We start from the raw sequence: 57671 nt of genomic DNA on the forward strand, positions 1-57671 counted from the left end.
CCGCATTATAATTACCCGGATGGCTAAGCCCCAGTGCATGTCCAATCTCATGAGTTATAGTCTGGCGGCCGTATTCCATGGTATTTGGGCTACGAATATTATCGACATTGTAGTTATACCAGGTCGAACCGGACGGACTCCCGCTACCCGGTAAATACGCATAAGCCTGGGAATCGGCCGGAGAACCGTCGTGGGAAAGCGTATAATTACCAAAAGTAATATTGGCTTTCTGGCTGGACGCGATTTCTGTGAAAGTAATATTGGCGGCATCCGCCCACGACTGTAATGACAACTTAGCCGTTTCGATTTGCGCAGGATTGAATTTGACAAAACCCTTATCGCCACTCGGAATTTTGCTAACACTGTTTAAAAATGAATAGGTCAGCTTTACTGGCTGATCAAAAACATTTTTACCATTCCAGGTTTGCCCGGTACGGGTAATCTGTAACCCCGCGTCTTCAGTAGAGTAAGACGGTTTGCCATTTCTTATCAGGTCATCACCACGCGCGTGATACTGTAATAACTCATTTACCGCATTATAGCCATTACGCGCTACAGCAGCATCAAACTGATCGACAGTTTTATTACTACTTGCTTTCATAGATAAAGTTCCAAGTAATTTGGCTTAAGTGCAATTTAACCGAATATAGCCAATGAATTAATCTAATAATAAATTAAAGACACAGGCTTCCAGCTGCCGCGATCATGCAGCAGTATGACTAAAAAAATATAAAAAGATGATTGATAACTGCCTAAGTAGTTATACAAAATTAATTATAGACGGTTATTATAAAACGCAAGAATATTGGAATTTATTTTTATCCCTTTATGGAAAAAATTTAAAAATTTAATTAAAACATGGAGTTATATTGTAATAATTATTGAATTATTTTTATAAAAATAGATGTATATATAATCATTTCATAGATAATCATTGGTATAGTGAATTAATATTGGTGACATGTATCCATTTCATTGTCGACCTAGGATTAAAATTAACCAATTATAATTACGCCTCAAAACCACTTATCATGCAATAAAGTTATAATAAATGAAAAATAGGCATATGAATAAAGAACGCCGTAATAAAAGCGGATAACAAAACCAAAATTAAACCAATAATAAATCCATCTTGAATTCATTAAATTCTGATTTTCAGGTTCCTTCCCCGTCGATTAACCTTATTATTTTAGAGGGAAAAGCAAAACTAATATCATGACATTTTAACTGGATATATATCTGGAAAACGGCTGGTCAGATTTTACTGGAAACATGCTAAAACAGTTCTTAAGTCAGTTTGATACGTAACAACCTGATAAAATAAAACACATAATATTCAATGATATAGTCAGTTAAAAACCGACAAATGCAATTATCAATATCGAAATGATAATTATTTGCATCAAAAAATTTATAATGCTATATATATCCCGCTTTGAACGGAATAATAATCGTTTTCTCTTAACGTTAGCCAAATGACAAATAGGAACACCTTGAGCATGGATATCAATCCCTCAGGTATGTCTGGGCTTATTATTCCCTGAAATTCTACTCTTCAATAGGGACACTATAGAGATGGCTTCAACGCGGAAATTCAATGATAACTATATCCAACATCTTAATGGCGAGAACTGGTCTCGAGCGAATACCCATTTAGTTGGGAAAATACTGCGTGAACTTAGCCATGAGAAATTAATCGCACCAACCCGTCTGGAAACGCAGGCGAATGGCCTTTGTCGCTATAGTTTTTGTCCCGACAGCGTTAGTTCCAATCACAACAAAATAGAATATCGCTTCAGTGCCTACCCTTACCAACTAGATCATCTGGATATTGAAACCGATACATTAACCAAAACCGTGGAGGGTAAACCGCAGCCACTGGATGCGTTACAACTTATCATTGAATTAAATAGCCTGCTTTGTATTTCCGAAAAAATGCTGCCAGTCTATTTAGATGAGATCTCCAGCACTCTTTATGGTCACGCATTTAAATATCACCATAATAATCTGAGTTCGACACAGTTAACTCAGGCAGACTACCAAAGTGTAGAAACAGCGATGAGCGAAGGGCATCCGGTTTTTATTGCTAATAATGGTCGCATTGGGTTTGATATTGCAGATTATGCTCACTTTGCGCCGGAAAGTGCTCATTCGATCAAACTTATCTGGATTGCGGTACACCAAAATAAAACCGTTTTTGCCAGTTTAACTGGTCTCAGTTATCAGCAGTTAATGCAGGAAGAACTGGGGAATGACCAGACAGAAGATTTCCTCCGTCAGTTAACCTCCCGTGGCCTGAACGCTAACGACTATTTCTTTATGCCATTACATCCGTGGCAATGGTACGAAAGAATTGCCACTAGCTTTGCCGCCGATATAGCACGCAATGACATTGTTTATCTGGGCCAAGGGCAGGATAGCTACCTAGCCCAACAGTCAATTCGCACATTTTTTAATATCGCTAATCCGCAAAAGAATTACGTTAAAACGGCGCTGTCGATTCTGAATATGGGCTTTATGCGCGGGCTTTCCCCGCACAGTATGGCCACCACGCCGCTAGTGAATGAATGGCTGGCAACGTTGGTTTCCCAAGATCCATTCTTTCAACAGAAAAAATTTACCCTCCTGCGGGAACGCGCAGCAATGGGCTATTTCAATGATTATTTCGAAACCGCGCTGATTAAAGACAATCCGCATAAGAAAATGCTTTCAGCGCTATGGCGAGAAAGCCCAATCCCCTTACTCGCCAGCCATCAGCGTTTAATGACCATGGCCTCTCTCTTGCACCGGGATAATACCGGTCATTCGGTCGTGGCCGCATTAGTTCATTCTTCTGGTTTAGACGCAGATAAATGGATTGCACATTATCTGGATGCCTATCTTTCTCCGTTATTGCACGCCTTCTTCACCTACGATCTGGTCTTTATGCCTCACGGGGAAAACCTGATGTTGGTTCTGGAGAATAACGTTCCGGTACATGTGTTAATGAAAGATATCGGAGAAGAAATTGCCATTCTTAACGGCGATATAACACTGCCCGAGGAGATTAAAGATCTGCATGTCACTATCGAAGACGATATGAAGATCAATTATATTTTCCTGGATATTTTTGACTGTTTCTTCCGTTATCTCACGCCAATTCTACAAAAAGATCTGGGACTGCCCGAACGCCAATTCTGGAAATTAGTCGCGGACTGCATTTATGCCTATCAGGCTCAGCATCCGGCACTGGCCGATAAATATAACCAATTCGACCTGTTTAAAGCCGATTTTGTTCGCACCTGTCTGAATCGCCTGCAAATGGCCAATAACCAGCAAATGATCGATCTCGACGATCGGGAGAAGAATCTCAAATTTGCTGGCACCTTAGCAAACCCGATTCATGCCTTTAAAACGGCAGGTTAATTAATGACGGCAGCGGCGTGGGTCGCTGCCCACCCCAGTGGCACAACCTGATATTTGGTGAAAAGAATAATGAAAAGAAGTGACGGCAAGAACCCGATTCGCCTGCAACCTTCACACAGAGTTAAACCCGTGGCATGGGCTCTTGCCGCTAATTTATCGCTATTGGGGAGCGCTTATGCCGCCAGCGATAATCATAATGACAGCGCGAAGTCATCACCGAAAAACAGCGCTGAAGAAACCACCATGACCGTGATTGCCTCGCCGCTAAACCACCCAGGTGTAACGGAAGACAGCGGCAGTTATAATACCTCTTCAATGTCTACGGCCACCGGTCTGAATATTTCTGCTCGCGAAACGCCACAGTCGGTCAGTATTCTGACGAAACAGCGTATGCGCGATCAAAACCTGACCAGCGTAGAAAGCGCGGTCAATAATATTACCGGCCTGAACGTTCGTCAGTTCGATAGCGATCGCTTCGGTTTTACTTCACGCGGCATGAGCGTGAATAATATTATGCGCGACGGCGTAGCCACTTTTTACGATACCCGCTTTAATTACGGCGATAACACGCTGGATACCGATATGTTCGATCGGATTGAAGTGGTACGTGGTGCGGCGGGTTTAATGACCGGGCCGGGAAACCCATCGGCTGTGATTAATCTGGTACGTAAACGTCCGACTCAGGATTTTCGCGGCAGCGTTTCTGCCGGCGTTGGCTCATGGGATAAATGGCGTACTACGCTGGATCTTTCTGGTCCGCTGAATAGCGATGGCAGCGTCCGCGGGCGTTTTGTCACGGCGTATCAGGATACCCATTCTTTCGTTGACCGATACAAACAAAGCAGCAATCCATTTTACGGCATTCTGGAAGTGGATCTGACGCCAGACACCCTGCTGACCATCGGCGCCGATACTCAACGCAATATGACCCAAGGGGGCATGTTTGGCGGGTTGCCGCTGTTTTACAGCGACAGTGGCCGAACTCATTACGGTCGTTCGGCCAGCACCGCGCCTGACTGGACTTCTTCCGAAACCCGAACCCAGTCGTTGTTTAGCAGCCTGCAACACCAGTTCGACAACGGCTGGAACATCAAGGGTACCTTTACTTTTGATAATGACAAACTGCTGCAAAACGTGATGTGGGCAGATGGTTATCCGGATCGTACGACCAATATCGGCATGCGCCCAGGGAGTATGTCGCTTATTGACGGAACTCGCCGTCAGCAAAACTATGATATTCAGGTTAACGGTCATTACAGTCTGTTTGGGCGTCAACATCAGCTTGGCTTTGGCTGGAACCACCAACGCCAGAATTTTGATAACGACTATTACAATCCCGCCAATTGCAGCACCCGCAGTACTTGCCCCGAACTGGGGGATTTTACTCAGCCGGGCTGGCAGTATCCTAAACCGATCTGGAGCACTACTCGCGCCTACGGTTCTAAAGGGCGTAACGATCAAACCGCGCAATATGCGGTGACTCAGCTTTCTCTGGCCGATCCGCTAACGTTGATTCTCGGTGGCCGTTTAACCACATGGGAAACCCGAGGCGATAACTTCGGCACGCCGCAAAATGCCAAATATAAAAATCAGTTCGTGCCCTACAGCGGCCTGATTTACGACATCAACAGCGATTTGTCGGTTTATACCAGCTACACCGAAATCTTCAATCCGGAAAGTCGCCGCAATCGTGATAACCAACTGTTGGACCCGATCAGTGGGCAAAACTACGAAGTGGGAATGAAAGGCGTCGCCTTCGACAACAGCATTGATTATTCGTTAGCGGTGTTTGAAATTCGTCAGGACAACATGCCAGTGGCGGATACCACCGCGCCGCGTCTGCCAGATAACAGCCGCCCTTACTATGCCGTAGACGGGACTAAAACCCGTGGTTTTGAAGCGGAAATCAGCGGGAAAGTCACTGAAAACTGGAACCTGTTCGCCGGTTATACCCAATATCATGTGCAAGTGCCAAACGGGCAAACTTTCACTCCGATCACGCCGCAAAAAGTCCTGAAAGTTTTCACCACCTATACCCTGCCAGGGTCGATGAAAGACCTGACTCTCGGCGGCGGTGTCAACTGGCAAGGCAAGACCTACAGTGATGTAACCAGCCCGACCGGCGTGCAGCGCGTGGGTCAGGATAGTTTTGCGGTTTACAGCCTGATGAGCCGCTATCAGTTCACTCCGCAGCTGTCGCTTACGGTGAATCTGGATAACCTATTCAATCAGCATTATTACTCGCAAATTGGTCAGTACAGCCAATACCTAGTGGGCAAGCCGCGTAATGTGGATGCCACTGTGCGTTACACCTTCTGATTATTGTTAATACCGCCAACACCACGGAGCGCGTTTTTCGGCTCCGTGGCTGCTTGTGATAACACTAAGGAAAAACTCTCGACCCAAATGTTATTGATAAATAATTCCCTAAGCCCCTATGGATTCGCCCGTCATCGCACGGGGACAATAGTGACTGTATTAACCGGCCTGTTGGCGCTGGTTTTTTTGCTTTCCGGCTGCGATAACGCTTCTGCGCCAGACGGCGTAACAGCGGCTCGTGAAAAAGGCTTCCCACGGCAGGTAGTGACTGCTCTCGGTACTGCGGTCATTGAGCGTCCGCCGCTACGCATTGTGACTTTGGGAGCCGGATCGGAGGATATTGTGCTGGCGCTGGGGCAGGTTCCGATTGGCATTGAATCCCATCGCTGGGGCGGCGACGAGCAAGGCTATCTGCCCTGGTTTCGTCAGGCGCTGGAACAGCAAGGACAAACTCTACCGACAATTCTGCACATGTATCCCGAACTGGATATCGAGCAGCTAATCAACCTGAAGCCCGATGTGATTATTGCCACTCAGTCGGGTATTAGCCAAAGCCTGTACGATCAGCTGTCGCGCTTCGCGCCGGTGGTCGCCTATCCCGGCTTGCCCTGGCTGACGTCTACCCGCCAGCAGATTGAATTGATCGGCCATACTTTGGGTAAAGAAGCTCAGGCTCAAGATTTACTACTGCAATTAGAAAGCACTCTGGCCGACGCGGGCAAAACGGTACCGGGCATAGCGAGACTGCGCTTCGCTTACATTAAAGCGGCGGCTAATAATGCCAATCTATCGATATATGTCGCGGGCGATCCTCGCGTAGATACACTCTCTGCAACCGGCTTGCAATTGGCTCCCTCGATTAAAAACCTGACCGCGTCCCGAGGCAGTTTCGCCGCAAATCTTGGGCTGGAAAATGCTGACCGACTGAATGATGTGGATATTCTAGTGACCTGGTACAACAGCGAGCAGGAGCGCCAGCGAGTAGAACAGCAGCCATTATTTAATGCCATTGCGGCAGTGCGCCACGGTGGCTACATCCCAATGACCGATCAGGCCATCGTGATGGCAATGTCCTACGGCACGCCTTTAAGCGTCGATTGGGGATTGCAACGCTTTATGCCGCTGGTCGCAGAGAAAGCGCGCCATTTGGCTACCGTTTCGGAGACTCCGCCATGACTCAGCAGATTCATCGGCGGCAGCGAGCATGCCGCGTTTGGGGCTGGGTGGGACTCTTGCTGCTCACCCTACTCTGTATTGTTGCCAGCCTGACGTTAGGAGCCAAACCCTTACCTCTCAGCGCGGTCTGGCACTATTTCAGCGCCGATGACCGTAACTATCACGATTTGGTCATAGAGGTCCGATTGCCTCGAACCTTAATAGGTCTGATGGCCGGCGCGGCGCTGGCGTTGTCCGGAGCCGTGACGCAAGGACTGCTACGTAATCCACTCGGCGATCCCGGTTTATTGGGCGTCAACGCGGGTGCATCGGCTATCATCGTCAGCTTTGCCTTTTTTCCTGCGCTGGCTGCTATTTCTCGCTTTTGGCCTGCATTGATCGGTGCCGCGCTGGCAACCCTGCTGTTTTATCTGTTAAGCGGCGGCAAACCTAATAGTAATCCAACCCGTCTGGTACTGATTGGTGCGGCGATCAATGCCTGCCTGTTCGCCTATGTGCAAGGTGTGGTACTACTCCATCCCGCCGTGTTAGAGAACTATCGCTTCTGGGTGCTTGGCTCGCTGTCGGGTATGTCGATGATGGCGATGTTGCCGGTGGTGCCCTATTTTATCGGCGGATTAGCCCTCGTTCTCGCTATTGCGCCGTCCCTTAACATCATGGTTTTCGGTGAAAATATCGCCACCGCGCTGGGTGCCAATACGGTCCAAATCCGGCTACTGGCCTTAATTGGCGCGACCATGCTGGCCGCAGCGGCAACGGCACTGGCAGGTCCAATCGCCTTTATCGGTCTGGCCGCACCTCATTTGGTTCGTGCCATGATTGGCAGCGATTTCCGTTGGCTGTTGCCCTACAGCCTGTTGGTCGGGCCAATTCTACTGTTAACTGCCGATATCATCGCCAGAGTGATTATTGCTCCAGGCGAAGTGATGGTCGGCGTGATTACCGCCGCCGTGGGTGGCCCATTGCTTTATGCGGTCGCCAATCGTAAAAAAGGATTTGCCGATGCCTCCCACTAATTCCTGTAAAACGCTAACGCTGGGATCTTGGGTGTTTTTGGCTCCGGTTCCCACTACACAGCGTTATCTACTATTGATGTTACCGACTCTATTGTTAGGCCTGCTTATCGCCATGGTATTGAGCCCTAACGGGTTTGAATGGGAAAAAACGCTCAATGTCCTTTCCGGGCAAGGCAGTCAATTTGAACATTTTATTTTGCTGCAATTGCGGCTTCCCCGCGCTTTAGTCGCATTAGGAGCCGGAGCCGCATTGGCAATTTCTGGCGCCATTTTCCAGACCACTACCCGTAACGCATTAGGCAGCCCGGATATTATTGGCATTACCGCCGGTGCCTCCGCGGGCGTAGTGGCCACCCTGTTGCTCTGGCCGGGCGTCATTCCTGTCCCCGTAGGTGCCTTCCTCGGTGCCTGTTGCGCCGTCGCATTGGTCTATGCAGGCAGCATTAACAACCTATCTCATTCGGGAAAAATTGTTATTTCAGGTATTGCCGTCGGTGCGCTTTGCATGGCATTCGTCAACTTCGCCATTTCGCAAGTACGGCTGGAACAGGCAAACCAGATGGCCGCATTGCTCAGCGGCAGCCTGGCGGAGAAAAACTGGCGCGACGTATGCCTTATCGGCCTAACGTTAAGCGTAGTGACACCGGGGTTGGTGTATCTCAGTCGTCAACTCAACTTTCTAAGTCTGGGGAGCGGAGTTGCCCAGTCATTGGGCGTCAATATTGGTCTGACACATTTGTTGAGTCTGTTACTGGCAATAACTTTGGCTACCGCAGCGGTATTGGTGGTTGGCCCGGTGGCATTTATCGCTTTATCTGCGCCGCAAATTACCCGCCATCTGCTCCGCTCCAAAGGAATTGCCCTGCTGTGCACCGCGTTGATGGGCGCACTACTGCTGCTGGCGTCAGATATTATCACTCTGCTGCTGCCCACGCCTTCCCGGCTTCCGGTCGGCGTAATCACCGCAGCCGTTGGCGGTATCTATTTGATGTATTTGCTGTACGCTGAAGTCAGGAGAATAAAATGACGTCCCCACGCGAGTTAGACTGCCCTTCTACGCTATTATCCTCGGAGTCATTGGCCGCAACGCAGTACCACACCGATGAGCCACGCTTAACGACTCAATTATTGTCTTTAAGCTACGGCCCGCGGACTGTCGTCGATAAACTCAGCGTAGGCATTAAAAACGGAGCTTTTAGCGTAATTATTGGGCCAAATGGTTGTGGAAAATCGACGCTATTACGCGCGTTAAGTCGCGGTTTATCGCCACAAAGTGGCTGTATCAAACTGGATCGGCAAAATATTCAGCATTTCAGAGCTAAAGCCTTAGCCCGCCAGCTATCGCTACTTTCCCAAGGCGCTGGCGTCTCCGAAGCCCTGACGGTCTTCGATTTGGTTTCGCGGGGTCGCTATGCCCACCAATCCTTTTTTCGTCAATGGTCTGCCGCAGACGATAATATCGTTCGCGCAGCTATAAAGGCGGTCAACCTGGAGCCATTAGCGCAACAGATGGTCAGTGAATTATCCGGTGGGCAACGCCAGCGGGCGTGGTTTGCCATGACTTTGGCACAGCATACTCCAATCGTGTTACTGGATGAGCCGACTACCTATCTGGATATCGCCCATCAGATTGAAATGCTGGATTTATGTCAGCAATTGCATCAGCAGGGCAAAACGCTGGTGCTGGTCTTGCACGACATTAATCAGGCGCTACGCTATGCCACTCATCTTATCATGCTAAAAGAAGGGAAGATTTTTGCCGAAGGATGGCCAGAAACCATAGTGACTGAAGAAAGTATTGAGGCAGTATTCGGCCTACGTTGCCGAATTATTACCGATCCTGAATCAGGTAAACCCTTAGTTATTCCTCGCTATCACCCGCGCTAGTCCGACCCTAAACCAAGACTTAACGCCCCGGAAAATTGCCTCCGGGGCACAGTAGTATTGATGTAACTTATAACTAGACGGCAGGTATTCCAAAAGCAACTAATGGGTTGATCAAATCGTCGGCAAATTTCAGACTCTGAGCCGGATCGGCTAAATCCAGCATTTGGCGATTATTGGCCAACTGTAACCGATTGAGACAACAACGCTTAATTTTGGGTGTAAACAGTTCATAACGTGCAAATTGCCCGGCCAGTTCAGGATGTTGCCGTTGATATTCCCAAATGCAGTTCGCCACCGCAGCCCAAAAACGCCCTTCTGAATAATTCCCCTGCTGATCGAGGATCGCCGCCAGATAGCGAAATACGCCGTCAAATACATCGGAAAGAATGGTCAGAGTTTTCATATCCTCCGGCATATCCACTTTGACCCGCTGCGCCTTTTCCGGTAAATCTGCGACGGGATTCATCACCAGAATTTCCTCTGCCAGATCTTTCATAAAGATATGCTGAGGGGCGGCGTTCTCCAGCACGAGAATGATATTTTCCCCATGGGGCATAAACATCAGATCGTAGGCATACAAACAGTGCAATAGCGGTGATAAATAACATTGTAAATAACGAGCTATCCATTGCTCTGTGGGCAATCCGGAGGCAGTGATGAGCTCAGGCAAAAACGCCTTGCCCTGCTGATCCAGATGCAGCAATGCCGCCATGGTCATCACCTGCTGACCCGACTGAATCAATTGCAGCGGGTTTTCTCGCCATAAGGCTGCGGCCATTTTTTTGTACGGCGTATCCCCGGTCACCGCCTGTTCGTAATAACTGTTGCGGAAACCCACGCTGGCGACTTCACGTAAAATTTTAAAACCGTAGCAGCGCAGCGTCTCATCATTTTCCACCAGCTCAAACAGCCATTCATTAATGCCCGGCGTGGTAGCCATATAATAAGGCGACAATCCGCGCATAAAGCCCATATTCAGGATAGATAGCGCCATTTTTACGTAATATCGTAACGGTTCGCTCCGATTGAAAAAAGTCCGAATCGATTGCTGAGCCTGATAGACATCTTTCCCCGTCCCTAAGAACACCAGCATTTGGTTAGCAATATCCGCAGCAAATACCGAAGACACCTTGCTCAGCCACTGCCATGGATGCACCGGCATCAGCAGATAATCCTGCGGATTGAGATCTTTGGCGATCAGCCGTTGTTCAAATTCCGCCAGCGCTTCCTCGCCCAACTCTTGCAGCATCAGTTGCCGATAATCTAGCTGTTCGATGCTGGCAAAATGCGCTTTGCTTTTATGCGCGGCCAGCCAGACCAAATGAATGTCCGAAGCGGCCTCCGGGCTGAACTGCTGGAAATCCTGCCCATTAAAACCAATGCGTCCATTATTGGCGACAAAGGAAGGATGACCTTCCATCATTTCCTGTTCTAATAACTGGAAGTTGGCGTTGACCAGTTCAGACGCGCTAATACCCACCCGACTGTGTTTATACGCACTGCTGTATAAGGTACTGGTAATCTCCTCAAGATAAGTCGGTAACACCGCATCGCTAATGCCAAGTTCCTGTTTAAATTCAATGATAAATAACAGCGAATCCAAATCGGCCAGCCGCCCATCAACGGTTTTCTGCAAAGACGAAGGATCCAGTAGCCAGTGATCCAGTGCCAACCGGCGGGCGCGGAAAACGTAACGAATCCGGTTATCTGACGTAGCCAGTTGGTAAGAGTGGTAACCCTCACCGTCCTGTCGACTCATTAATATCTCAGGAGCGAATATGCGCTCGTGGGAAAACTCGGAAATAGCTTTACACAAGTGCAAACGATTCACTTTTTGCCATAGTGACGGCTGCAAATGCGCCACGGCTAACCCGTGGGGCTGAATGGCAACGACGGAGTTGGCTATCATCATTGACGCTCCAGTTGACGCGCAGACTGAAGCGCAAGTTGATGTTGTTCTCTGGTGCAAAAAGCCAGCCATGCCGTCTTGTGAGGCATTTCCAACCGTTGCTGATAAACAAAACCGGCGAGTTTATTCAGGCGATGAATTTTCTCATTTCGTACATCCGGCTCCACTACAATACGCGCCACCAGTGGATCGCTGAAAATAAACGCCATAATGCTTTGAAATACACGCCAAGTGAAACCTGCCACTTTATTTACCGGCGGAGCGACTAAAATATGCATGCCGACATCGTCCGGCAGCGCCGGATAATATTCAGCAATGACATCTTCTTTGGCGATATAACGTTCCAGCAAAAAGGCAGGCTGCTGGTGTTTCATCCCAACCAATACGCTGCCCGGCTTCCGGTCGAGTAATTCCTGATAAAACGCCAATACCTGTGACTCGCTATGATTTTGCATTCCCCAGTACTGGGCATATTCGCGACTGACCCAATGACTCAGCCAGCCAATATCCTGCATCAAATCTAAAGGTCGCAGTGTGAAATCGCCGCTTTCCACTGGCGTCAGTGGGTTCATTTTCGCCGTCGCCTGCGTCATTGTGTGACTCCCTGTTCTGGCACGCTGAAACGCTGGAAAGCAATGCTTTCTTCAATAGGATAATGTTCAACTCCGGTTATTTCGCGGATTAAACAGGAATTACGGTAGCAGGCCATTCCCAAATCCGGCGTAACAAAACCATGGGTATGCAGCTCGACGTTTTGCACAAAAATACTGTTGCGGCGATCAATACTGTAATTGCGCTGAACGTCGTATCGGCCTTTATTATCCCAACGGATTAACTGGCGAATACCTTCAATAAACGACGGCGGCTGATATTGATACCCAGTCGCCAATACCACGCTTTCGGACGCCAAAGTGAACGGCTGATTCTGTTCATGCTGTAATAAAGACAGACTCAGTCCTTTGCCATTACTATTTTCCTCCACCAGCTGTAATTCGCTATTGGTATACAAATTCACATTTAGGACACCGTCCAAACGCTTGGTGTACAGCAGATCGAAAATGTCATTGATCAACGAGCTATTAATGCCTTTGTACAATTGTTTGTGAGTCAGATTCAGCTCATCGCGCTTTTCTGCCGGGAGGTTATAAAAGTAATCGACGTATTCCGGTGATGTCATTTCCAACGTTAGCTTGGTGTATTCCAGTGGGAAGAAACGGGGGGAACGTGTGAGCCAGTTGAGTTGATAACCAAAGCGATCTATATCACTGAGTAGATCGTAAAAAATCTCCGCCGCACTCTGTCCGCTGCCTAACAAGGTAATAGAGGCCTTCTTCTGCAAGGCCGCTTTGTTATCCAGATAATCGCCAGAAGTCACCATTTTCGCGATAAAAGGTTGGCAGCATTCTGGAATACACGGCGATGGCCCAGTGCCTAATACCAATTTTTTACACTGACATTCGTAATAATCGCCGGTGCGCAAATCCAGACAACGCAGCTTATACAGTGCGGTTTCCTCATCATACTCCAGGGTTTCAACCCGAGTATTGAAACGCAGGTTAGGCAATTGCGCGGCAGCCCATTGGCAATATTGGTTATATTCCTTACGCATCAGAAAGAAATTTTCCCGAATATAGAAGGAATAAATTCTGCCCTGCTGTTTGATGTAATTTAAAAAGCTCAACGGGTGCGTTGGCGACGCTAACGTCACCAGATCCGACATAAAGGGCGTTTGTAGAGTTGCACTTTCCAGCATCATCCCTGGATGCCAGTCAAAACCCGGATTTTGATCGATGAATAAACTATGAACATCGTTCAGCGGTTGGGTTAAACATGCCAATCCAAGATTAAAAGGACCAATGCCGATGGCAATAAAATCATAAGGTCGCATGGACATAATCATTCCTTGTTTAGCGCGGCGACGTGATGCTGATCCGCATAGTTCTGCCCGTGGGTCATAATGGCATCGATAATTTCATTTAAATGCTGAATCCCCGTAGTCGGATTCAGAAAGGTAAATTTTAAATACTGACGGCCATTGACTTTGGTCCCGGCAATGACCGAATTTCCCTCTCGGAATAACGCCTTACGAATATATGCATTGGTGAGATCGATTTCTGCATCACTGCGGGAATCCAGCGGTATAAAACGGAATACCAGCGTGCTCAACGTGGGTCGATGCAACAGTTCAAAATACGGGTTAGGCTGCATTAATTGATAAGCGACCTGCGCGGTCTCCATTAATCGCTCAAAAGCCAGCCCCAATTGCTTTGCACCCATAATACGCAGCGTCAGCCACATCTTTAGGGCATCAAATCGCCGCGTGGTCTGGATACTTTTATTCACCAGGTTGGGTGTTCCTTCCTGTAATGCGCTTAACGGATTGAGATACTCGGCGTGATAGGTCAAATAGGAAAAATGCTGTTTATCCTTAACAAAGAAGGCGCTACAGCTCACCGGCTGGAAAAAGGATTTATGGTAATCCACGGTCACCGAGTTCGCCATCTCAATACCGGCGAGCAGTTGCCGATGCTGGGAAGAAACCAGTAAGCCGCAACCGTAGGCCGCGTCAACATGCAGCCAAAGACCATAGTGCTGAGCTAACGCTGCAATAGGACGTAGAGGATCGATGCTGCCAAAATCAGTGGTTCCCGTGGTCGCCACCACCGCTAAAGGGATATTTCCCTGTGCCAGACAGCGTTCGATACTTAACTCCAAGGCGTGAGTATCCATTCTAAATTCACTGTCGTATGGAATAGGAACCACTGCGTTGTAACCCAAGCCTAATAATGCGGCCGCTTTTTGCGTGCTGAAGTGGCTAACCGCCGATGTGAAAATGCGGAATTTGTGAAAATCGGCTGGGAGTCCCTGCAATTGATTTTTATGGGCCGGGTCTCGCTGATGGCAAAAATGATCGCGAGCCAGTAACATAGCCATTAAGTTCGATTGAGTTCCGCCGCTGGTGAAAATCCCATCCCCCTCTTCACCTAACCCTATTTTATCTCGGGTCCAATCCAGCACTTTCTGTTCAATCAGCGTACCACCTGCGCTCTGATCCCAGGTATCTAAAGAGGAGTTAATCGCACCAATAATACTTTCCCCAAACACCGCCGGCAGCACCACAGGGCAATTCAAATGCGCTACATATTTAGGATGATGAAAATAAACAGCATCTTTAATATACAGCTGTTGTAATTCATCCAGCGCAGAATCGAGTGAGGGCAGCGGATTATCCAGGTTTATTCCAGAAATATGCGGTGACAATTCATTCGGTAATATCCCGCTAAAGGGTTTATCAACAACGTTTAATATGCCCTTAATTCTTTCAGTGACATTATTAACTCCTTCCTGATAATTATCGGCACTTTGTTTATTTAGAAAGCTCCCCAAATAAAGCACCTCACTTATATCACCACTTTCCGATAAAAAAGGGGTTTCAGTATGGGCTACTCCGTACATGATATATCCTTATAATATATATAGATGCGCTCAGATTACTGTTCCATGATATTTTTATTATAAGCAATGATAACTGGGTATATAGTCGACAACTCTAAGAGAGAGTTAAATAGTCACTACAAAAACCACCGGCCAGAAGCAAGAGGTTATTTCAGAATAAATAATACCTTTATAGCGTTATTTCGAGCGGACAATCATGACAATTACCCACGCCCGGTAGCTTATTACGCTGGCAACAGCTACGGCGCTGCAGGGTGTCATTACGTAGTATAACCGTGCGATAAAGCGGATTTTCGCGGCCGTCTGGCAAGGTCATAGTCATAAAAAGACCTTGAATAACAGACTGATAAACATCTTCTTTCATGCGTTTTTTAAACTCACCCAGATACCAATACATCAGGTATCCGATGTTATTCCACAGTAATCTCCCGTTTATACCCTGATAGGACTCAATTTTATTAGCTATTGGAATAACATGGTTATTAATCAGTGCATAATAGCGTTCTAGTAAATTTTCCGCGCTCTGACCTTTCCATTTTAGCTGATAGTAAATAATATCTGGCCTGCCACTATCATGAAATTCCACTTTAAAGTTTCGACAGTCGGAGTCAATTTCCTGCGGATATTCCATTAATAACAACATCATTGGAGGAATAACCAAACCGAAATACCATTGTGTCCATAGTGAATAAAGTGCCTTCTGATTCGGCTTTATATTATTGATGCCGTAATACTCATTTTGATAAATTTCCATCAGTGACGGAAAATTATCTTCATTTGACCAATGATTGAAACTCATACTTTTGGAAGGGATATTATCGGAATTCACTTTAAACGTTACAGAAAAATGAGCAAAGGTTTGCTCAAAGAGCTGCGCGATATCTGCTATTACCCCTACAGGTGAAGGTGTAATTAAATTCTCTGTATTTGACACCTTCTACCTCCAACCTAATAGATGTTGAATGCATTATTATACATAACAGTAATGATTATCAATACAATTCTCATTTGGAATGGAATACCTTTTATATACATTTATTTCAGGGGTATTTTTTTCTCCAAGACTGAAGATGAAATCTCTGGATACATTCTGAAATAACGTCAATTAATCGCTAATACAGTGTGAAAAACCGAATGGTTCATCCGTAGAAAAGAACGTTTACCAGAAGATGACGCCGCACGTCGGTGGCGCTCTGGTAAGTTTTATGTCCCAACTGAGAAAGGAAACATCATCAGGAACGCGCAATATTCCATTCCATTACGATTCCTTATTAGGGTTTGAAGGTGGATAAATGATGCTCTATGATTATTATTGATAATGGTTATCATTACAGGACGTAACTAACCTATCATTCACCGAGATCATCATGAGGGTAACAAGAATGAAAAGACTCTATCAAATGTTGGCCGCAGTTTTGGCCCGTTTCTCTCCACCGGCTATGGCGACGGAATCCCCTTCCGCGCCAACATCTCATTGCCTCCCCTGTGAATACTCCCTTAACCTTGATGCCAACCGTTTCAGTAATGAAGGATACCAGAATTGCCTGAAGACTGGCGATCGTGCTCCGGGCCACATAACCGAGTAGCCGATACCCTGTGCGCCATATTTTTCGCTGGTTGAGGGCCTTTATTGATCAATATCGGCCCTGAACGTATAAAACCTATCGGATTACCAGTAGCCGATGGTTTTCCACCATAAACTGCCAATAATCAACCAAATAGGAATAATGGCCAGACTGAGCAGGAATCCAATCTTCCACCAGGTACTCAATGGCACATAATTACAGCCAAAGAGGATCGGCGCAGGCCCGCCGGAATAATGCGTTGTAGCCATATATAAATTACTAAAAATACCAAAGACCAGTACGCTCAACATTGGCGGAGCGCCCGCAGAGATAGCAATAGAAACAAACACGGCGTACATCGCGCTGATATGAGCAATCGCACTCGCCATAAAATAGTGGATATAATAGTAAACCAGCAATAAGACTCCCAGCATGGGAACCCAATTCATGCCATCCACCCAGGTAGCCGCGATTCCACCAAACCATTTAATCAACCCTAACTTATTCAGTTGGCTGGCCAAGGTTAATAATACCGAGAACCAGATCATGGCATGCCAGGCTTCTTTTTCTGCCACGACATCATCCCAGGTTAAAGTTCCGGTCAACAGTAACGCGGTTAATCCAATAAACGCAGTTAAAGTGGCATCGATATTCAGCGTAGCGCCGCTAACCCACAAAGCAACCAGACAAATAAACACGCACAAAACAATCCATTCATGGCGGCTCATCGCCCCCATTTCTTTTAATTTCTCACAGGCAATGGCTCTCATTTCCGGCGTCTTTTTTAATACCGGCGGGTAAAAACGGTAAAGTAACAATGGGATAATCACTAAAGAAATTAGCCCTGGTACGCTGGCGGCCAACGCCCATCCTCCCCATGTGATTGTGACTCCCATTTCGCTGGCTAATTTGGCGATCATCGGATTCCCAGCCATCGACGTCAAAAACATCGCGCAGGTTATCGCATTGCATTGGAAGACACATTGAATGAGAAAAGCGCCGATTTGCCGTTCGGTGCCATTTTCTGGCGTCGAACCGTAAGCTTCAGAAATTGAGCGAAATATCGGCGTGACAATGCCACCACTTCTTGCCGACGTTGACGGCATGGCTGGAGCGAATATCAGATCGGTCAGCACCAGTCCGTAAGCCAGGCCCAGTGAACTGTGACCAAATTTACTGATAAAGAAATAGCCTACTCGTCTGCCAAAACCGGTTTTAATAAACCCTCGTGAAATAAAGAAAGCACAGGCAATCATCCAGATAATCGGCTCACCAAAACCGGCTAGAATATCTTTAATTCCAACTAGCCCGGTCGCAACCGATAGTGTCAAACTGAATATCGCCATCGCACCTAAAGGATAAGGAGAAATAATCAATCCAATGACGGTGCTGGTAAATATAGCCATTAACCCCCAGGCTTTAGGGTCTACCGTTGCGGGTGTGGGATAAAACCAAATAGATAACCCAATAAGTAAAATTAAATTTATTTTCCCTAAGCGTCCTTTCATAAAAGTCATTATTGCTCCAAAAATTCATGTGATTTATCTTACGGGCACGTTGCAGATATTAAGTAGAAAAGGGTTCCTTATAGATTTTCATCATGGTGAAGCGTAAAGACCCAATTTATTTTTATGAATTGGATTTTTCTAAATCTTGTTTAAATGAATGGTTTCTCAGCCAGAGTCATTCCATGAAATGTTTCAGACGGCGGTACTTTTTTGCCAACGGTCAGGGGTAAACAGGAACAGAAGGATAAAACAAAACGCCAACAACTATCCGCTGGGCCGTGGATTCTGCTTGGTTGCTACTCTTTTCAGTCACTCTTTTACACTCAGAAAACCTGCTTAAGAGTAATCCAGCGTCACTACAATTAATGGGGAAAACCATATACACATCCATCTAGTCTCTGTTGTTCAAAAAGCTCTCATGGCGCATGATAGCTAAATACCACTTCTATATAATAATTATCATACCTAATTTATTTAATAAATTTTTATCACTATAAAACTAATGAAATATAATAAATTTAAGTCTGGCGAATATGAGTAAGTAATAATAATTAAACGCTGAGTGTATTCACGCCCCTGACTTTTTAGCCCAAAACTGACAAGCCGCTGTTTTTATAATGCAAATGACGATATCTAAGCAATAATTCGGTTAAGTAAGTAAATTAATTCATCATCACATATTTCATGTGATATAATCTTGAAAAATCATTAACCTTATTACAGCAGTGGATTCAGAGCGTCACGGAAGATGGCTAGTTATGGTCAGATCGCGGTTTATATCCTTCACCTTTTTTCTCATCCCCGCTTTATCTCGTGTTGCATCACAGCTTATTTTTCTCGTTGGTATTAATCTAATAGTTTGAACTAATTCATAAAATATCTATCAACTCTAGAAGGGTTTTTCTGATGGATATCTCTGGAGCATGGCATGGACGTTGTAAAACCGGCGCGCAGGCAAAAAAAACCGCTGCGGCTTGGCACCTCAGTAACACTTATGGTTTCTGTGGTTATAATTTCGGTTCTATTGGCAGTACACACGCTGTTTTTTATCCAAATCAGCCATATTGCGCAGAATAATCTCAAAGAAAAATCCTTTGCGGTTGCTCGTACTCTCGCATTATCCCCTATTGTGATCAATGGATTAAGTCACACTGAGGATAAGGATAAAATTCAACCCTTTGCTGAAAGCGTCAGTAAGAGCAACGAACTATTATTTATCGTCGTCACCGATATGGACGGCATTCGTTACTCGCACCCTAATATTAAAATGATCGGACGACATTTTATTGGGGACGATCTGCAACCCGCATTGCTTGGGGAAGAAAGCAGCGCGATTAATCGTGGAACCTTAGTGCCAGCCCTACGTATTTTCACCCCTGTTTATGATGCAAATCATCAGCAAATTGGCGTAGTCGCCGTCGGCATTTCGTTGCTCAACATCCAATCAGTTATTCATGAAAATCTTTGGAGCGTTCCCTGGACGATTCTATTCGGAATATTTGTTGGCAGCCTCGGCACCTGGTTTTTAGTCAAAGCCTTAAAAAGAATTATGTTTGGTTTTGAGCCCTACGAAATATCCAATTTGTTTGAACAGCGTGATGCCATGCTGCAATCGATCAAAGAAGGAGTTATCGCCGTTGATACTGATTGCCGCATCACTCTGGTCAATCACGAAGCCAAACGCTTGTTTAAGCAAAATGGTCCGTTGGAAAACCTTCTGTTGGATAATGCCAGCAAATATTGGCCAGACCGCCTCAATCTACAACAGGTGCTGACCACGGGTATTGCTCGCCGCGATGAGGAAATAGATTTCAACGGCAGTATGCTGCTGGCCAATACCGTCCCAGTGGTGGTGAATGGCGATATCATTGGCGCTATTGCAACTTTCCGCGATAAAACTGAAATTAGCCATTTGATGCAACGTTTAACCGGCATGGTCAATTATGCCGACGCATTAAGAACACAAACCCATGAATTTATGAATAAACTTCATGTTATTCTTGGTCTGCTGCATATGAAACACTATCCGCAGTTAGAAGACTATATTCTTAAAACGGCCGATAATTATCAGGAAGAGATCGGCTCTTTGCTATTTAAAATAAAATCCCCGGTGATCGCAGGCTTCCTGTTGGCGAAAATTAATCGGGCGCGGGACATGGATATTACATTGCTGGTCAGTGAAGATAGCCGTCTGCCGGATACTGCAGATGAACAAACCACCACCACACTAATAACTGTTCTTGGCAATTTGATTGAAAATGCGTTAGATGCCATGTCGGATATGCCGCAGAAAGAAATCAACGTTAGCTTTCATCTGGTCGACGATATCTTGCATTGTGAAGTGAGTGATAATGGGCCAGGCATTACGGTTGATTGCCAATCCCAGATCCTGAAGGAAGGCTTTTCGACAAAAGGAAATGGACGCGGTATTGGATTAACACTGGTACAACGAAGCCTAGAAGCCGTGGGTGGTACACTTGAATTCGAGTCTGAGGCAGGAAGTCACACTCAGTTCTTTATTAAAATCCCTTATAAAATCAGTGCGGTAAATCATGATTAATGTGTTGATAGTGGACGACGACGCCATGGTGGCCGAGCTGAATAAATGCTATTTAAGTCAGGTCAATGGATTTACCTGTTGCGGGGTAGTGTCATCGCTACAGGCGGCGCGAGAAAGGCTAATGCAATCCGAAACGCCGATTCATTTGGTACTTTTAGACGTTTTCATGCGGCAAGATAACGGGTTAGACTTGCTACCCACGCTGCGGGAATTTAGCGAGCACACCGACGTTATCGTTATTTCCTCTGCGAGCGACGTCAATACCATAAAGAAAGCCCTGCAGTACGGCGTGGTCGATTACCTGATAAAACCTTTCCAGTTTGCCCGATTTGAAGAGGCGCTGTCGGTTTATCGACGTCAGCATCGCCTGCTGGAACAGCGCGATAACTATGCCCAATCAGATATAGATAAACTATTGCGCCGAGACAGTCGTAATACCGGTGAGCGGAAAAAACTGCCTAAGGGATTGACCAGTCAGACTTTACGTACCGTGTGCGAATGGATTGTGGCTAACCAGACCAGCGAATTCTCCACAGAACAACTCGCCAATGCTATTGGTGTATCTCGAGTATCCTGTCGCAAATATCTCATCTTCTTGTCAGAAACGGCAGTATTGAGTATTCACGTTCTCTACGGTGCCACAGGGCGCCCCGTATACCTTTACCGATTAATGCCTGACCAGCTTCCGGCATTGCAGCAATACTGCGAATAACCCCTATGTAGCAAAAACCACCGGTTACATTGAGCACCGGTGGCTTTTTCACTCCTGCAATCAGGCAATCCATCCTAATAATAACGTCGCACCAATCACCGTTGACGCCCCGCCAATCCGGGTCGCTATTTGAGCAAAAGGCATCAATGACATACGGTTAGAGGCCGAAAGAATAGCCACATCGCCAGTACCGCCCAGTCCACTATGGCAACTGGTTACAATGGATGCTTCCACAGGATACATATTCAGATACGGAGCAATAAAGAAGCTAATGGTTGCCATGGAAAGCACCACCGCACCGCACACTACGATATAACCAAACGAGAATACCGCAACGACGCTTTCCAGCGGAACAAACAGCATACCCAAACCAATCATTAACGGCCAAACCAAAGTGGTTGAAACAAACTTGTAGCAACTGTGCGCACCCAGTTCCATTTTAGCCGGAATGACCTGACAGTATTTGCACAGAACTGCAATCAGAATCATTAAAACGGGGCCTGGAATATGCACCAGCTTTTCAAATAATCCGCCAACGATAAAGAAGGCGCAAATCATTAACAACCCGCCGCCCATCAATTGGAAGTCAGCTTGTTGCGGCCCTTCTTGTGAAGTAAATACTGCATTGTCTTCTGCATTGCGAATCAGCATACCCTCACCATTCAGATCTTTACGACGAGAGCCTATTCTGGCCAATACTCCGGCGCAAATAATGGCGAAAATATTACCCACAACTGCCGCTGGAGCCAATTGCGCCACATACACATCTGGAGACTCACCCAAAATTGCCGAGTAAGCTAATGACAGCGGTAATATACCTTCGCCAATACCCCCACCGATAATTGGTACGATAATAAAGAAGAATGTGTGATAGAAACTATAGCCGAACAGTTTTCCAACCAGCAGACCGGAAGCCACCGCAGCGAGAGTTCCCACTACCAAGGGAATAAACATCCGCATCATGCCCTGAATCAGTACTACGCGATTCATCCCCAGAATACTACCCACGACCAGGCAGGCAATAACGAAGTACAGTAAATTGGCCTCTTTCATCAACAGATGTACGGTATCTAAGGTATTGGTCTGAAATACGCCAAAATAGACCAGAACCGAAGGTACCATCAGACACAGAATAGCTGGCCCGCCAATATCTTTCAGTACTGGAATCCGGCGACCAATGTGAGACAGAATAAAGCCAAGCGTCATAATAATGGCTAGGCCGCCAATCATGTTTTTTGGCAAAAGATTAGAATAAGATGACGTAACGACAATGGCAGCAATAGCAATGAATAAAGCCAAAGGTACCGCATTGATATCCCTGTTTGAAATACCACCGAATAACTTCATGGAAAGTGTTTTGGTCCCATTGCTTTCAGTTGCTTCACTATTAGAACAAATTACATCCTGATTTATTCTTTTCATTTTAACCTGCTATTATTAGAATTCCTGGATAAGATAGGAAACGGCTACGAGGTTTCATTTCATCCCATCGTATATTGTCAGACAATAAAACATATCACGGACAGTCACTCAATAAAATCCCACTTAGCCCTGGTGTCAACTTGCAGATAAACTAACACTTTAAAAAAACGAAAAGAACAGCATTTAAATAAACGTGTAACGTAATTGTGAAACAATCGACAAGTTTAGTTTAAATAAGTTATTTAGGCGTTATGTAATTAAAGTTACTGGCAGGAATTAAAATGGCATGATAGAGGGAAATAAGTAATGAACTAACAATATACCAAGCATGAAATAATAAATAAACAACATATTATAAATCATTATTAGACTTTACATTGACGTTAATCAATTAAAAAATACAGGTAAATTTCAAAAAATATTGGAACCCTCCTTGAGATTCATTAAAACTGCCCCTCTGATCAGCCCGCCGATTTCAATGATCATGACCGCCATAAGGCGGTCAGATTTTTCGATAAAACTAATAGCGAAGGTTATTCATGCGCTTTGGTTAAGGTAAAAACCTGCATCGAAGCGTCTAAAGTATCGGCCTGTTCAGCGAGCGATAGCGTGGCAGCGGAGGCTTCTTCAACCAATGCTGCATTTTGTTGGGCGACTTCTTCCAGCTGCACAATCGCAATATTGACCTGCTCAATCCCACGGCTTTGTTCGTCAGACGCAAAAGCAATACTGTCGATCAAGCTCTTCACCTGATCGACCTCATTCAGCAGGGTTTTCATATCGTCACCCGACTGTGAGGCCATATCAGAACCCTCTTTGATTTTGCTGACTGAGTCTTCAATTAACTCTTTTATTTCTTTTGCTGATACTGCACTCCGCTGCGCCAGGTTACGCACCTCGGAGGCAACAACGGCAAAACCTTTACCTGCCTCACCCGCTCTTGCCGCCTCAACGGCGGCATTTAGCGCCAGAATATTGGTTTGGAAAGAGATAGAGTCAATCACGCCAATAATATTGGAGATTTTCTCAGAGCTTTCGTTAATCGCTGAGATTTTCGCCGTGATATCGGTAATATTTTCTCCATTTTTGCGCGCCAACACTGCCATATTATCCGCCATCGCCGTGACGAGTCTGGTGTTGTCGGTATTCTGTTTAACCGAAGAAGTCAGTTGCTCCATGCTGGCGGCAGTTTGTTCAATCGAAGCCGCCTGCTCTTCCGTTCTGGATGAGAAATCCTGATTACCGGCGGATATCTGCCGCGTCCCAATAGTAATAACGGCGGATGATTCTCTCACTCCTGAAACAATACCCTTCAGCGATTGCTGCATATCGTCTAACGCGGTTAGCAACCCTCCCATTTCGGTAGCGGGCTGTAACGGAATAACACTCGATAAATCACCTCGGGATATCTTTCCAAATAGCTGGCGAGCTTCATTAATCGGGGAAAAAATAATCTGTTTGGCAAATCTGATGGCCATAAGGATTAAGCCTAACGTCAACAACAATGCCCCGCCAATAATCCACATATTTTGGCGATAAGAAGCGGTTACGCCCTCGATTTCTTTTTCGCCCAGATTTTTTGCAAAAGTTTCGAACTCAGACAAACTATTGCGTAAAGCTTCACTTTTAGGAACAACACTCGGTCCTAGATTGTAATAAGCAGCCACATTACCATCACGCAATGTTTGCATCATTGGTTTGATACCATTGTTAATGTAATCAGCATAAGTCGTATCAATATTCTTACGTAACCGCCGCCCTTCTGCGGTCAATGACACAATTTTACCTAAAGCGACCATGTTTTTTTCAGATGATTTAAGATAATCCTGTGCCTTCAATAAATCGGCCCCGGCGTCTGCCTTCGCTTCCAACAGTAATGCGGCATTTTGCGCGTAAATACGGGTATTTAATAACTCAGAATAGATTAAATATAAAGGCACCAATTGATCGCCTTGAATACGGTCAATTCTAAACGTTGCGCCTTTACTATTGGTTAAAGCCTGCATGCTAAAACCACTCACCCCAAGCAGCGCAAGGCTAAACACACAAATAATCAAAGATAAGCCAACACTTATTCTCATTTTTTTAAACATTAAAAACAAACCCCTAGAGTAATAATATGAGGTGCTTATCGGAGGTAGATTGTATTCCTTTAGTTAATTTCCCCGATTTAACGCCATACGCTTCAAATAAGCATAAATGCAGGTAAATATATTAACCAAAGTGGAATTTATAAAATAATATAGCTAGGGGAAAGTAGCATCCACAAACATACTATTAGCGTGAGAGTAGTTTTGTTAGCAACTAAATATGAGAGAATAAATAGAAAACGAGTGTACATTAAGGTAATGAGGTTGTTCATTCAATGGACGGATTCGAGCTATGAGATCCGCATCTCATTGTTCAATGCAACGGCTGATATATGCGGATGAAATGTACTGACAGATAGAACGGGGCAATCTGATACAAACTGCCCCGCGGTAGGAACATAAATCACTGGCTATAACGAAGAATGTTGATTCCCCAATTAGCTATTTACAAGATTGGCTTATTTAGCGGGTTCCTTCAAACCACGATTGATTAACATTGGCTCAATACTTGGAGCTTGGCCGCGCCAATCAATATAAAGTTTTTCCAGATCCTGACTGTTACCCCGAGATAGGATTTTATCACGCAAGCGCTGACCATTTTCCGGCGTTAGCCCACCGCTTTCTAATAAACCAACAAAAGCATCATCGGCCAGCATTTCAGTCCATAAATATGCGTAATAACCTGCGGCATAACCATTACCCCAGATATGTTGGAAATAACTGGAACGGTAACGTGGAGGGACATAACTCAGATCAATTTTATCTCGCTGTAACGATTTTTTCTCAAATTTATCAACATCCTGCTCCAGCTGACTGGCGTTTAGCATATGCCAGTTCATATCCAGCAATGCCGCAGAAAGCAGCTCGGTCATGCTATAACCTTTATTGAATTTTTTGGCTTTCTGAATCTTATCGACTAACTCCTGCGGCATTGGCTCGCCGGTTTTATAATGTTTGGCATAGTTGGCGAACACTTTTGGATCGCTGGCCCAATGTTCGTTTAACTGTGATGGAAACTCGACGAAATCTCGCGCCGTCGCGGTGCCAGACAGGCTTGGGTATTGCTGATCGGCAAAGATGCCATGCAGGGCATGACCAAACTCATGGAACAGCGTAATGACATCGTCATATGACAGCAATGCTGGCTGTCCAGGAGCCGGTTTTGTGAAGTTAGCAACATTATAAATAACCGGTTTGGTACCTAACAATTTCGACTGATCGACAAAATTGCTCATCCAGGCACCGCCACCTTTGTTGTCACGCTTGAAATAATCGGTGTAGAACAACGCCAAAGGCTGACCGTCTTTATCAATAACGTCATAAACCCGAACGTCTGGATGATAAACCGGCAAATCTGTCCTTTCTTTAAAACTAATACCAAACAGTTGATTCGCCGCGTAAAACACGCCGTTATTCAGTACATTGTCCAGTTCAAAGTAGGGGTTTATTTGTGATTCATCCAGATCATATTTTTCTTTTCTCACCTGTTCCGCATAGAATTTCCAATCTTCTGGCCCCAGCTTAAATCCACCGTTCTGACGATCGATAACCGCTTGAATATCTTTTGCTTCCCTCTCGGCACGTGCGGTCGCAGCCGGTACGATATCACGCATGAAAGTCAGTGCCGTATCAGGGGTTTTTGCCATTTGGTTCTGTAATTTCCAAGCAGCATAATTCGGGAAACCAAGGAGTTGAGCCTGTTCAGCCCGTATTTTTGCCAAACGAGATACTATCTGGCGAGTGTCATTGGCATCCCCCTGCTCGGCTCGATTCCACGATGCATCAAACAACGATTTTCGCGTATCTCGGGCGCTAAGATTTTTTAGCACCGGCTGCTGGGTGGTATTTTGCAATACCAATAGCCATTGTTTATCCAGTTGACGGTCGCCGGCAGCCTGCGCCGCTGCGGCTAATTCCCCCTCTGACAGCCCCGCTAAAACAGACTTGTCTTTAACTGCCACCGCACCGTTTTTGGTTGCAGCCAAAAGTTTATTGGTAAATTGAGTGCTCAGACCAGCCGCTTCCTGATTTAAAGCTTTAAGTTTGGTTTTATCCGCATCAGAAAGATTCGCGCCTGCCAGAATGAAGTTAGTGTAAGTCACTTCCACCAAACGTCTCGATTCATCGTCCAGACCGAGTTTATCTCGCTGGTCATATATTGTTTTAATACGATTAAACAGTGTGCTATTCAGCTTGATAGCATCTTCCATAGCCGCCAGTTTTGGCGAGGTTTCTTCATCTATTTTTTGCAGGACATCACTTGAATTGGCCGATGTCATTGCGCCAAATACGTTCATCACTCGGGTTAAAGTTCCCCCTGATTTCTCCAACGCTATAAAGGTATTTTTAAAGGTTGGCAGTGTAGGATTATTTGCAATAGCATTAACCTCTGCCAAACGTTCGGCAATTCCAAATTCAATCGCCGGCGCATAGTCGCTTTCCTTAATAAGATTAAACGGCGGTGCCTGGAAAGGTAGTTTACTCGAGCTAAAGAACGGATTTTGACCGACCCGATTAGCTTCATCTTCCAACTGAGGTTTATTTAACTGCCCCTTTACCGCTATTTCTGCGGATTGGACCTGCCCGGCGAGTGCCATACTCATCGCTAAAACCAACGTAGATAAACGCATCAAACGTAACTCCTCCATGTTTATGTTTAAGACACTGTTGAACCTTTCTAGCTTAGGCGTAAGAGTGAATACTGGCAAAAAACAAACTATTAATCACACTGTTAGTATTGGTAATACCTTACAAGTCGTTAGTCAGTCCAAAGGTTTTCCTTTGCTTATCTCATTTTAGGAATCACTGATACCAATAAAAACGCCCCGCATTATGCGAGGCGTCGAAGTTACTGGCTAAAAGTTTGCTGACAGATTAATGAAAGCCGCTTTCTTCCAATGGCGGAATTTTACTATCTAATAAACAGCTAACCGCTTCAATAACCGATTGAGCTTGAATATCCTCAACCTGTCTCCCTTCTCGCAATAAAATATGCGGCACACCCAATGGATACCAACGTAAATATTTTTCAGGCCGGTTTTCAAATAATGCTACAACCGGAATCTGTAATGCTGCACTTAAATGAATAGGGGCGCTATCTGCCGAAACCACCAAATCTAATTGACTCATGGCGGCTATCATATCGGGTACCGAAGGGGTAGAAAGGCAACGAGCGGGTAAATGAGCCAATTGTTCATCCGTCGGTTTTTCTGCAGGATCGTGGAAAATAAATAGCTCGGTTTTGGACTCAAGGCCAATGATTACATCGTGCCATTTCTGCCAGCTCCAGCGACGATCGACCGACTTATTTGAAATAAATAATCCAATCCTGGGTTTATTTTTATCACCAAACCAATTTCGCCATTGAGCTTGTAACTGCGGCTCAGGATAGACATAAAGCCGTAGCGCATTGATATCAATGGATGCTAGCTCAGGTAACAGCGTAAATCCAGATAATGACTCATGCTTCATTGGCCGGCTAGCTGCGTGGGACGCAACCCGATCGTCAAATTCACTCTCAGCTGTATGCCAACGACAATCGGCAACATTTAACTGTCGGACAAACTGGATACTATTTTTACTCACGCCCCCATTGGGGACAATCGCCAGATTAAAACGCAACCGACGTAAACGCCAGATTAGCGCTAAGCGATCTATTAAAGCGTTTAATTTTCCCAGGCGCTGATTACGCTCACATTGTTTACTGTACACATAGGTATGTACCGCAGCGACATCCGGATTACGATCCAGTACCGGGGCATTATATTTATTGGCCAGCACATGAATTTCAGCTTCTGGCCAATGCTGTTTAAGCGCGCGAATCAATGCTGTGGTGCAGACCATATCCCCGAGGAAATCAATTCGGGTCACTAAAATGCGTAACATTTACACGTATCTCATCAGGGAAGATTATCTGGCACATTATTCATCAAATTATCATTCCCAACAACACCATCGTTTATCTTTTCGCGTATAAACTGATGAATGTAAAGGAAAGCACATCTATCCCGCACAGTTATGCAATAAGTCCCCTTACATAGAAGAATTGCCAAACCAAATCTCCTCATTACAAAAACCTTGTGCCCGAAAACGATCGGATAATCTTGCTCGTGGTGGCAACCATTCCGGCTTGCCATGGTATTAATAAAGATCCGAACCAACAAAATAAAAAAACACGTTAGGTCAATTTCGTTATTATTCATCTATTCGATAATCACTTCATACTTTTGTATCTAAATGGAATTAGTTCATGAAAAATACACATATTTAGTGTGGTTTTGCCTGTTGATAAACCTGTACGTGCTTATATTTCTATTTTTAGAAGAAAAAATTATTGATGTGGAGGCTGATGAGCTCAGCCTTATACCACAAGAAATGACTCAATTAATGCTGATAACCGCTGGACAGTATCCTGCTCGCTACTCATTCAGTTTATCTCACTGCTTTTATTTCCCCAACTTAGAAAATTCGCTTTTGTCTTAAGGCTGTTGGGAGTCGATTTATCTTTACCTCCCAGTTTTATCAGTATTACTGGCTATACCATGATATCCAATAACATTCGATTTGAGTCATTACTGCAATATGCTAGCAGCAGGGAAAATAAACTCACCTGCGTAATAGGTTGCAAAACTTCCGGATTCTGACTTATGGTCGTCGCGCTGATAATAGTGGCACTGGTACAGTGGGTACGGGATACGGGATACGGGATACGGGATACGGGATACGGGATTATCTGTCGGGTTGGTATTAGTACTATGTAGATTTTTATCTTTATCAACGTATTTAGATTAAGAAACAGTACACAGCTAGCAAATTTCAATGGAGTGTTAGCCATAAAACCTGCGCCATAGAACCAAACTTATTTGATCCCTAAAAATACGGTCATTTTGACTAAAAGAATCATTGGGCAATAACATTTTTGGTTCAGGTAGGAGACAGGAAAGGGAAGATTACGATGCCAATTAATTTGATACAGTCGTCTAATCTGGAAAAAACCTACGAGCTTGACCTTTGACGGAAGCTAATCGGTTCCTCACTCAGCGAGATAACTGACTGAGCGCTGAGTGAGTGAATTCATCTGATATCAAACGGCTTATTGCTCAGGCACAACCACATAAATCTGGTTGTTACGCTGCTCCAGCGTGATAAGCATTTCATTACCGTTATCCAGCACGGCGTGAGCGCGATAGAACCCTTCCGTCACTTCCTCATCGATCGTTACCTTCTTACAGGTTGCATTACTATCTAACTGCCATTGAAGAATTTCAGTTAAAACCGAGCAGGCCGATGTTTCTAGCTCGGCTCGTTCGCTGGCCACCACCGTCATTACGCCAATGACTAATGAAAAAACCAATACCAGCAGGCAAAATTTAATCTTACCGAATATAGCAGGGAATTTTGGCCATATCTTTTCGTTAAACCGGCTTAAGCGATAGAAATCAACATTGGCCATCAAAGCCGTCACCACTGATGGAATAAGGTACGCCTGTCGCTCATAACCTAGGAAAATTGCAAAAGCAGAAAAGAGTATTCCGGCAGCCATAATGATTAAGCCCTTCTGCCACATTCCCTTGATAAAGTAATATACCGATCCAAACAGCAGCGCCCAAGCATTAAAATTGATCGTAAAACGATCTCCAAAGGCTAACTGTTTAGCAAGAGTCTGATCGCCACTGTATTTATCGTCGCGAAAGCCAAGCTTATCCATTAGCAAAAATTTACGTTCCCAAGATTTATTGTATCCACGAAATCGGTTATTTTTAATCGAATGGTCTGGTTTCTCATTACTTCCAATGTCTACATTGCTCATATTACATTCATCCTTAAATTTCTAACTCGACAGACGAACTGTCTATTCGGTTTTAACTAAGCGTTCTAAATATCGGCTGTAACCAAGTTTACTTTAGTACTATTTATGTTTTTGCTTTCTGCGCCAACGGATAATTAAATTTTGATAAAAAATTAACTATCTATCCCGAAGTAGCACAGCAATCCCCACATTACTCACCTATTTCCGCTAGAATTAATAAATCCGAATATAAGAATGAAGAGGTGTCATACCATGCTGGGACCCTGGATTAATAGTGCGGCAATAATTTTAGGTGGCTTACTGGGCGTTGCTTTAGCACGACATGTACCATTACGTTTGCGAGAAGGGTTACCAGCAATTTTTGCTCTCTCTTCTATTTGCATCGGCGTTGTCATGATAATAAAGGTGCAATACATGCCAGCGGTTGTTCTGGCATTGATTCTGGGCACAACATTTGGCGAACTGTTTAGTCTGGAACGTGGAGTCAAACAGTGCGCAGAGTTTTTACAACGCATACTTTCCAAAGTGATCAAAACGCGTAGTCCCTTACCCGCAGAGGAGTTTGCGCAAAGTTATACCGCGATGATCGTGCTGTTTTGTGCAAGCGGGCTGGGAATTGTCGGTGCTTTAACCGAGGGATTAAGCGGGAATTACCAATTACTCTTGGTCAAATCGATGATGGATTTCTTTACAGCGATGATTTTTGCCATCTCTTTGGGAATGGCACTGATATTTATCGCAGTCCCACAATTATTGCTTCAGAGCTTACTTTTTGGCCTCGCCGTTTGGATCATGCCCTATATGGATGAAATCGCCTTCGCTGATTTCTCAGCCTGTGGCGGTATTATAATGATCGCCGTTGGATTACGTATTGCCCAGATCAAGATATTTTCCGTAGTTAATTTCTTACCCGCATTACTGTTCGTCGTGCCTTTATCCTATGCATGGCGTGCGCTAATGGTATAGCTTTGGTTAATATGGGGTGAGATATACTCTCATTATCGTCTGGGTGGAATAGCGATAATACCGGCCAATATTTTATTATTGGCGGTGCCGCTCCCTATCGCAGGAGAAATTTTGATACATTGTAGCAACAAATTTCAGTAACAATTTTATTCGCAGCTAGCTTTGTAAAATTCGTTTAGCTCATCGCAGACCAATGTTATTGTATTTGCGATGGACGTGAGATAAACCAATCGTATCTAATATTTCAGATACGTCGTAATGGTACTGCCCGTAAAGCTTTGCCATAACCTCTGAAATAGGGTGATATCAACCTTGGTCTATTTGTCTATGCCAAACTTAACCATATGGGTAACCATCATGCCGTTGGGCAATGAAATAAACATCAGAATTAATGCACGTATGGCGACAAATCAACGGTGAAACAGGTAAACACGCGGTTTTTTGCATCGCCTCGATGGTTCATCGACTGCGGCTCCGCTAATAAAAAATATTATTATATTGACCCGATTGTGCCGATAAGCAAGAAATAGATAAAGCGCTATTCCTGATCGCGACAACCGGCTTTTCTGATGATAAAATTTATTACCCTATATAGAAATTCAACTGTATTAAATAATAGGAAATTAAATGTTAGAAATTTTCGATGTCAGCTATGAAGAGCTGATGAATATGCGGTCTGAGGATCTTTACAGACTGAGAAAAAAAACCTTTAAAGATCGCCTACAGTGGGCTGTAAAATGCAGCAACGACATGGAGTTTGACGAATATGATAACCCAAACACTCGTTATCTACTCGGCATATACGGAAGCCAGCTAATTTGCAGCGTGCGTTTTATTGAGTTGAACCGGCCGAATATGATAACTCATACTTTTAACGCTCTCTTCGACGATATTACCTTACCTGACAATAACTATATCGAATCAAGCCGATTTTTTGTTGATAAAACCCGTGCAAAGTTGCTTTTAGGTAACCGCTATCCTATAAGCTATGTGCTCTTCCTTGCCATGATTAATTATACCCGGCACCACGGTCATACGGGTATTTACACTATAGTTAGCCGCGCCATGCTAACCATACTTAAACGCTCTGGCTGGCAGATAGAGATTATTAAAGAAGCATTCGTCAGCGAAAAAGAACGTATTTATCTACTCAATCTCCCAACGGACTTACACAATCAGGCATTGATGGCATCGCAGATAAATGCATTTTTACAGGGGCCAGACTCAGCGCTACGAGCATGGCCAATTTCGCTGCCCGTTATTTCAGAACTGGCTTAATCAATTCCAGTTCAACTCCCAGCCTGATGGCCTGGCGGGCGTTAATCACCCCTAACTTTTTCACCACATTGCCCATGTGATGTTTAACTGTTCGGGGCGTAATGCCCGCAATCAGCGCAATTTCCTGATAGGTTTTACCCATACTAGCCCAGTGAAGCACCTCATTTTCTCTCGGAGAGAAAATGGCTTTACTCGTGATGTCCGCAGGTTTCCCATTCGTAGTACGCACCGTACTTTGTCCAAGCATCAGCATCTGTTCGTGAATATTAATCAGACACATTTGCAGCCGCTCTGAGTCATTGATTATCTGAGCTTCTAGCTCTTTACCATCACTATGGTCCATAATCAGCGACAACATAGCCAAGTTATTCATGTGATCGTGCAGCACGAAAGTAAATCCATTGACTATGTTATATTTTTTCGACAAAGCGAAAATCTTGGATGATTTCAAGTCGGAGAGGATGGTAATATTTTCATCCCACGAAAACGGTGAGGTGCGTTTAAACGCTGTCAGAACCACGGGATCTATATGCTGGTAGTTTTGGGTTCGGTAGATATCAACCCATTCATTTGGATAACTTGACACCATGAATATATCAATGGGATTCTTTTTATCAATCACCATGTAGGTATATCTGGGCGAATCGTAGCTGGCTAGCTTTCTGTCGATATAATCCCGTAGAGTCTCAATTATCCTTTCATCATTTTTTACACCAAAAAACATTCTCCTTCTCCCAAAGTCTAACTGCATCCCTTTAAATTTCATGTGGTCTTTCTGTCCAAAAGTACAGTATCGGATCACACTTTAGTACAGCTATCGCATCGCGTCTGCATCTGTATAATTTGAAACTTAGTGATTGGGTGATAAAAAAAACCTGACTACACGTAGTACGTAGTCAGGGGGCAATATTAGCCAACACCAGGGAAAAAAATATCTATAACAAAGAAAAATGTTACAGAAGTACATTCGTTTGTGCAAGTTCGGCTTCTGTAGCATTTAATAATACATGTAAATAAATTGTTAATCGCTTCGTCTTAATCGTTGCAATAACGAACCATATTATCAATATCAATTCATTCTAGCCGAAAAAAAACGCATATTTCGCTCGATTTTCATCCTCCATTCATCAATAAGAAATTTTCAGCTAGGGCTAATATAATTTCATCTCAATCCGTATAGCTGCAACTTTTCCGGGTAACCTCACTTCACCCGCATGATTATCAGGTAATCTGGTATTCATAGTTGTAGCAATGCGCAACAACATTTTCCCGCACAATAATCTGATTTCCAGTAAACCGGTGAATTGTATCTGCGTTTGTATTTGATTCTCAGTATGAGATACGCGCGTCATTGGACACTAGCGCCAGAATAGTAAATTAAACTCAGTAATATTATATTAGAGATCGACCATCGCCAGGTTTGCCTGCAAATGATAGTTTTACTCATCAGATAACTAAACTGAACTCATACTTCACTGTCTTTACTTTCCGTCCCCCTCATTGGGAATGATTCAATCCTTTGTGATTCACATATTCGCATTCAATTAAGAAGACATTTTAAATCGCTACCAGCCCTCGAACGCCCTGCTGCGCCATTTCACTGCCTATTCCCTGTTGCACAATCGATCCCCGCGACATAACCAGATAGCTATCCGCCAATTCGGCGGCAAAATCATAAAACTGTTCCACCAGTAAAATAGCCATATTGCCCTCAGATGAAAGCTGTTTAATCACCCCACCAATTTCTTTAATCACCGAAGGCTGAATACCTTCCGTCGGTTCATCCAATATTAGCAACTGCGGTTTGCAGGCCAGCGCTCGACCAATGGCGAGTTGTTGCTGCTGACCTCCGGAAAGATCGCCGCCACGCCGATATTGCATGGATTTCAGCACTGGAAACAGCCGATATATATCTTCGGGTACCTGCTTTGCCTCCCGGGCAGAAAACCGAGATAGCCCCATTAGCAGATTTTCTTCTACCGTTAAACGTGGGAAAATTTCCCTCCCCTGCGGCACATAAGCAATGCCTGCCTGAACTCGTTGGTGAGGTTTGCGCTGAGTGATATTGCGTTGTTGCCAGTTAATACTGCCAGATTTAACCGGCAGCAATCCCATCAGGCATTTCAATAGAGTGCTTTTACCCACGCCGTTGCGCCCCAGCAAGCAAGTCACTTCACCGATTTGTGCCTCAAAAGAGACGCCGCGCAAAATATGACTGCCGCCGTAATACTGATTCAGTTCGTTAACCTGCAACATATTTGCTCCTTAGCGCCCCAGATAAACATCTATAACCTGTTCATTGGCCTGAACTTCTCGCAGGGAACCTTCAGCCAGAACCTGCCCTTGATGTAGCACGGTGACATGATCGGCGATGTTTTCCACAAATCCCATGTCGTGTTCCACCACCATCAATGAGTGCTTCCCAGCCAGGGAGCGAAACAGCTCTGCGGTATATTCGGTTTCTGCATCCGTCATTCCGGCGACCGGTTCATCCAATAGCAATAAATGCGGTTCTTGCACCAACAGCATGCCGATTTCCAGAAACTGCTTTTGACCATGAGATAACAAACCAGCCAGTTGCATGCGCTCCCTGGATAGCCGCAGCGTGATTAACATTTCGTCGATCCTATCCCGCTGTTCGCCACTGAGTTTTGCCTGCAAGCAGGCCCACACCGACTTATCGCTTTTCTGTGCAATTTCCAGATTTTCAAACACCGTCAGCGCCTCAAACACCGTGGGTTTCTGAAATTTGCGGCCGATACCTTTTTGCGCAATATCTATCGGTTCAAGACTCGTCAAATCGGTAGACTGATCGTAAAAAGCACGCCCGCTTTGAGGCTTGGTTTGACCGCTAATCACATCCATAAGCGTGGTTTTCCCCGCGCCGTTCGGGCCAATGACGCAGCGTAACTCCCCCACGCCAATGTTGAGGGACAAATTGGTCAAGGCCTTAAAACCATCAAAACTGACGTTAATATTTTCCAGCTGTAGAATCGGGTCCGTTTGCTCACGATAGCGATCGGCCAAATGCTGGCGGGTAAACAGCGGTTCGTCGGGTTGCATTATTTGTCTCCTTTACGGAATAACCCCATCACGCCGCGCGGTAAAAACAACGTGACGGCGATAAAGATAAAACCGAGGAATAACTGCCAATACTCAGGTACCGCCATGGTGAAATAGCTTTTGGCTCCATTGACCAACCCTGCGCCGATAACCGGGCCAATCAGCGTGCCGCGCCCGCCCAAGGCAACCCAAATCGCCGCTTCAATGGAATGAGTGGGTGACATTTCACTGGGATTAATGATGCCCACCTGTGGCACGTAAAGCGCACCAGCCAGGCCACATAGCACTGCCGAAAGCGTCCACACCAGCAGCTTGAAACCTCGGGGATCGTAACCACAAAATATCAGGCGATTCTCTGCATCACGCACCGCCGTTAATACCCGACCATACTTACTGCGAGCCAGCATAAAACCGATGCCTAAACTGCCGACCAACAGCAATACCGTGGCAATAAACAACCCAATGCGGGTGCCCGTTGCGGTGATTGGCATTCCGAGTAAGGTGGTAAACCCGGTGAACCCGTTATTCCCCCCGAAACCTGTCTCATTGCGAAAAAACAATAACATGCCCGCGTAGGTCAGCGCCTGAGTCATGATAGAGAAATAAACGCCTTTGATTTTCGAGCGAAAGGCAAAGAATCCGAAAACCAATGCCAGTAATCCCGGCACCAAAACAATCAGCGCCATCGCCCAGGCAAAATGCTGAGTTCCCCACCAAAACCACGGCAAGTGATCCCAGGAAAGAAAGGACATAAACGCCGGTAATTCCTCCCCCGCCGCCTGTCGCATCAGATACATTCCCATGGCATACCCCCCCAGAGCGAAGAAAATACCGTGGCCAAGGGACAGTAATCCCGCATAACCCCAAACCAAATCCAGCGCAATTGCCACTATGGCGTAGCAAAGAATTTTGCCCACCAGCATCAGGGTATAAGTAGAAATATTCAGTGGGTGAATATTCGGTAACAGTGCGAGTAACGGCAGTGCCACCATGAGTAAAACCATCAAACTGCCCAGTAATTTGATACTCCGCGGCGCTTTACGGGCAATGGCGGACATGATTGGCTGTCTCATTAGTCGATAACCCTCCCTTTCACGGCAAACAGCCCCTGTGGACGCTTCTGAATAAACAGAATGATCAGCACCAGAATCAGTATTTTCCCGAGCACCGCGCCAATCTGCGGTTCCAGAATTTTATTGAAAAACCCGAGCCCAAATGCGGCTACCGCACTACCCGCCAGTTGCCCCACGCCACCGAGCACCACCACCAGAAACGAGTCAATGATATAGCCCTGCCCCAGCTCAGGCCCGACGTTGCCCAACTGCGAAAGCGCTACGCCGCCCAAACCCGCGATGCCTGAACCTAGCCCAAAAGCGAGCATATCTATTCGTCCGGTGGCAACGCCACAGCAGGCCGCCATCGCACGATTCTGTGTCACCGCTCGCACATTCATGCCCAATCGGGTTTTGTTCAGCAGCAGCCAGGTGAACAGTAAAACCAGCATGACAAAAACCAATACCGCCAGTCGGTTCAGCGGCAGAACCAAGTTCGGCAATACCTGAATCCCGCCGGACAGCCAAGCCGGATTGGCCACTTCGAGGTTCTGAGCGCCGAACAGCATCCGTACAGCCTGAATCAATATCAGGCTGATACCCCAGGTCGCTAACAGGGTTTCCAGTGGACGACCGTATAAATGACGAATAATGGTGCGCTCCAACACCATGCCAATACCGCCGGTAATCACAAAAGCCACGGGTAGCGCCACCAACGGATAATATGCCAGCCAGTGGGGCGCAAATTGTTGAAAGAACCCCTGAACCAGCCAGGCCGAGTAGGCTCCTAGCATGAGCATTTCGCCGTGGGCCATATTAATCACGCCCAACAAACCGTAGGTAATGGCCAGCCCCAACGCAGCCAGCAGTAGAATGGAGCCGAGCGAAAGCCCCATAAAGACCTGTCCGAGAAGATCTCCCAGCCTCAACCGATAGTGTATTTTCGTCAGGCTGTCGGCGGCAGCGGCACGCACTTTCGGATCGCTTTCCCACTGCTTATCAGCCAAAGGTTCCAGCCATGCCTGTGCAGAAGGAACGCTGGAATATCCCAGTAAAGTTACCGCATGGAGTCGTATTGCGGCATCCGGACTGGCGAGTTGCAACCGAGCCAGCGCCGCCTCCAGCGCATCGCGCACACCGCCGTCGCTTTCCAGACGCAAACGCTGTTGCAATAGCGGCAATAATTCAGAATCGGCGTGGTTTTGTAAGGCTAGCGCCGCTTTCAATCTGTCATTGGCGCTGTCACTGATCAGTTGATGAGTTGCCAGCGCGCTCCTCGCCAATACCCGTAGGCGGTTAGTCAGACGGACTTTTTGGGTTTCCCCCACCGACGTTTTGGCTTCACCAAGTGGAATCAAAGCCGTACCCGTTTCGCTAAAGGGCCGCTGATGCCGATCGACCACCAGTTTTTCCTGTACTAACGCCTTCAGCAACGGAATGCGAACCTTCTGCGGTGCCGCAGCCCAACTTTGCAGTAATTTCGCCTGCTGGGTACGGTTCGCCACCGCAAAATCCTCGCTGTCTCCCGCTTTAGCGCAACAGGGCAGTAGCCAGATGACCAAAAATAGACATCGGAACACGTGAGCAGGTGTCATGGTTATGTTCTCCCTGAAAGGATAACCCTCTCCCACAGTGGGAGGGACGAGTTTGGCGGTGACAAAATCAGTGGGCGCGGGTTTTTACCGGCGTATCTGGTTTTTTATCGTTACCGGGAATGAACGGGCTCCACGGCTGAGCTCGCACGGGTTTATCCGTCTGCCACACCACGTTGAACTGACCGTTACTTTCGATTTCACCGATCATGACCGGTTTATGCAGATGATGGTTACCGGCATCCATGGTGAGCGTAAAGCCCGACGGCGCCTTGAAGGTTTGCCCTGCCATTGCCGCACGGACTTTATCCACATCGGTGCTGCCCGCTTTGTCTACCGCCTGCGCCCACATATGGATACCTACGTATGTCGCCTCCATCGGATCGTTAGTCACTGCGGTGCTCGCATTGGGCAATTTACGCGCCTTGGCATAGGCTTTCCATTGGGACACAAAGGCTTTATTGATCGGATTGTCCACCGACTCAAAGTAGTTCCACACCGCCAAATTCCCCACCAAAGGCCTGGTATCAATTCCTCGCAGTTCCTCTTCGCCAACCGAGAAGGCCACCACCGGCACCTCCGTCGCCTTCAGCCCTTGATTAGCCAGCTCTTTATAAAAAGGCACGTTCGAGTCGCCGTTAATGGTCGAAATAACCGCGGTTTTGCCACCGGCGGAGAATTTTTTGATATCTGAAACTATGGTCTGATAGTCGCTGTAGCCAAACGGGGTATACACCTCGGCAATATCTTTGTCCTGAACGCCTTTAGCATGCAGGAAGGCGCGTAGAATTTTGTTGGTTGTGCGCGGATAAACGTAGTCGGTACCCAATAGGAAGAAACGTTTTGCCGCGCCGCCGTCTTCGCTCATCATGTATTCCACCCCGGGAATAGCCTGTTGGTTAGGCGCTGCGCCGGTATAGAATACGTTTGGCGACATTTCCTCCCCCTCGTATTGCACCGGATAGAACAGCAGTCCGTTCAGTTCTTCAAATACCGGCAGAACTGACTTTCGTGACACCGACGTCCAGGCACCAAAGACTACGGCCACTTTGTCCTGAGCCAGCAACTGGCGGGCTTTTTCCGCGAACAGCGGCCAGTTGGAGGCGGGATCCACCACGACTGGCTCCAGTTTCTTACCCAATACGCCGCCTTTGGCATTGATCTCGTCAATGGTCATTAAAGCCACGTCTTTCAGTGGCGTCTCGGAAATGGCCATGGTGCCGGACAAGGAATGCATAATTCCCACTTTGATGGTGTCGACGGCGTGAGCGCTAAAAGCCAGCCCGAGACTGATAACCGATGCGGATAACGCCAACGCTTTAATAAAGATACGATGTTGCATAGCAGTCCCCCCTGAAAAGTCTGCTGAGAGCTGTAATTAACCCAATTTCTCCTGCCGCGCCTGATGCAGCATGTGGAGCGTGATTTGACGAACTTCTTTTTGACTGACGGAAATGTGACGGTGTAACAGATTTTGCGCCTCTTGCAGTTGGCGGTTTAAAATAGCGAGCAGAATCTGACCGTGCTCGGCGTAAGTCGCACTGATGCGCGAGCGCTGAGTAAAATCCAGACGTCGCACAATACGAATCTTGTCGGTAATATCCCGATGAACCCGCGCCATCTCAGGGTTTCCCGCCGCATCCAGTAGCGTCATATGGAAAGCCTCATCCTGAGACGCCACATCTTTGCCTTTCGGCATCTGTGGGTCATCGATCCAGAATTCAGTCAAGCGCTGTAACTGCGGCGGGCAAACGGCCGACGATAAGGCGCACAGCCGTTTCACCGCCTCTAGCTCCAGCACAATTCGCAGGTCGTACAGCGCCTCCAGATAATCGAAATCCACCGCTTTGATTTGCCATCCACTGCGCGGTTGAACGTCCACGTAGCCCTCTTGTTCCAACGCATACAGCGCCTGACGTACCGGCGTCCGGCTGGCATTCATTCGCACCGCCACTTCGTTTTCGCTAAAACGATCGCCGGGTAATAGCTGAAAATCGAAGATTTCCTGCTTCAGTAAGCGGTAAACCCGTTCAGCTATTCCTTCCGGCCGTGGCTGATTTCTGGCGTTCGACATCATTTGGAGTCTCCGATTTTGGCAATAACACGCATCTTCAACTGGCAATATCCAGCCACAGCAGCGCATCCCCCGGCTCGACTGCCCGCCCTTGCTGGCAGTGAATTCGCATCACTGTGCCGTCGTAGGGCGAGACGACCATCAGCTCCATCTTCATAGCCTCCACGACAATCAACGGCTCTCCTTGCTTCACCCATTGCCCCGGTTCCACCAGAATTTTCCAAATATTGCCGTTCAGGTCGGCGCTAACCAAATGACCATCCGGGTCTTCGGTTATCTCTGCCTCTGCCAGCATGGCGCTTTCGACCGCTGCGCTTTCCTGTGCCTGCCAGTGAGCCACTTCCCCGTTGAATGCCTGCTGCTGACGCTGGCGGAATGCCGCAATGTCGTCGGCGTTTTCCATCAAAAATCGGCTATAAGTGGCAAAATCGAATTCAACCTCTTCAATTTGTATCTGCGCTCGCCCCTCGCGAAAAGCGCGGCGAAACGCGGTGAGTTCCTCTTCCGTTACCGGATAGAAACGCACCTGATCGAAGAATTTCAGCAGCCAGGGTTCATCACCAAATTGCTCATTTTTTAGGAATTTGTTCCAGATAGGCAGCGTACGACCAACCAATTGATAGCCACCGGGAGAATCTATGCCATAGATGCACATATACATCCCGCCGATACCGACGGCGCCTTCCGCCGTCCAGGTTCGCGCGGGGTTATATTTGGAACTGAGTAAACGATGACGAGGATCAAGAGGAACGGCGCAGGGGGCGCCGAGATACACATCTCCCAATCCCAGAATCAGATAGCTGGAGGCGAACAGGATTTGCTTCACTTTCTCACGACTGGATAACCCATTGATACGTTGAATGAAATCAACATTATTCGGCAACCACGGCGCTTCGGCCCGCACGGTTTGTTGATAACGTTCGGTGGCCGCCAGAGTGGCACTATCTTCAAACGCCATAGGCAGATGCACGATACGGGAAGGTACTTTTAGTGAAGTGACGTCTTCCAACGTTTGTTCCAAACCCAGCAACAGCGCCATTAATTGGCTTTGCGTCAAACGCTGACTGTCGTAACGCACCTGGAGCGAACGTACCCCCGGAGACAACTCTTCAATACCCGTTATTTCACTTTGGGTAATTGCCTGCATCAGCAGGTAAATCCTCAGGCGCATCGCCAAATCTAGCAAGTTATCGCCGTATTCAATCAAAATGTAGTTATCGCCCGCCTGACGATAAATCACCGCAGGACATTGATTGTGTGCCGGTAATTCCGCCAGTATCGCTGCACTTCGCGTATGTATTGGTTCAATAATGGGTGATACTTTTCCCGTTGAGACTGGTGCCGACATGGCCTGTAAATCAGCCAAGGCCGCGTCCTGCGCGGACGCCAGAGACTGCGCCTGCTCAAACGTCACCCTGCGAAAACGGATTCGGTCGCCCGGTTTAACCTGCCCGACTTTCCACAGTTCGGCTTTAGCAATGGTCACCGGACACACAAACCCCCCCAGACTGGGGCCATCCTGAGTCAAAATCACCGGAAAATCACCGGTGAAATTCACTGAACCAATGGCATATTGGCAGTCATGGACATTGGACGGATGTAGCCCTGCTTCGCCACCGTCAGCTCTTGCCCATTCGGGCTTAGGCCCCACCAGCCGCACCCCTAAACGATTTGAGTTGTAATGCACCAGCCATTCGCTGGCAAAGAAGGTTTCCATCGATGCGGCGGTGAATAAATCTGGCGCACCGTGAGGCCCGTTCAGCACGCCAATCTCCCACAAGTCGCCGTACTGCGGGATCAGGGCTGGCTCCGGTATTTGCGGCAGCGCAATCGGCGCAGGGGTGGTACAGGCTGCCAGATCGGGCCGAGATATCGCCAGTATGTCCGCCACGCGCAGGGTACGGCCGGCGTGACCACCAAACTGCCCCAGAGCAAACGTCGAGCGACTACCAAGATAGACCGGTACATCCAGGCCGTAACGCACCGCGAGATAAGTACGGCAGCCGCGAGTGGCTCGCCCCAGCGTCAGGATTTGCCCTGCTTTCACGATCAGCGGCTGCCAATAGGGAACGACACGACCATCAAGCGCTGCTGGACAGTCGGCTCCGGTCAAGGCGATGGTGGCATCACAATGAAAACGCAGGGTTGGGCCTTGCAGAGTAAATTCCATTCCCGCCGATGATGGATGGTTCCCGACGATACGATTGGCCAGACGAAAAGCGAAATCATCCATCGGGCCAGAAGGCGGTACGCCGATATCCCAATAACCCAACCGCCCCGGACAGTCCTGCACGCTGCTCCAGGTACCCGGTTCCAACACTTCGATACTGTGAGCCTGGTATACCACGCTATCCAGCAGACGCGTCCACATCACGCCAGCCTTAAATTCGGCAAGACCGATAATCTGCCGCAGGTAATCGAGATTGGTCGGAATGCCATGCAAGCGTGTCGTATTTAGTGCAATTACCAGCCGCTCCAGCGCCTGATGGCGATCCTGACCGTGGACAATAATTTTGGCGATCATGGGATCGTAGAACACGCTGACTTCACTTCCGCTGCTAACCCAGCTATCAACGCGCACATTTTCGGGGAAACAGACTTCGGTCAGTACGCCTGGCGCGGGCTGGAAATTTTTCAGCGCGTCTTCGGCATACAAACGTACTTCAATGGATGCGCCGCGCGGTGGCTGAACCATGCGTTCCCAATCCAGCGCGTCGCCCGCCGCGATTTTCAGCATGCATTCAATCAAATCCAGCCCGGTGACGCTTTCTGTCACCGGATGTTCTACCTGTAACCGGGTATTCACTTCCAGAAAATAAAACGCATCGCTGGCCGCATCGTAAATAAACTCCACCGTTCCTACGCTGCGATAATTAACAGATTCCCCCAAGGCAATGGCAGAGGCATACAACGCTTCCCGCGTAGCCTGCGGTAAATTCGGTGCCGGAGTTTCCTCAACAACTTTCTGATTCCGTCGCTGGAGCGAGCAATCCCGCTCTCCCAATGCCACCACCCTGCCTTTTCCATCGCCAAAAATTTGCACTTCCAGATGACGAGCCCGGTCGATAAAACGCTCGATAAACACACCATCGTCGCTGAAAAACTGCTGCCCCATACGCTTAACGCTATCCCACGCCTCTACCAGAACCCCCTCGTTATCGCAGCGCATCAGCCCGATTCCTCCGCCCCCTGCGGTGGTTTTTAGCATCACCGGATATCCGATGTCCTCAGCCGCCCTTTGCGCTTCCCGCAGGGTTGCGAGTAATGAGGTTCCGGGCGTCATCGGCATGGCGACCGCAGCGGCCAAGGCGCGAGCACGATGTTTCAAACCAAAGCTGGCAATGTGTTCCGCAGTGGGGCCGATAAAGACAATGCCAGCGTCTTCGCAGGCCTGAGCAAACTCGGCACGTTCAGACAAAAAGCCATATCCGGGGAAAATCGCTTCAGCGCCACTTTGTCTGGCCGCCGCAAGGATTTTGTCGATATCCAGATAGCTGTCGCTGGCTTTGTCCCCACCCAACGCCACGGCAATATCCGCATCAATAACGTGCTGGGCATTAGCATCAGGCTCGGAATACACCGCCACGCTGGTTATTCCCATATTTTTTAGCGTCCGAATCGCGCGAACGGCTATTTCGCCACGGTTGGCAATTAAAACCGAATTAAACATATAGCCTCCTCAGGCTCGGTGATCACGGGCCAACCAGGCTTTCCAGCCGCCCCAGGCAGTGATATCCGTGGCATCGTTCAATGCCGTAGGCTCGCAAATAAATCCCTTCGCCGTGGAACCATCTTCCAGCGTAAGGGTTCCTATCCCCAGAGGCGGCAGAATCTCCGCCACAAATTCGCCAAAATGAGCCAGCGGAATATCCCAAAGCTCCACCGCAATCCGCTGGCCATGACGGGATCGCACCAGCCCCGGCTTGGCAGGCTGAGTATTGGCTAAGGCATAAAGGCGATAATCTGCGGCGGTATGGGTTTCTGCAACAAAAGTGGCCGCACGACGGGTTAATTGTGAATTGAGCGGCTGACCGCGCAGATGCGCCCCCACTACCGCTACGCGAACATGGTGACAGCTGGCCGCTAGCGGCGTAGCCGCGGCCAGCACTTTCCCTATCGCACCAACTTTTTGCGAAAGCGCTGATTGCCAGAGAATGCCAAACTGACTCAGCGCCCGATCTTGCCAGGCTGGGGCGATCAAGGTGATTCCGGCGGGGAGACCATCGGCTCGAAAATATCCCGGCAACGCCAGCGCGCTTAAATCCGCCAGATTAGCGAAATGAGTGTAAGTGCCGAACTGCGCGTTGAAGCGCACCGGCTGTTCGGCTATTTCAGAAAGAGTGCGAATGGTGGGAGACGTCGGCACAACCAGCGCATCAAAGTGACTCAATTGTTGATTGATGCGTAACGCCAGCTCCGCACGAGTATATTCCGCCTGCCAGGCATCGCAGGCACTGTAGTTAAGGCCATTGGCGACAATAGCGCGCACCTGAGGATCCATGGTTTCCGGTTCCGCATGAAAAATCGCCCCAACGGCCAGCGTGCGCTCCGCTACCCAGGCACCTTGATAGAGCTGTTCGGCCAACGCCCGGAACGCAGAGAAATCAATCGCAACGAGCTCGGCCCCCATTTCGGTTAAACGTGTCAACGAACGGTCAAATGCGACTGCCGCCTGAAAGTCGCCAAAAAACTCCAGTCTATCTGGCACGGCAAAACGCGGAATCGGGTTGAAACAAGCGGATGCAGTTTGCGGATGTCTGCGCGAATAGGCGTCCAGCGGATCGTAACCTCCCGCCAGTTCGGCAATGCAATAGGCATCTTCGACGCTTAAAGCAAAAATAGACACACAGTCATTCAGCCGACAGGCCGGGACGACACCACGCGTAGACAGCCAGCCTTTGGTCGGCTTCAACCCGACGATATTGTTGAAACCAGCCGGAATACGCCCAGAGCCAGCAGTATCGGTACCTAACGAAAAACAGACCAAACCGCGAGCTACCACCGAGGCAGAGCCTGAACTGGAACCACCGCTCACATAGTCCGCGTTAAAAGCGTTAGCAACCGTACCAAAGGGGGAACGGGTTCCCACCAATCCTGTCGCGAACTGATCGAGGTTCGTTTTTCCAATCGCTATCGCACCTGCAGCTTTCAGGCGGGTAACTACGGTGGCGTCCTCCTCGGGGAAATAAGTAAAAGCGGGACAAGCAGCGCTGGTGGGCATACCTGCAACGTCGATATTATCTTTTATCGCAAAGGGAACGCCAAATAAGGGGAAATCACTGGCCTTTTTTCCACCGGAATTGATTTCCTTTAACAGCCGATTGACCTGCGAACCAATTTCCTGCTCATTAGCCAAGTAAATCCATGCATTATCATCGCTATGCCATTCTTTACTCATGTGCTGAAGCGCCGCGTTCAGCCGTTCAGGCTGTTTATGATAAAAACTGACCCATTCCGCTACAGTTAATATAGGCATTGATTGGTATCCCATCTGGTATACAAGATGAAATAGTTTTAGCAATTACAATGCCAATTATAATTTTGCTTAAAAATCAGTAATTTAAATACAAAAAAAGATTAACCCTGTACCTCGTCGCACTTTATTTGTGCACAAAACCCATTTAATAAGCTGTTTTTCCTTTAATCAGTGCAATCAGGTTAAAAATGATTAAGCCTGCCATCAAAGCAGGATTAAAAACACAGAGGAGAATAGATTAAAAACAGAAAAACCGGCATGGAGGGAGAAAATTAAGATAATCGATCATGGGAAAGCCATTCCTATTTTCAATGATGAAAAATAGCAGCGGAGATCGCTCACTTTCACAGCCAGTTGACGGATTATGATCGGAGCCGATAGTTTTAATATCGCGTGATAAACCTGCTCGCCCGTTTTTACTTTCAGCTGAGAAGCAATATCCGCATTGGCTTTTATCACCATAAACTAGAGCACTTTATTGGTACAACTTTTACTCGCCTGCTGAGCATTCTCAAAAAATTTTTTAGCGTATTAACATTGGGCTGAAGATTTTTTTCTTATATAAATACCGGAACCATGATGTTTTTCAAGCAGCCCTTTTTCCACTAAAACCATCATTATCTTACGCAAGGCATTACGTGAAATATTCCACGCCAAAGCTCATTTTGTTCTGAAGAGAAAACATCACCAACTTTATACTCCAAAAGGTTAATTCGATCCCTAAGGCATTTAACAACACCCGCAAAAAACACTTTCGCACCGCTTTAACGTCTCACCCATACTATTTTTCTCTATATAACAAATAAACTTCGTCATCAAAAACAGGCTGTGCAGGTTGTTTTTTGCGAGAGAGATAAGTGAACACAGTAGCGCATAAAATAAAGTGTTCGGATTTACGATTTTAATCATACCCACGTAGTTTAGCCTCCATTCTTGTAATACTAAAAATGACAGCCAAAAGGTATAAAAATAATGGAGAAAAAAAACTAAAGTTTTTCCAAATCATTTTTTATGGGTCTCTGCGTCTGCTGCCAATCAGGTAGAAGAAGCCTGGAATCTCGATGTGAAAGGAGCTTCAGTTTGGGATAAATTTGTACGAATTCTCGGAAAAACATTTGAAAATACCACTGGCGATATCGCCGTCGATCATTATCACCGTGATAAAGAAGATGTCGCTCTGATGTCAGAACAGAGTTTAACGGCCTACCGTTTCTCGATTGCGTGGAGCCGTTAAACGGCTGAAGTGGTATTTAAAGCTGGAGCGGTCAGCGGGAATCGAACCCGCATCATCAGCTTGGAAGGCTGAGGTAATAGCCATTATACGATGACCGCATGAATATTCGGAGCACTGTTTAAACAGCCGTTGGTAATAATCCATAAATAGGCCGTAAATCAATCTGAGTAAGCAAACTGGACATCTCAGGGGTACCCGTCATCGACTTAAACCCAGTTTGCTTATTTATTTGGTCCGCCATCGAGGTCTCGAACCCCGAACCTACAACTGAAATGGTCGTACGCTCTTCCATAATGAGCTAATGGCGGTTAGCGACAGGCAGTATATGTGGCAAAACATATACGTACAATAAACAAGGGTTACTTTAAGACTTATCGTAGGCTCTCAAAGTCATGAACCCCTCGGTAAATAGTATTCACAGCTAAAAACTTGCGAACGGTTGCCAAAACACCGTAGATCAGAAAAAAACCTATAATTTATAGTTAGATAAGATAAAATTCATCGTGAAATTTTGAGCCAATCTCATCTCAATAAATTTATTCAAACACTATCCCTTGTTTTTCCTCTGCCACTTCTCCTGTTACCCGATCGATTTTCTGCTCGGAATACGTTCGATATCGCTCTTTAAGCTCCCACTTCAGCGCTTTTCTATTCTTTTGATTATCCAGCGCTTCATCTAGCGACGATCGATCGCTCTTTGCCAAAGAAGAAGCGGGTTCCGGAGGAACATAGTGCCAATCATGGCTGATATTCGTACCAGCGTTCAGAGAGAAAATAAAACTGAAATACAACACCATTAAAACAGAGAAATTTTTAAAACTCATATAAATCATCCTTGAACTACGCTGCGAGTTAACCAAGTAAGAAGATACACAAATCGACAACAATTCCCAACAGCTTGAATATCCATGCTCCCGATACTCACCGCATTATTTTATCTACTCCCACACCACCTTATCAATCATCACAGTTTTAGCTTAGACAAGCGCTTCCGTCATCGTCATAGGTCTCCCTTGTCGTGGTCAAGCAAAACTGGCCACGGCTTTAGCGTTTTTCCAGAACAGTCTTTCTTGATTATCTCCGCCGTTGTTGATGTAGATAATACATCGCCTGAATTATTGACATCCGCATCCTGATCCAATGCACTGAATGAAAACAGCATCAAAATAGTAGCAATAATGACTTTTTTCATAATTTCTAGGTAACTCGGTTGTAGAGAGTGCAAAAACAGGATGGCGATATAAGAAATCAATCAAGTCTTATTCTAAAATACCCCCCTCATCAAATTAGCCTGCCCAATAAAGATATATATTCCATTCTATAAATGCTGAGTATAACAAATAAAATAATCATTAATTATCATGATGATTAATCTGCAACTCAATTGATTAACCGAACCAAATTGAATTCTAGCATGGCAATCAGAAATATATTTATAATGAACCATAAAACTCGATGTCAATAGAGTTTTATGGGCGGAAATAAAAATAATTAGGTTTTTTATTCCTGTTTTTTTACTCATACCCTGTAAATTAATCAGTATGTTATTTCACTTCAATATATAAAATTACATAGTTACCTAAATTATAGTAAATAAATGTAACTATATTAAAACCATGTTGTTTCCTCAGGTTATTACTGTTACTTCTGACAGGAGGAAAAACTAACTGAAGAAAGGAATAAATATGAAAAAATCACTTGGCTTATTCGGCTCACTGCTGCTGATTTCTGGTTCCGCTTTGGCTACAACGGCTCCCAATTGCACTAAGGTTGAATCGGTACAAATTGAACGGTTATTTGATAAATGGAATGACTCTTTGCAGACCGGAGATGCTAAGAAAGTGGCAGGTAATTACTTAAGCGATGCGGTATTACTGCCCACGGTTTCGAATAAGGTACGCCTGACAGACGCAGAACGTATCGATTATTTTGAGCATTTCCTGGAGAAAAAACCCGTTGGCAAAATTGATAGCCGAACCATACGTATTGGCTGCAATAAAGCCGTTGATACTGGCACCTATACCTTTACCTTTTCCGATAAATCAACGGTTTCAGCACGTTATACCTTTACTTATGCCTGGGACGGCAATGAGTGGAAAATATCAACACATCACTCTTCGGCCATGCCAGAGGCCTAACCATTAAATATATGTCTATTTTGTCTTATCTAATCAGTTAACATTGTGCTGCCGTATTTTCGGCAGCCAACTAATAAAATTTCGCCATAGTGAGTAATCCTGCTATTTCCCATTCATTTTTTATTTCTTATATTGGAATCATTCTAATTTCAATCTTCACAATGAAAAGACCGAACGATAGGGTTAAATACTCCGCAAAGCTCTGACTTCTCGTCGTATTAATTCACGAAAATTCAAACTTTCGACTTTATCAAGCTATGCAGGTATTTTTACTATTGAATATCGGCAATACATCTTCATTATCTGCCACATAAATAATGTCATCTTTTAGCTCTTTATTTTTTGGCATCGCCGGATAAACAAGAAAGTATGATGTATTATCCGGCGAGAAGTCATGACAGCATTATAACCTTAGCCATTCGGATTAACACTACAGTGGTCGATAGAGGTGATAGCGCCCAGAATCTCTTTCTATAGCTAACAGAAGACCAGACGGCGGCTGATGAATCGACTCTACCGCGCGACGGCTGCGGCTGACTGGCACGCTTTCTTCTACACGCTGCTGGAAGTCATTGGATTTTTCCGCTGCCGTTAGCAGAGACTGATAATCCTGATTAAAAGCGTCAGGATTTCGTTCTGCTTTACTCAAAAAGGAAACATATTGTGCAATGGAGTCAGCATTCTTCAAACCTTTTGAACCCGAAGTATTAATACTATTGAAATCCTTGAGATCGCTTCCTGCATATACACTTTGCGGTGCCTGACCCGCATCTGGGTTATTGAGATTGTTATTTCCGAGATTAATCAGTTCGAACACATCAACGTTGCCGACTTTCGTCTGCTGCCGAGTACCTATATACACAAAATCAAGTGAGTTTGGCGCACCGTGAGACAACTCATGAATGAGTACATCGGCCACCGCTTGCTTACTTTTTCCCATCATTTTGTAATAGGTGTGAAAACCGTCGCGACCTACATTGATTATTTTGCTATTAGGATTTCTACCCAACTGACGGTATTGATCTTTTGACAACTCGGCCACCGTATTTGTCTCTCCTACCTGACTGTCGAAACTGAAATTACGATGGCTAATACGCTCTAAGTCATTTTTGATATGACTCAACGTCTTACGTAGTATAATTTCATTCTGTGGTTTAAGCGGAAACTCTCTGCCAAAATACGCTTTTTGCGCTAATTTCACCTGTTCTCTGAGTTCGGGCTTATCCATGGCTTCAAGAGTCAGTTCAATTTTAGCTTTAGCAATTGGCAAGGATTTGGTAATAACCTTACGAGCCATTTGAACCTTCAAGGATTTACCAATTATTGGCAGATCTACCAGATTAAATGCCTTATTACCCGCCGTTCCTGTATTCGCCAATGCCAGCTTTACCTTACTCCCTTCCCCTGATGTCAGCTCGATAGGAATATTATTTCTATGTCCCAGTAGCAACTGCTTTCCTTGTTGAGAAATTGAATAATGCTTTCCATCAATCTTAATCACCTGCTTTCCGTTACGGGTACGTTGAATACCGAAATGGTTTGGCGCAGAAAGCTTCGCTTCATTCAACTGCAGCGGTTGAATATCATATTTACCCATGGCCGTAGACACTTCAGGCACCACGTCCAGAGAGACCGGTGCTTTAATGTGCCATTCTTGATTCGCATATTCTACTTTATGACCCGTGGATTCTGGCTGCCTAGCATCGTAAACAAATTGCTCATGACTGGCCAAATCGTAGCGATAAGGCACCAATCGACCATAGAGTTCAATGGCCTGCAATCGTTGAGGCTGAGATGAAACAGGATTACGTACGCTGTAAACGTTGGCGTTGCCGTCGGCAGTTTTATGGCGATGGCGAGAATGAAGGGAGAGTTCATGTGCCACACGCTGATCTAATTTACTAAAGCGAATGAATTTACCATCGCCAGTCGTTTTCCACTCCTGCGAAAGGTAGCTGAAATAGACTTGCTGCCGGCGTTCTCCGCCATTTTTTCCTTTAGGCAACACAGCGAAACTTTTCCCTTTATGCTCAACGAGAGGAACATCATGAAGTTTGCCATTGAGCGCCAGTTTAATATGGTTAACTCCATTCTTCAGATAGAACTTTGGCAGCTCTACCTGTGGTAGTTTCGGTTCAGATATTGGCCTGGTATATAAGCGTTGCTGTTCACTATGCGTGCTGGCACTTATGCTGAATTTGGCTTGCTGAGTCACTTGCTGTAATAAATTCAGTTCCTCTTCTGGCGAAGTAGGCTTTCCTTCAAGATCATTAGCCGCGTGTTCCAGCAAAGGTCCGACAATATATTGAGCAATAGCCAAAGGCTGGCTACCGGGCAATAAAGTTAAAAGCTGAGAAGTAATAGAATCAATCCTCTCGGTAATATTGGTCGCTTTCTCTATTTCCTGATTCGTAGGGCACCCTTGGCCTTTATTCCAGCTATCTATATTCTTACTTTCAACCGTCATCATGGTAATTGGCTGCCTCAAAGTTTTACCAATTTGACGTAGTATTTGTGCAAAAGTCAGATTTTCGCCGTTATTCATACAGGAAAAATCAAACATCTTAACAATTTTGACGTCATCCAGAACTGGCGGTTGAGGCGTTGTTTTAGGTGGAAATACCGCATAGCGTGGCATACGCAGCTTTGTTTCTTCGGTTAGAAGAGTGGGAGTGGTTGCGATTTCCCGCTGTAAATTTCGAACCTGCCCCAGCGTTTGGGCTATAGGATTAGCTCCGTGTCCTGCGATCAGCACAGGAGCGGCCCGCTCGGATGTTAACGGCATACCGCCTTGTGCCAACAATCCATGCAACAAGACATTTTTTAGACTTGGCCGGCCTGATGACACCACCGTCTGCGATTCTGGAACATTGTGCAGCATCTTTATCTGGGCAAACAGATTTTTAACCTCGGTGCGCTCTTCCGGCGTAGTGGCATTTGCAATTAACTGTGTTTCAATTGAAACCTGACGATTATTGGGAACTAAAGGGTATAAAGGCATAATATGTACCTGAAAAAAGGCTAAGAAAATTATGAGATGAATAGACAGATATTTATAGCGGTGGTCTTGCCAAAATATAAACCCGAACTTCGTAATAAACATGAAAGAAGCTAACGTTTTTAAGCGAAATATACTTTCAAAAATCGGCAATATACGTCGGCCACACCAATTTTACGACCACCTGAGAATATCCGATTTTTTTCATTCTACAAATTTGTAGGCCAATATGGACATGAGGTATATAATTATTTACTTTCCGCAAATGTTGTAACTGAAGGTTACGGGGAAGTGATGGGAATAAACTCTACTTTGCCGTGAGGAGAGATTATAATTGTAGTAGTTATTTTTAATGCAAATAACTAATGAACATATTTTAGGCACCTTAAATTTACGAAATTCATTAATATTGGTCGTGGTAACGCCTGGCGATAAGAAATACGGCCATAAAATCATAAAATCATAAAATCATAAAATCATAAAATCATAAAATCATAAAATCATAAAATCATAAAATCATAAAACCTAATATAGCAAGACGGTTTGGCTCCACCAAAAATTAGAACCATTATTTTAACCGATAACAGCTTCAATATTAATAATTGTAGGATCTGCTCGCATTGCCTTACGGCAACATTTTAATATTTTCCGTACCTGCTGGTTAGGCCAATCTATCACGATGTATTTTCACAAATAAATATCGTCGGCAGGACTGGATTCAAAAGACTGGCTGCGACTCCCAACAAGAATCATCACCTAATTCCCCCAATCCTATTCGTTGCCAATACTTCTGGCCGATCAAATAAAACACCATTTAACCTTGGGTGACTTCGTAAAACGTTTACCCCCTCCCTCATGCCGCCAGAAATATCAACGGTCGTTACATTTTTAGGGGAATAATAATACCCGAAAATTAAACGCTCCCAATATTGGGAGCGGTATAACTTACGTATTCAGATTTGAAAAAAAATAATGCCTATCACATCAGGCCCTATTTCAACGTTGCGCGCTGGTCTAAAATGACTTTCGACGCTTTAGTCTTACATCATTGTTGACTCGTCCGGTCATGACGTTTTCCAGACCGGATATAATTCCGGAACAGTTATAGCAGGCGGGGAAATCTTGATTCACATCCCCAACCAGCCTTTGGGTAAAGATATAACTGCCGTTGAGCCTTTCGGCGTTTCCACCTTCAATATCAGGATTAGAAATAATATAATTCAGCGCCTGTACTTCTGCATGTAAACCGGCGATCCCGGCCATTTTAGGTAAAACATTATTATTTGCTAAAAGATGATCCCGAATTCGCCCTTCAACCACCGCATGAAGATCTGTTCCCGATGATTTATATTGGCTACGGATGCCAGTGATAAATGCTTCTGTATCTGCGACTCGGTAATACCCCAGGCTCGATTCTGGCTTCCATCTTTGACTTTTACCTAGTTTATCAGGATGATACTGACTCAGTGACGGTTTCACTTTATCCTCAATCAGTTCCACACCGGGAAAGGTATTTTTATTACCCAAGCTTCCGGGAAGATTCAGAAAACCATCTTTATAAACCGGATCCGGTTGCAGCGTATTTAAAACACCCGCATGAGCGGCGTAGGTTTTTAATTTTGAATTGGTAAATTTCATTCCTCTTGATTTTTTTTCTTTGTCTTTCTGTTTTATACCTTTTAGCACCGCCTCATTATTTAAGGTCTCCTGTAAAATCATTCCGGTACTTTCAGTCATACGTTGATAAGTATCTCTAACGCCTCTATGAGGCCCGTCTATCTGGTTTAGTTGGTAAATGGCCTTAACAATATCCCTAGACGCATTAGTCGTATCCAAATCCAGCCAATCTAATGGAGCCATTCCATCCGGATCGGTGAGCCGCAGTGGATTATTTCTCACCATTCTATACAGATTTAACCCATCAACCGTACCCGCAGGATCGGCGGAGAGCCAACGACCCGCCCAAGGTTGATAGTAGCGGAAACCGTAATAATACAGCCCGGTTGCATCCCGTTCTTTGCCTGAGTATCGGACTGTTTTATATGCCGTTTCTATATGACTCCGTGCTGCCCACACGGCGGTTCCGCCATAGGGATAATATTCTTCCATACTGATGACCAGCCCATCGCCATCCACTTCCAGACCGCTGCTACAGGTGAGGTTATCGTAGCTCCAGCGTATCTGGTCGTTGATTATTCCATCTGGTTTTCCGCTCTCCCAATGTAGTACACGCACCTGAGCACGCCCCGCCTCACCTATGCAGATAACCTGTAAGTTTTCCGCTTCCGCCACGCCGCCAGTCATAGTTCGCCATTCCAACCCCGGCAAATATAGCGCCCGTTGCACCCGCGCACTGTGATTCGTTTGCTGCGAACTGATTTTCAAAATACGCTGGCTGCTGCCGTCATAACGGTAGCTTTCACTGTCATCCGCCGTTTCGCCGCGAGCCACTAAAAGCACAGTGCGTAACTCACCACGCGGTGTCCAAATCAGGCTCTGCCCTTGCTGTAGGCACTTTTGGCTTCCACTTGCGGTAAAGAGCGCATCCACATCAGCAGGGTTTTCCGTTAGCGAACTCATTACGCCACGGTTGCTACGCTCACTCACGGTGATGTTTAGGGTGTAATTATTATTGGTCGCGGGCGCACTGTGTCTGATGCGCATTAGATTACCGGCGGAATCATAGGTATAAGTGCGGGTATAGTTCGTATATACCGAAGAATCAGAGGGAAGAGGAACGAGAGGGGAAGGTAAATCACTGCCTTGCTGGCCAGCTCCCGCCACTTCCCGTCCGCTGGCGCTGACCAATTGATATAAGCTGTCGTAACGGTAGGCATTTTCAGGCACCACTTTTTGATTGCGCCAAAAACGCGTTTCCTCTGCGTCATTAGTGATGCTGAGAACATTTCCTACCGGATCGTATTCATAACGTAAATCCTGTAGCACCTTCGCACCGGCGGCATGGCCGTTCGGACGCTCGGTTTTAATACCGATCAAACGCTGAGTTTCCGCCTCGTAAGTATAAGTGGTTACCACACCGTTACCGCCTTCCTCTCGAAGCTTCTGTCCAGCGGCAGAGTACGTCAACACCTTTATGATAACCTGCTCCTGCCCTCCTTTTAGCGTCAGCCAACTCGCTGACAGTTGGCCCGCAATATCGAACGCCACGCGTTGCTGATTGCCCACTGCGTCAATGGTTGTCAGCACCGCACCCGCCGCATCCGTGCGAGTCACAGTAGTATAGATTTCTGTCGCCAGCAGACTATTCCAGGCGGAAGTATCGTTCCCCTGCCAATCGGCCAAGATGTTCGTATCATCCAAATTTTTCAGCAGCTTACGGCTAACCGATAACGGTTTACCCGTTAATGACACGCTGTCTGTCTGTATCAGGCCGGCCGCATCATAATAACTGACGCACTGCCCGGCGAGGTTCAGATTCTTCTCCTGCGGCGTATTGCCCGCATACACAAAATGCTCTGTAATCCGCGCGTTTTCGCCGTTCACCTGCTCGGTTACACTCAGTGGACGGCCTGGCAACGGGGCATTTTCATACTGAAAGGTTCGGGTGACGGCCAGACTGAGGTCGTCCTTACCATTCTCCCCTCTGCTAATATTGGTCATCGCTATAACGGATCTTCCTTCAGTATCGTTCAGAACTAGCGTGTTACCCGCATCAACGCTTTGCGTATATATGATATTTCCATTCAAATCAGTTAGATAAGAAAAATTAGTAACCTCTTTATGATTTAGTCTTGGATCTAAACTTTGAGCCAGAAAACCGCGAAAATCGAATTGATGATAGGTGATACATTCCTCCGTCACTTTAGGTGTATCAGGATGACGGCGATACGCGATATCGCGAACGCTTAGGCCCCGGTTATCAAACACCGTGACCGATGGGGTTTTACTAAACAGCTGTATGTCCATAAATATCTCCTGGTTAAACATGAAAAAAACGAGCACATGAATGGGAATACGTTCGATAGATGTGAACTATACGATTACGTACTAAAAGAATGTTGCTCGACACCCCATATTATTTATGGCTATTTTTGATAGCGCAGTTTGAAAATATAAAAACAACATAGTGAGGATGAAAAAATAGCCTGCCCTATTAAATAAATGATTAAATCAGGCAGGCTAGTGCTTCAGCGTAATTTAACGACGGTATTCTTTCTGGCCTCGTATTTCAGTTCAGTCATTCCAAACTGGCCTCTTGTTCTATGTTTCTTATGCGGTTTTAGCTCACCAAGCTCTAATAACGTTGATGCCGACACCTCACCATTTTTGTCTTTTGTTAATAGACTGAAAGATACACCAACGGTATTTTCGTAACCTGTGGTTCGGTAATTTAGAATATTATCTGCATCTCTATGTATTTCACTGCCTTTCTTACCGTTGTAAGCGATAGTTCCATTATCAAAATAATCCAATATCGTTAATAAGCTGTCATTCACGGCTTCTGGATTCAGGTCAATACCGGCATCCGGAATTAACTTATTCAGCATTCGGAAATTATCCGTCACTCCGTGTTCACCGGTTACCCAATTTTCGGATGGGGTTCCGGTTCCGGCATGCAAAGCATAAAAATTATTCCCTTTAACACCGGTAATCATCGTACATCCGGTTAATGTCCCAGCCGTCACCAGCACGGAGCGGCCAGGTTTTATATCATTCAGATTAATATTAATCCCTGCGGCACCCTGCACACCGTTGTGAAGAACCACCAGATCAGTATTATTTTTTAATGGTTTAGTTTCCCAATGTGTTCCTGCATACCATTTAGAGGATTTATTGGATGATGTGATATTCTCACCTGAGGAAACTTCTAACACCTCTCGACGATCTTCCGCAGAAAGTTCCTTGTGGTTCTGTGGCGGAAAGTCTTTATCCCTATCCTGTCTGGAGAACAGAAAATCGATGTCAATCTCGCTTTCTGAACGGGTATAAAACGGCCCGGTTCCTT

The 57671-nt window shown here is 46.0% G+C and carries 37 protein-coding genes, 2 tRNA genes and 2 pseudogenes (2 of these 41 cut by a window edge); 12 read left to right on the top strand and 29 right to left on the bottom strand.

The genetic code is table 11. From position 1 onward, the window contains the following. Positions 1-601: the beginning of a serralysin family metalloprotease gene (locus tag DBA33_RS08370; RefSeq protein WP_064513303.1), read on the bottom strand. It extends 836 nt beyond the left edge of the window; 601 of the gene's 1437 nt are visible here — the first part of the coding sequence; the start codon lies at positions 599-601; the stop codon falls past the left edge of the window. A 974-nt stretch (positions 602-1575) separates the two neighbouring features. Between DBA33_RS08370 and DBA33_RS08375 the strand changes: the two genes are divergently transcribed. The 6 genes from DBA33_RS08375 (at position 1576) to DBA33_RS08400 (ending at position 9803) form a co-directional block, all read left to right on the top strand. After that, on the top strand, positions 1576-3405 hold the full coding sequence (locus tag DBA33_RS08375) for an IucA/IucC family siderophore biosynthesis protein (RefSeq protein WP_064513301.1): 1830 nt from the start codon (positions 1576-1578) through the stop codon (positions 3403-3405). A gap of 69 nt (positions 3406-3474) precedes the next feature. Beyond that, on the top strand, positions 3475-5724 hold the full coding sequence (locus tag DBA33_RS08380; protein WP_064513299.1) for a TonB-dependent siderophore receptor: 2250 nt from the start codon (positions 3475-3477) through the stop codon (positions 5722-5724). Between the two features lie 150 nt (positions 5725-5874). Further along, entirely contained in the window at positions 5875-6900 is a 1026-nt protein-coding gene (locus tag DBA33_RS08385) for an iron-siderophore ABC transporter substrate-binding protein (protein ID WP_064513297.1), read from the top strand. Next, positions 6897-7916 (top strand): iron ABC transporter permease, encoded by a 1020-nt coding sequence (locus DBA33_RS08390; RefSeq protein WP_120806209.1) that lies wholly within the window; start codon positions 6897-6899, stop codon positions 7914-7916. Before DBA33_RS08385 ends, DBA33_RS08390 begins: the two co-directional genes overlap by 4 nt. Then, positions 7903-8943: an iron chelate uptake ABC transporter family permease subunit gene (locus DBA33_RS08395; RefSeq protein ID WP_064513293.1), complete on the top strand. Its 1041-nt coding sequence runs from the start codon at positions 7903-7905 to the stop codon at positions 8941-8943. Before DBA33_RS08390 ends, DBA33_RS08395 begins: the two co-directional genes overlap by 14 nt. Further along, entirely contained in the window at positions 8940-9803 is an 864-nt protein-coding gene (locus DBA33_RS08400; protein ID WP_235601003.1) for an ABC transporter ATP-binding protein, read from the top strand. Before DBA33_RS08395 ends, DBA33_RS08400 begins: the two co-directional genes overlap by 4 nt. A gap of 73 nt (positions 9804-9876) precedes the next feature. On the opposite strand, the gene DBA33_RS08405 is transcribed toward DBA33_RS08400, so the two are convergent. The 6 genes from DBA33_RS08405 to DBA33_RS08430 form a co-directional block, all read right to left on the bottom strand. After that, entirely contained in the window at positions 9877-11712 is a 1836-nt protein-coding gene (locus tag DBA33_RS08405; protein ID WP_120806257.1) for an IucA/IucC family siderophore biosynthesis protein, read from the bottom strand. Next, complete coding sequence (locus tag DBA33_RS08410) at positions 11712-12305, bottom strand: GNAT family N-acetyltransferase (RefSeq protein WP_240442694.1); 594 nt, start codon at positions 12303-12305, stop codon at positions 11712-11714. The genes DBA33_RS08405 and DBA33_RS08410 overlap by 1 nt, the downstream gene beginning before the upstream one ends. After that, positions 12302-13600, bottom strand: coding sequence for a lysine N(6)-hydroxylase/L-ornithine N(5)-oxygenase family protein (locus DBA33_RS08415; protein ID WP_084414374.1), 1299 nt, complete (start codon positions 13598-13600; stop codon positions 12302-12304). Before DBA33_RS08415 ends, DBA33_RS08410 begins: the two co-directional genes overlap by 4 nt. A gap of 8 nt (positions 13601-13608) precedes the next feature. Further along, positions 13609-15168 (bottom strand): aspartate aminotransferase family protein, encoded by a 1560-nt coding sequence (locus tag DBA33_RS08420; RefSeq protein ID WP_120806211.1) that lies wholly within the window; start codon positions 15166-15168, stop codon positions 13609-13611. A 169-nt stretch (positions 15169-15337) separates the two neighbouring features. After that, positions 15338-16102 carry a siderophore-iron reductase FhuF gene (gene fhuF / locus DBA33_RS08425; RefSeq protein ID WP_064513285.1) on the bottom strand — a complete coding sequence of 255 codons (765 nt, stop codon included), beginning with the start codon at positions 16100-16102 and terminating at the stop codon, positions 15338-15340. A 735-nt stretch (positions 16103-16837) separates the two neighbouring features. Then, entirely contained in the window at positions 16838-18250 is a 1413-nt protein-coding gene (locus DBA33_RS08430; protein WP_064513283.1) for a DASS family sodium-coupled anion symporter, read from the bottom strand. Positions 18251-19169: 919 nt separating this feature from the next. On the opposite strand from DBA33_RS08430, the gene DBA33_RS08435 reads away from it, so the two are divergent. Both DBA33_RS08435 and dcuR read left to right on the top strand, forming a co-directional pair. Further along, positions 19170-20801 carry a sensor histidine kinase gene (locus tag DBA33_RS08435; RefSeq protein ID WP_120806213.1) on the top strand — a complete coding sequence of 544 codons (1632 nt, stop codon included), beginning with the start codon at positions 19170-19172 and terminating at the stop codon, positions 20799-20801. Continuing rightward, positions 20794-21513 (top strand): two-component system response regulator DcuR, encoded by a 720-nt coding sequence (gene dcuR / locus DBA33_RS08440; protein WP_064513279.1) that lies wholly within the window; start codon positions 20794-20796, stop codon positions 21511-21513. The genes DBA33_RS08435 and dcuR overlap by 8 nt, the downstream gene beginning before the upstream one ends. A 60-nt stretch (positions 21514-21573) precedes the next feature. Here the strand turns inward: dcuR and DBA33_RS08445 are convergent, their stop codons facing one another. The 5 genes from DBA33_RS08445 to DBA33_RS08470 form a co-directional block, all read right to left on the bottom strand. Further along, positions 21574-22935 carry a 2-hydroxycarboxylate transporter family protein gene (locus DBA33_RS08445; protein WP_064513277.1) on the bottom strand — a complete coding sequence of 454 codons (1362 nt, stop codon included), beginning with the start codon at positions 22933-22935 and terminating at the stop codon, positions 21574-21576. Positions 22936-23468: 533 nt separating this feature from the next. Then, on the bottom strand, positions 23469-25016 hold the full coding sequence (locus DBA33_RS08450; protein WP_162975186.1) for a methyl-accepting chemotaxis protein: 1548 nt from the start codon (positions 25014-25016) through the stop codon (positions 23469-23471). Positions 25017-25483: 467 nt separating this feature from the next. Continuing rightward, entirely contained in the window at positions 25484-27655 is a 2172-nt protein-coding gene (dcp, locus tag DBA33_RS08455; protein ID WP_120806214.1) for a peptidyl-dipeptidase Dcp, read from the bottom strand. Between the two features lie 244 nt (positions 27656-27899). Next, a complete protein-coding gene (locus tag DBA33_RS08460; RefSeq protein ID WP_064513269.1) occupies positions 27900-28910 on the bottom strand; it encodes a glycosyltransferase family 9 protein in 1011 nt (336 codons plus the stop codon). 1207 nt (positions 28911-30117) lie between these two features. Continuing rightward, entirely contained in the window at positions 30118-30834 is a 717-nt protein-coding gene (locus tag DBA33_RS08470; RefSeq protein ID WP_064513265.1) for a DUF2628 domain-containing protein, read from the bottom strand. Between the two features lie 252 nt (positions 30835-31086). Here DBA33_RS08470 and DBA33_RS08475 point away from each other — a divergent pair, with 252 nt between their 5' ends. Continuing rightward, positions 31087-31800 (top strand): DUF554 domain-containing protein, encoded by a 714-nt coding sequence (locus DBA33_RS08475; protein WP_064513263.1) that lies wholly within the window; start codon positions 31087-31089, stop codon positions 31798-31800. A 627-nt stretch (positions 31801-32427) separates the two neighbouring features. Continuing rightward, positions 32428-33078 (top strand): acyl-homoserine-lactone synthase, encoded by a 651-nt coding sequence (locus DBA33_RS08480; protein ID WP_064513261.1) that lies wholly within the window; start codon positions 32428-32430, stop codon positions 33076-33078. Here the strand turns inward: DBA33_RS08480 and DBA33_RS08485 are convergent. The 9 genes from DBA33_RS08485 to atzF form a co-directional block, all read right to left on the bottom strand. Further along, positions 33059-33802, bottom strand: a complete 744-nt coding sequence (locus tag DBA33_RS08485; protein WP_064518240.1) for a LuxR family transcriptional regulator — start codon at positions 33800-33802, stop codon at positions 33059-33061. The two genes, DBA33_RS08480 and DBA33_RS08485, sit on opposite strands and share 20 nt — an antisense overlap. A gap of 833 nt (positions 33803-34635) precedes the next feature. Next, positions 34636-35334 (bottom strand): urea ABC transporter ATP-binding subunit UrtE, encoded by a 699-nt coding sequence (gene urtE, locus DBA33_RS08495; protein ID WP_064513257.1) that lies wholly within the window; start codon positions 35332-35334, stop codon positions 34636-34638. A 9-nt stretch (positions 35335-35343) separates the two neighbouring features. Next, positions 35344-36141, bottom strand: coding sequence for an urea ABC transporter ATP-binding protein UrtD (gene urtD / locus DBA33_RS08500; protein WP_064513256.1), 798 nt, complete (start codon positions 36139-36141; stop codon positions 35344-35346). Beyond that, a complete protein-coding gene (gene urtC, locus DBA33_RS08505) occupies positions 36141-37214 on the bottom strand; it encodes an urea ABC transporter permease subunit UrtC (RefSeq protein WP_120806216.1) in 1074 nt (357 codons plus the stop codon). The genes urtD and urtC overlap by 1 nt, the downstream gene beginning before the upstream one ends. Then, entirely contained in the window at positions 37214-38788 is a 1575-nt protein-coding gene (urtB, locus tag DBA33_RS08510) for an urea ABC transporter permease subunit UrtB (protein ID WP_120806218.1), read from the bottom strand. The genes urtC and urtB overlap by 1 nt, the downstream gene beginning before the upstream one ends. A gap of 67 nt (positions 38789-38855) precedes the next feature. Continuing rightward, on the bottom strand, positions 38856-40127 hold the full coding sequence (gene urtA, locus DBA33_RS08515) for an urea ABC transporter substrate-binding protein (protein WP_064513249.1): 1272 nt from the start codon (positions 40125-40127) through the stop codon (positions 38856-38858). Positions 40128-40163: 36 nt separating this feature from the next. Further along, a complete protein-coding gene (locus DBA33_RS08520; RefSeq protein WP_064513247.1) occupies positions 40164-40862 on the bottom strand; it encodes a GntR family transcriptional regulator in 699 nt (232 codons plus the stop codon). 34 nt (positions 40863-40896) lie between these two features. Continuing rightward, entirely contained in the window at positions 40897-44529 is a 3633-nt protein-coding gene (gene uca, locus DBA33_RS08525; RefSeq protein ID WP_120806220.1) for an urea carboxylase, read from the bottom strand. A 9-nt stretch (positions 44530-44538) separates the two neighbouring features. Beyond that, positions 44539-46335 carry an allophanate hydrolase gene (atzF, locus tag DBA33_RS08530; protein ID WP_120806222.1) on the bottom strand — a complete coding sequence of 599 codons (1797 nt, stop codon included), beginning with the start codon at positions 46333-46335 and terminating at the stop codon, positions 44539-44541. Positions 46336-47329: 994 nt separating this feature from the next. On the opposite strand from atzF, the pseudogene DBA33_RS08535 reads away from it, so the two are divergent. Then, a pseudogene (locus DBA33_RS08535) lies at positions 47330-47566 on the top strand (family 1 glycosylhydrolase); the annotation flags it as partial. A gap of 26 nt (positions 47567-47592) precedes the next feature. Here DBA33_RS08535 and DBA33_RS08540 read toward each other — a convergent pair. The 4 genes from DBA33_RS08540 to DBA33_RS08555 form a co-directional block, all read right to left on the bottom strand. Then, positions 47593-47667, bottom strand: a tRNA-Gly gene (locus tag DBA33_RS08540). Positions 47668-47799: 132 nt separating this feature from the next. Beyond that, positions 47800-47877, bottom strand: a tRNA-OTHER gene (locus DBA33_RS08545). 228 nt (positions 47878-48105) lie between these two features. Further along, on the bottom strand, positions 48106-48393 hold the full coding sequence (locus tag DBA33_RS08550) for a hypothetical protein (RefSeq protein WP_064513242.1): 288 nt from the start codon (positions 48391-48393) through the stop codon (positions 48106-48108). Positions 48394-48569: 176 nt separating this feature from the next. Beyond that, entirely contained in the window at positions 48570-48761 is a 192-nt protein-coding gene (locus DBA33_RS08555; RefSeq protein WP_064513239.1) for a hypothetical protein, read from the bottom strand. 493 nt (positions 48762-49254) lie between these two features. Here DBA33_RS08555 and DBA33_RS08560 point away from each other — a divergent pair, with 493 nt between their 5' ends. Then, positions 49255-49707 (top strand): SgcJ/EcaC family oxidoreductase, encoded by a 453-nt coding sequence (locus DBA33_RS08560; protein WP_064513237.1) that lies wholly within the window; start codon positions 49255-49257, stop codon positions 49705-49707. Between the two features lie 430 nt (positions 49708-50137). Here the strand turns inward: DBA33_RS08560 and DBA33_RS08565 are convergent, their stop codons facing one another. From DBA33_RS08565 to yenC1, 4 genes and pseudogenes are all read right to left on the bottom strand, one after another. Then, positions 50138-52810 (bottom strand): hypothetical protein, encoded by a 2673-nt coding sequence (locus tag DBA33_RS08565; RefSeq protein ID WP_162975187.1) that lies wholly within the window; start codon positions 52808-52810, stop codon positions 50138-50140. Between the two features lie 909 nt (positions 52811-53719). Further along, entirely contained in the window at positions 53720-54565 is an 846-nt protein-coding gene (locus DBA33_RS21250; RefSeq protein ID WP_306423377.1) for a YwqJ-related putative deaminase, read from the bottom strand. Further along, a pseudogene (gene yenC2 / locus DBA33_RS08575) lies at positions 54566-56632 on the bottom strand (insecticidal toxin complex toxin subunit YenC2); the annotation flags it as partial. 221 nt (positions 56633-56853) lie between these two features. Beyond that, positions 56854-57671, bottom strand: partial view of an insecticidal toxin complex toxin subunit YenC1 gene (gene yenC1, locus DBA33_RS08580; protein ID WP_120806227.1) — the end only. It continues 2107 nt past the right edge of the window; only the last 818 of its 2925 coding nucleotides appear in the window; its start codon lies beyond the right edge, outside the window; the stop codon is at positions 56854-56856.

The sequence above is a fragment of the Yersinia sp. IP36721 genome, assembly GCF_003634395.1.
In the GTDB taxonomy this organism is placed as follows: Bacteria; Pseudomonadota; Gammaproteobacteria; order Enterobacterales; family Enterobacteriaceae; genus Yersinia; species Yersinia entomophaga.

Coding starts and splice junctions, on each gene's coding strand:
- DBA33_RS08470 (WP_064513265.1), bottom strand. CDS start 30,834: ATGAGCAATGTAGACATTGGAAGTAATGAGAAACCAGACCATTCGATT.
- atzF (WP_120806222.1), bottom strand. CDS start 46,335: ATGCCTATATTAACTGTAGCGGAATGGGTCAGTTTTTATCATAAACAG.
- dcp (WP_120806214.1), bottom strand. CDS start 27,655: ATGCGTTTATCTACGTTGGTTTTAGCGATGAGTATGGCACTCGCCGGG.
- urtB (WP_120806218.1), bottom strand. CDS start 38,788: ATGACACCTGCTCACGTGTTCCGATGTCTATTTTTGGTCATCTGGCTA.
- DBA33_RS08445 (WP_064513277.1), bottom strand. CDS start 22,935: ATGAAAAGAATAAATCAGGATGTAATTTGTTCTAATAGTGAAGCAACT.
- DBA33_RS08550 (WP_064513242.1), bottom strand. CDS start 48,393: ATGAGTTTTAAAAATTTCTCTGTTTTAATGGTGTTGTATTTCAGTTTT.
- dcuR (WP_064513279.1), top strand. CDS start 20,794: ATGATTAATGTGTTGATAGTGGACGACGACGCCATGGTGGCCGAGCTG.
- DBA33_RS08430 (WP_064513283.1), bottom strand. CDS start 18,250: ATGACTTTTATGAAAGGACGCTTAGGGAAAATAAATTTAATTTTACTT.
- DBA33_RS08480 (WP_064513261.1), top strand. CDS start 32,428: ATGTTAGAAATTTTCGATGTCAGCTATGAAGAGCTGATGAATATGCGG.
- DBA33_RS08475 (WP_064513263.1), top strand. CDS start 31,087: ATGCTGGGACCCTGGATTAATAGTGCGGCAATAATTTTAGGTGGCTTA.
- DBA33_RS08380 (WP_064513299.1), top strand. CDS start 3,475: ATGAAAAGAAGTGACGGCAAGAACCCGATTCGCCTGCAACCTTCACAC.
- urtA (WP_064513249.1), bottom strand. CDS start 40,127: ATGCAACATCGTATCTTTATTAAAGCGTTGGCGTTATCCGCATCGGTT.
- uca (WP_120806220.1), bottom strand. CDS start 44,529: ATGTTTAATTCGGTTTTAATTGCCAACCGTGGCGAAATAGCCGTTCGC.
- DBA33_RS08400 (WP_235601003.1), top strand. CDS start 8,940: ATGACGTCCCCACGCGAGTTAGACTGCCCTTCTACGCTATTATCCTCG.
- DBA33_RS08410 (WP_240442694.1), bottom strand. CDS start 12,305: ATGACGCAGGCGACGGCGAAAATGAACCCACTGACGCCAGTGGAAAGC.
- DBA33_RS08450 (WP_162975186.1), bottom strand. CDS start 25,016: ATGAGAATAAGTGTTGGCTTATCTTTGATTATTTGTGTGTTTAGCCTT.
- DBA33_RS08555 (WP_064513239.1), bottom strand. CDS start 48,761: ATGAAAAAAGTCATTATTGCTACTATTTTGATGCTGTTTTCATTCAGT.
- urtC (WP_120806216.1), bottom strand. CDS start 37,214: ATGAGACAGCCAATCATGTCCGCCATTGCCCGTAAAGCGCCGCGGAGT.
- DBA33_RS08405 (WP_120806257.1), bottom strand. CDS start 11,712: ATGATAGCCAACTCCGTCGTTGCCATTCAGCCCCACGGGTTAGCCGTG.
- DBA33_RS08560 (WP_064513237.1), top strand. CDS start 49,255: ATGAAAAAATCACTTGGCTTATTCGGCTCACTGCTGCTGATTTCTGGT.
- DBA33_RS08390 (WP_120806209.1), top strand. CDS start 6,897: ATGACTCAGCAGATTCATCGGCGGCAGCGAGCATGCCGCGTTTGGGGC.
- DBA33_RS08435 (WP_120806213.1), top strand. CDS start 19,170: ATGGACGTTGTAAAACCGGCGCGCAGGCAAAAAAAACCGCTGCGGCTT.
- DBA33_RS08395 (WP_064513293.1), top strand. CDS start 7,903: ATGCCTCCCACTAATTCCTGTAAAACGCTAACGCTGGGATCTTGGGTG.
- DBA33_RS21250 (WP_306423377.1), bottom strand. CDS start 54,565: ATGGCTCCATTAGATTGGCTGGATTTGGATACGACTAATGCGTCTAGG.
- DBA33_RS08415 (WP_084414374.1), bottom strand. CDS start 13,600: ATGCGACCTTATGATTTTATTGCCATCGGCATTGGTCCTTTTAATCTT.
- DBA33_RS08565 (WP_162975187.1), bottom strand. CDS start 52,810: ATGTTTATTACGAAGTTCGGGTTTATATTTTGGCAAGACCACCGCTAT.
- DBA33_RS08520 (WP_064513247.1), bottom strand. CDS start 40,862: ATGATGTCGAACGCCAGAAATCAGCCACGGCCGGAAGGAATAGCTGAA.
- urtD (WP_064513256.1), bottom strand. CDS start 36,141: ATGCAACCCGACGAACCGCTGTTTACCCGCCAGCATTTGGCCGATCGC.
- DBA33_RS08420 (WP_120806211.1), bottom strand. CDS start 15,168: ATGTACGGAGTAGCCCATACTGAAACCCCTTTTTTATCGGAAAGTGGT.
- DBA33_RS08485 (WP_064518240.1), bottom strand. CDS start 33,802: ATGTTTTTTGGTGTAAAAAATGATGAAAGGATAATTGAGACTCTACGG.
- DBA33_RS08460 (WP_064513269.1), bottom strand. CDS start 28,910: ATGTTACGCATTTTAGTGACCCGAATTGATTTCCTCGGGGATATGGTC.
- DBA33_RS08375 (WP_064513301.1), top strand. CDS start 1,576: ATGGCTTCAACGCGGAAATTCAATGATAACTATATCCAACATCTTAAT.
- urtE (WP_064513257.1), bottom strand. CDS start 35,334: ATGTTGCAGGTTAACGAACTGAATCAGTATTACGGCGGCAGTCATATT.